The following is a 56580-nucleotide window of genomic DNA, read 5'->3' as shown; positions in this document are numbered from 1 at the left end:
CGCGACGCGGGCGACCCCGTCGAGATGGCCAAGGTGTACGACGCCGAGGGCGCCGACGAGCTGACGTTCCTGGACATCACCGCCTCGTCGGGCAACCGCGAGACGACGTACGACGTGGTGCGCCGCACCGCCGAGCAGGTGTTCATCCCGCTGACGGTCGGCGGCGGTGTCCGTACGGCCGAGGACGTGGACAAGCTGCTGCGGGCGGGCGCCGACAAGGTGGGCGTCAACACCGCCGCCATCGCCCGTCCCGACCTGATCCGCGAGATCGCCGAGCGGTTCGGGCGGCAGGTGCTGGTGCTGTCGGTCGACGCGCGGCGCACGCCCGAGGGCACCTTCGAGGTCACCACCCACGGCGGCCGCAAGGGCACCGGCATCGACGCCGTCGAGTGGGCGCACCGCGCGGCCGAGCTGGGCGCGGGGGAGATCCTGCTCAACTCGATGGACGCGGACGGCACGAAGGACGGCTACGACCTGGAGATGATCCAGGCGGTGCGCAAGCACGTGACGGTTCCGGTGATCGCCTCCGGCGGCGCCGGCAAGCTCGCCGACTTCTCGCCGGCCATCGAGGCGGGCGCGGACGCGGTGCTCGCGGCGTCGGTGTTCCACTTCGGGGATCTGCGGATCGGCGAGGTGAAGGAGACGCTGCGGACGGCCGGTCACCCCGTCAGGTGACACAGGCCTGCCTACGTCGGCCGGGTCACGTCCGTGTCCACCTTCTTCAGCCTCGGCGTCGCCCCGCTCACCTTCCCCCTGACCGGCGCCGCGATCGGCCTGTGGGGCACCGGCCCGGTTTTCGTCGCCAGCGCGGTCGTCTGTGGGCTCGGCGGGCTGGCCGGCCTGTGCGCGCGGGATCTGCGCCGGGCCGAACTGCCCCGCTGAGCACCCCGCGCGCGGCCGCCCTCAGATCCCCAGCTGCTTCCCCTCGTGCAGCCTCGAGATCGCGTCCTTGTCGCCGTCCAGCTCGACCTTGGCGGCGCTCTGCCGGCCGTAGGCGAACAACAGCAGCTCAGACGGCTCGCCGGTCACCGTGACCACCGGCGTGCCCCGGTGGGCGACCGCCGTCTGGCCGTCGGGGCGGCGCAGCACCAGGCCGGTGGGGGCGCCGCGGCCCACCAGGCGCGCGGAGCGCTCCAGACGGGACCACAGGGCGTCCTGGAAGACCCGGTCGAGTTCGCGCGGCGTCCAGTCCGGCTGGGCGCGGCGGACGTCCTCGGTGTGGACGTAGAACTCGGTCGTGTTCGACGCCTCGTCGATCTGCTTGAGCTGGAAGGGCGAGAAGCGCGGCGGGCCGGTGCGGATGAGCTGGATCAGCTCCTCGTACGGCTTCGCCGCGAACTCCTCCATCGCCTTGTCCAGGCGCTGTGCGAGCGGCTTGATCAGCAAACCGGCGGCGGCATCGGGGCGGCGCTCGCGCACCACCACGTGGGCGGCGAGATCACGAGTCGTCCAGCCCTCGCAGAGGGTGGGGGCGTCGGGGCCCTCGGCCTCCAAGAGGTCGGCGAGGAGGAGTCGTTCACGCTGGGCGAAGGTCGACATGCTGTCAGCCTACGACTGCCTTTCAGGTCCGCCCACCCGTCACCCGACCACCACCCCCCGACGAGGCGCTTGCGCGCCGCCCTATCCATTCAGTGGACACCGGACCGTCACTGTCAGTGGCAGGCGGCACAATGGCATGCATGACCACCAGTACGCCCCGTCAGCCCAGCCGGCTGGACCCCGAGCTCGCCGCGCGCCTCAAGCGCAGCGCGGACGGGCTCCTGCCCGCCATCGCCCAGCAGTACGACACCGGAGAGGTGCTGATGCTCGGCTGGATGGACGACGAGGCGCTGCATCGCACGCTCACCACCGGCCGCTGCACCTACTGGTCGCGCAGCCGCCGGGAGTACTGGGTCAAGGGCGACACCTCCGGCCACTTCCAGTGGGTCAAGTCCGTCGCCCTCGACTGCGACGCCGACACCGTGCTCGTCAAGGTCGACCAGGTCGGCGCCGCCTGCCACACGGGCGCGCGCACCTGCTTCGACGTGGATGTGCTGCTCAAGGACGCCGATTCCGGCGCACCGGCAGCGGATCAGTAAGGTCAGCCGCCATGGACCTCGAGACGTTCCGCAAGCTGGCCACCGACCGCCGCGTCATTCCGGTCACCCGCAAGCTCCTCGCCGACGGCGACACCCCGGTCGCGCTCTACCGCAAGCTCGCCGCCGAGCGCCCCGGCACCTTCCTGCTGGAGTCCGCGGAGAACGGCAGGTCCTGGTCCCGCTACTCCTTCGTGGGCGTACGCTCCGCGGCGACCCTCACCGAGCGCGACGGACAGGCCCACTGGCTCGGCACCCCGCCCGTCGGCGTCCCCGCCGAGGGCGACCCGCTCGCCGCCCTGCGCGCCACCATCGAGGCCCTGCACACCCCGCGCGACCTCGCCCACGACCTGGGCCTGCCGCCCTTCACCGGCGGCATGGTCGGCTACCTCGGCTACGACATCGTGCGCCGCCTGGAGAAGATCGGCCCCGGCGAGCGCGACGACCTCAAGCTGCCCGAGCTGACCATGCTGCTCACCAGTGACCTCGCCGTCATGGACCACTGGGAGGGCTCCGTCCTGCTGATCGCCAACGCGATCAACCACAACGACCTCGACACCGGCGTCGACGAGGCCTACGCCGACGCGGTCGCCCGCCTCGACGCCATGCAGGCCGACCTGACGCGCCCGGTCGCCCAGCCACCGGCCGTGCTCCCGCCCTCCGAGCTCCCCGAGTACACGGCCCTGTGGGGCGGCGAGGACTTCCAGGAGGCCGTCGAGGACATCAAGGAGCGCATCCGGGCCGGCGAGGCCTTCCAGGTGGTCCCCTCCCAGCGCTTCGAAACGCCGTGCACGGCAAGCGCGTTGGACGTCTACCGGGTGCTCCGGGCGACCAACCCGTCGCCGTACATGTACCTGTTCCGCTTCGACGGCTTCGACGTCGTCGGCTCCTCGCCGGAAGCCCTGGTGAAGGTCGAGGACGGGCAGGCGATGGTCCACCCCATCGCCGGCACCCGGTGGCGCGGGGCGACCCCGCAGGAGGACCAGGCCCTCGCCGACGAGCTGCTCGCCGACCCCAAGGAGCGCGCCGAGCACCTCATGCTGGTCGACCTGGGCCGCAACGACCTGGGCCGGGTCTGCGAGCCGGGCTCCGTCGAGGTCGTCGACTTCATGTCCATCGAGCGCTACTCGCACGTGATGCACATCGTCTCGACGGTGACGGGACGCGTGGCGCCCGGCCGCACGGCCTTCGACGTCCTGACCGCCTGCTTCCCGGCCGGCACGCTCTCCGGCGCACCCAAGCCCCGCGCGATGCAGATCATCGACGAACTCGAGCCGTCCAGGCGTGGGCTGTACGGCGGCTGCGTCGGCTACCTCGACTTCGCGGGCGACTCCGACACCGCCATCGCCATCCGTACGGCCCTGCTGCGCGGCGGCACGGCATACGTCCAGGCCGGCGCGGGCATCGTCGCCGACTCCGACCCGGTCGCCGAGGACACCGAGTGCCGGAACAAGGCGGCGGCGGTACTGCGCGCGGTGCACACGGCGAACCGGCTCGGGTGAACCCTGCCGACCGCCTCTCGTGAACCACGCCGATCACCTCCCGTGAACCCGGGTGGCCGTCTCACCCAACCCCGGGTGACTGATCGCTCGGGGTTCGGGTGATAGTGGAGTACGTGACTGCCGTACCGCACCCCCGTTCCGAAGCCCCCGGTTCCGCCCGGGCCGGCCGTATGAGTCTCGCCGTGGCCCTGCTGTGCGGGGCGCTCGGCGCGGCCGTGGCACTGCTCGCCACCCGGCAGCGCTGGTCGGAGGGCACCGTGACGGTGGCCGGCGGCCCGTTCCCCCTGATCGCCAAGGGCAGCGACGTCACGGGCGTCCCCGCGGCCCTGGCGATAGTGGGGCTCGCCGCGCTCGTCGCCGTCTTCGCCGTCCGCCGGGCCGGCCGCCTCATGGTCGCCGGCCTGCTCGCGCTCTCCGGGGCCGGCACCGTCGCGGCCGCCCTGCTCGGCGCCTCCGACAGCGCCGCGCTCGACGAGAAGGCCGCGCAGGCCTCCGGCGACACCTCGGCCACCGTCGAGGCCCTCACCCACACCGCCTGGCCCTACGTCGCTGCCGTCGGCGGCGTCCTGATCCTGCTCGCCGGACTGCTGGCCCTGCGCTACGGCCGGCTCTGGCCCGGCATGTCGGGCCGCTACGAGCGCGGCGGCACACCCCGCCCGCGCCGCAAGGCCCCGGCCCCCGACCCCGACCGGCCCGAGGAGCTCTGGAAGGCCCTGGACCGCGGCGAGGACCCCACCGGGGCATAGCCCGGGCGGTCGCGTCGTGACCCCCGATCACCGCACGCGCACGCGTGCGGGACAATGACAGCGAGCGACCGGCTCACCCACGTACAACACGTACACAGCAACGAGGAGCAAGCAATGGCGGGCAGCAGCCACGGTCACACCCCGGCCGCCTGGACCGGTGTCACGATCGCCTTCATCGGTTTCTGCGTCTCGGGCGCCTTCATGGTGTTGGCCCAGCCCGCGGGCTTCTGGGCCGGCCTGGCCGTCGTGGTCCTCGGCGGCGTCGTCGGCTGGATCATGAGCTCGATGGGCATGGGTCAGCCCAAGGACGCTCACAAGGCGCTGCTCATGTCGCACGAGGTCGAGACGGCGAGCGCCAAGAGCTGAGACCCGTACGACTCCGCTGAGGGGCGACCCGGCGCCGATGGGTGCCGGGGGACGCCCCTCACGCATGTCCGGGGGCACAATGCATGACGTGAACGCCGACGACCCGAGGGCGACCGACAGCCAGGGGACGACCCTGTCCGGCGTCGGCTCGGTGTCGCGCCGCCTTGCCGTGCCGGCGGGGGTGCTCGCGGCCGTCGTCGGCGCCTTCGCGTACGTGGGGGCAGTGGACCCGAACGAACCCGGCCACTATCCCGCCTGCCCGCTCCTCCAGGTCACCGGCATCTACTGCCCCGGCTGCGGCGGACTGCGCAGTGCGCACGCCGTCGTCCACGGGGACTTCGCGGCGGCGCTCCAGGACAACGCGCTCGCTGTCGTCGGCTATGCGCTCTTCGCCGTGGTGTGGACCGTCTGGGTGATCCGGGCGGCGCGAGGGCGACCGATCGGGCTCGATCTCTCGCCGGTGCGGCTGTGGACGGCCGGGGCATTGCTGCTGGTCTTCACCGTTGTCCGGAACCTGCCGTTCGGTGGCTGGCTGCATCCTTGATCAACTGGGGAACGTCCAGGTAGTGGGACCGGCGTCAACCGGATGCGAGGCCTACGCCCTCCTCCGGATACCATCGCAGTGACCATAGGTTTTCGTACCGCTTTCATAACCGACCGTCTGGAAGGGGGCCGCTCGCGTGAGTGTGCTCGACGAGATCATCGACGGAGTCCGTGCCGACCTCGCGGAGCGGCAGGCGCGCGTCAGCCTCGACGAGCTCAAGGAGCGCGCGGCGAAGGCTCCGGCAGCCAAGGACGGGGTCGCCGCGCTCAGGGGCGACGGCGTCAAGGTCATCTGCGAGGTCAAGCGTTCCAGCCCCTCCAAGGGCGCGCTGGCCGCGATCGCCGACCCGGCCGGGCTCGCCGCGGACTACGAGGCGGGCGGCGCGGCCGTCATCTCCGTCCTCACCGAACAGCGTCGCTTCGGGGGCTCGCTGGCCGACCTGGAGGCCGTCCGCGCGCGCGTGGACATCCCGGTCCTCCGTAAGGACTTCATCGTCACGTCGTACCAGCTGTGGGAGGCCCGCGCGTACGGCGCCGACCTCGCGCTGCTGATCGTCGCCGCCCTCGACCAGTCCGCCCTGGAGTCCCTCATCGAGCGCGCGGTGTCCATCGGCCTGACCCCGCTCGTCGAGGTCCACGACGAGGACGAGGTCGAGCGTGCCGTGGACGCGGGCGCGAAGGTCATCGGCGTCAACGCGCGGAACCTGAAGACCCTGGAGGTCGACCGCGGGACGTTCGAGCGCGTCGCGCCCGAGATCCCCGCCCACATCGTCAAGGTCGCCGAGTCGGGCGTCCGCGGCCCCCACGACCTCATCGCCTACGCCAACGCCGGCGCCGACGCGGTCCTGGTCGGCGAGTCCCTCGTCACCGGCAAGGACCCGAAGTCCGCGGTCTCCGACCTGGTGGCAGCGGGCGAGCACCCCGCACTGCGACACGGCCGCAGCTGATCACCCGATAGAGTTGGCCCGATGACGCTCACGACCACGACCACGGACAGGTACGCCCGCCTCGCGCGCGGCTGCCGCCCCCGTGGCTGCCGCGCGCCCGCACGCCGGGTGCACGGCCGTCGAGTGCGATACGTCATCGGAGACGAACCCGGGCAGGTCAACGGCCGTCGATGGCAGCGCCCCTTTAGGGGCGCGGGGCTCAGTTTGATTTGCGGCTACCGCCGCGCGTGCGCGACAAGCCACAGCCGGCCCGCAGCCGGCTGACGAAGCCCCGCCCCCCACGGCGATTAGTGCATTCCGCAAACTCACCGTGAGGTTTCCGCATGCCCAGCGAGTTTTTCATCCCCGACCCCGAGGGTCAGGTACCGAGCGCCGAAGGCTACTTCGGCGCGTTCGGCGGCAAGTTCATCCCGGAGGCCCTCGTCGCCGCCGTGGACGAGGTGGCCGTCGAGTACGACAAGGCCAAGCACGACCCCGAGTTCGCCCGCGAGCTCGACGACCTGCTGGTCAACTACACCGGCCGCCCCAGCTCCCTCACCGAGGTGCCGAGGTTCGCCGAACACGCCGGTGGCGCACGGATCTTCCTGAAGCGGGAAGACCTCAACCACACCGGCTCCCACAAGATCAACAACGTGCTCGGCCAGGCCCTGCTCACCAAGCGCATGGGCAAGACCCGCGTGATCGCCGAGACCGGCGCCGGCCAGCACGGCGTTGCGACGGCGACGGCCTGCGCGCTCTTCGGCCTCGAGTGCACGATCTACATGGGCGAGATCGACACCCAGCGCCAGGCCCTCAACGTGGCCCGGATGCGCATGCTCGGCGCCGAGGTCATCGCCGTGAAGTCGGGATCGCGTACCCTCAAGGACGCCATCAACGAGGCGTTCCGCGACTGGGTCGCCAACGTCGACCACACCCACTACCTCTTCGGTACGGTCGCCGGCCCGCACCCCTTCCCCGCCATGGTCCGCGACTTCCACCGCGTGATCGGCGTCGAGGCCCGCCGTCAGCTCCTGGAGCGCGCCGGACGCCTCCCCGACGCGGCCGTCGCCTGCGTCGGCGGCGGTTCCAACGCCATCGGCCTCTTCCACGCCTTCATCCCCGACACGGACGTACGCCTCATCGGCTGCGAGCCCGCCGGGCACGGCGTCGAGACCGGCGAGCACGCGGCCACGCTGACCGCCGGCGAGCCCGGCATCCTGCACGGTTCCCGCTCCTACGTCCTGCAGGACGAGGAGGGCCAGATCACCGAGCCGTACTCGATCTCGGCCGGTCTGGACTACCCCGGCATCGGCCCGGAGCACTCCTACCTCAAGGACAGCGGCCGCGGCGAGTACCGCGCGGTCACGGACGACGCGGCGATGCAGGCCCTGCGTCTGCTGTCGCGCACCGAGGGCATCATCCCGGCGATCGAGAGCGCCCACGCGCTCGCCGGTGCCCTGGAGGTCGGCAAGGAGCTGGGCAAGGACGGGCTGATCGTCGTCAACCTGTCCGGACGCGGTGACAAGGACATGGACACGGCCGCCCGTTACTTCGGCCTGTACGACACCGACGCCGAGGTGGCCGCCGACGCCAACGGTGGTGCGGCCGAGATCCAGGGGGACGCCAAGTGAGCGGAAACATCCAGCTGTTGACGGACACCCTGCACGCGGCCAAGGCCGAGGGCCGCTCCGCCCTCATCGCCTACCTGCCGGCCGGGTTCCCGACCGTGGACGGCGGCATCGAGGCGATCAAGGCCGCTCTCGACGGCGGCGCGGACGTCGTGGAGGTGGGTCTGCCGCACAGCGACCCCGTCCTCGACGGCCCCGTCATCCAGACCGCCGATGACATCGCCCTGCGCGGCGGCGTCAAGATCGCGGACGTCATGCGTACGGTCCGCGAGGCGCACGAGGCCACCGGCAAGCCGATCCTCGTCATGACGTACTGGAACCCCATCGACCGCTACGGCGTCGAGCGCTTCACCGCCGAGCTGGCGGAAGCGGGCGGTGCGGGCTGCATCCTGCCCGACCTGCCGGTCCAGGAGTCGGCCCTGTGGAGGGAGCACGCCGAGAAGCACGGCCTCGCGACGGTCTTCGTCGTGGCGCCGAGCAGCAAGGACGAGCGGCTCGCCCAGATCACCGCGGCGGGCAGTGGCTTCGTCTACGCCGCCTCGCTGATGGGCGTCACCGGCACCCGCGCGTCCGTGGGCGCGCAGGCGCAGGACCTGGTCGAGCGCACCCGGGCCACCGGAACCGACCTGCCCGTCTGCGTCGGCCTCGGCGTATCCAACGCCGAGCAGGCCGCCGAGGTGGCCGGCTTCGCCGACGGCGTGATCGTCGGCTCGGCCTTCGTGAAGCGGATGCTGGACGCGCCGGACGACGCGGCTGGCGTGGAGGCCGTGCGCACGCTTGCCGGTGAGCTGGCGAAGGGCGTGCGCGGGCAGGCGTAGAGCCCCTCGGAAGCAGCAATCGGAAGTAGGAAGAAGGGTCTTCCGTACGAGTCGCTCGAACGGGTGGACCTGTGGCCGGGGAGGCGCGCTGCGCCTCCCCGGTTCGTTCTGCGGGTGTGAGCGAAAAGAATCGTGAGGGTAAGCGGACCGCCCGGGAGCGGCTGGCGGTCGAGCGCGAGAAGCAGAAGGCCGCGGACAAGCGTCGCCGTGCGCTGATCATCGGCGCGAGCGTCGTCTGCGTGCTGGGACTCGCGGCGGTGATCGGAGTCGTCGCGGCGAACGCCGGCAAGGACGACAGCAGCGACGCGGGGCCGGTGGTGGGACCCTCGGGAGCGCAGGGCAAGGACGGCCTCGCGATCCCGGTCGGCGAGGAGAACGCCAAGTCGACGCTCACGGTCTGGGAGGACTTCCGCTGCCCGGCCTGCAAGTCCTTCGAGGACGCGTACAGATCGACGATCCACGAGCTGACGGACTCGGGCAAGCTCAGGGTCGAGTACCACCTGGCGACGATCATCGACGGCAACATGGGCGGCACCGGCTCCCGCAACGCCGCCAACGCCGCGGCCTGCGCCCAGGACGTCGGAAAGTTCGTGCCGTACCACGACGTGCTGTACCAGAACCAGCCGCCGGAGGTCGACGACGCCTTCGCGAAGAACAGCAAGCTCCTGGAGCTCGCGGCCAAGGTCGACGGCCTGGACACGCCCGCCTTCCGCAAGTGCGTCGAGGACGGCACGCACAACAGCTGGGTGAACAAGTCCAACGACGCGTTCAAGGAGGGCGGCTTCAGTGGTACGCCGACGGTGCTGCTGAACGGCAAGAACATCTACCAGGACCAGACGATGACGCCGGCCAAGCTGAAGCAGATGGTGGAGGAGGCCGCCCAGGGATGAGCCGACGTGGGCAGGGCCTGTTCGGGGCGCTGCCTGTTATGGACCCGTAGCCGGGCCGCCTGACATCGGCGCCGCCCGGCAGGGTAGCGTCGACCTTGCCATGGAACTTGCCTACATTCCCAGCCCGTCGCGCGGGGTGATCCACCTCGGCCCCATTCCGCTGCGCGGCTACGCGTTCTGCATCATCATCGGTGTCTTCGTAGCCGTCTGGCTCGGCAACAAACGCTGGATCGCCCGGGGCGGGCGAGCCGGCACGGTTGCCGACATCGCGGTCTGGGCCGTGCCGTTCGGCCTGATCGGCGGCCGGCTCTACCACGTGATCACGGACTACCAGCTGTACTTCAGCGAGGGCCGTGACTGGGTGGACGCCTTCAAGATCTGGGAGGGCGGCCTCGGTATCTGGGGCGCCATCGCCTTCGGCGCGCTGGGCGCGTGGATCGGCTGCCGGCGCCGGGGCATCCCGCTGCCCGCGTACGCCGACGCCGTGGCGCCCGGCATCGCCTTCGCGCAGGCGATCGGGCGCTGGGGCAACTGGTTCAACCAGGAGCTGTACGGAAGGCAGACGGATGTTCCGTGGGCCCTGGAGATCACGTCCACGACCGACGGACGGGTGCCGGGCACCTACCACCCGACCTTCCTGTACGAGTCGCTGTGGTGCATCGGCGTCGCGCTGCTGGTGATCTGGGCCGACCGCCGCTTCAAGCTGGGGCACGGGCGGGCGTTCGCGCTGTACGTCGCCGCGTACTGCGCCGGCCGCGGCTGGATCGAGTACATGCGCATCGATGACGCCCACAAGGTCCTTGGTGTGCGGCTGAACGTCTGGACCGCGATCATCGTCTTCCTGCTCGCGGTGACGTACATCGTGGTGTCGGCGAAGAAGCGGCCGGGCCGCGAAGAGGTCGTCGAGCCGGGGGCGGCGGAAGGCTCCGACGGTGCGGCCGGGGGCGATGCCGACGCCGACGAGAAGAAGGCCGAGACGGACTCCCCGGACGCTGAGGATGCGTCGGGTGCTGAGGACTCCTCGGGCACGGAGGAGAAGGACGACGCGAAAGAAGACGTGAGCGACGCGGCCGAGTCGGCGAAGAAGAGCTGACGGTCGGTCGTACGTGGACGAGGGCGCCCGGGTCTCCCGGGCGCCCTCGTCGCGTCTCAGGCGCGGCGGGCCAGGGACAGGGTTCGCTGTGCCGTCGCCACCACCGCCGCGTCGACGAAGCTCCCGTCCGGGAGCGCTTGGGCACCTTGATTCGCCGCCCCTGCCTTGATGATCGTCTCCGCCTGTTCCAGTTCCGCCTCCGTGGGGAGATAGGCCCGTTCGATCACCGGGAGCTGGCGGGGGTGGATGGCCGCTCGGCCCAGGAAGCCCAGGGTGCGGCCGTGGGCGCAGGACGCGGCCAGGCCCTCCAGGTCGCGGATGTCCGGGTGGATGGACTGGGCCGGTGGGGGCAGGCCCGCCGCTCGGGCGGCCACGACGACGCGGGAGCGGCACCAGTCGAGGCCCGCGTCGCTCCGTACGCCGAGGTCGGCCCGTAGATCCGCCTCGCCCAGCGAGATGCCGTGGAGGGAGGGGTGGGCGGTGGCGATCGCGTGGGCGCGCTCGATGCCCAGGGCCGATTCCAGGAGGGCGTGGAGCGGGGGTGCGCCCGGGTCGGTGGGCGGTGTGGTCTGTGCGAGGTGGATGATCTGCTCGGCGGAGATCACTTTCGGGAGGCGGAGGCCGGACAGGCCGGGCAGGGCCGCCAGTGTCTCCAGGTCCTTCGCCGCCGACGGTGTGCCCAGGGCGTTCACGCGGACATGGATGGGGACCTGGTGCTCGGGCTCGGAGAGCAGGTCGGCCGTGGCCGCCCGGGCGTAGTCCTTGCGGTCCGGGGCGACCGCGTCCTCCAGGTCGACGATGACGATGTCGGCGCCGGACGTCAGGGCCTTGGCCACCACGCCGGGACGGTCGCCGGGGGCGTACAGCCAGGTCAGGGGGTACGGGGCGGTCGTCGCCGGGCGCGTCACAGGGCGCCCTCCTCGTGCAGGGATGCCAGTTCGGCGGGGGCCAGGCCCAGGTCGGTGAGGATCTCGTCGGTGTCGGCGCCGTGCGGGCGGCCCGCCCAGCGGATCGTGCCGGGGGTGGCGGAGAGGCGGAAGAGGACGTTCTGCATGCGCAGGAGGCCGAGTTCGGGGTCGTCGACGGTGGTGATCGTGTCCAGGGCCGCGTACTGCGGATCCGTCATCACATCCCGTACGTCCTGGATCGGAGCGACCGCCGCCTCCGCCTTCTCGAAGGCCGCGAGGACGTCGGAGCGGGTGTGGCGGGCGATCCAGTCGCCGACCGCCCGGTCGAGGACGTCGGCGTGGCGGGCCCGGTCGGCGCCTGTCGCGAACCAGGGTTCGTCGATCAGGTCGGGGCGCCCCACCAGGTGCATCACGCGCTCGGCAATCGACTGGGCGGAGGTGGAGACGGCGACCCAGGTGCCGTCCGCGGTGCGGTAGGTGTTGCGCGGGGCGTTGTTGGCGGAGCGGTTGCCGGTGCGTTCCTGGACGTAGCCGAGCTGGTCGTACCAGGTCGCCTGGGGGCCGAGGGCCAGCAGCATCGGCTCGATCAGGGCCATGTCGACGACCTGGCCCTCGCCGGTACGCTCGCGGGCGGCCAGTGCCGTCATCACCGCGTACGCGGTCGCGAGGCCCGCGATCGAGTCGGCCAGGCCGAACGGCGGGAGCGTCGGGGGCGCGTCCGGTTCGCCGGTGAGTGCGGCGAAGCCGCTCATCGCCTCGGCCAGGGTGCCGAAGCCGGGGCGGTGGGCGTAGGGGCCGAACTGGCCGAAGCCGGTGACGCGGGCGAGGACCAGGCGGGGGTTGGCGGCGGAGAGCTCCGGCCAGCCGAGGTCCCATTTCTCCAGGGTGCCCGGGCGGAAGTTCTCGATGACGACGTCCGCGGTCGCGGCCAGGCGCAGGAGGGTGGCGCGGCCGCCGGGCTTGGAGAGGTTCAGGGTGATCGTGCGCTTGTTGCGGCCGAGGACCTTCCACCACAGGCCCACGCCGTCCTTCGACGGGCCGTGGCCGCGGGAGGGGTCCGGCTTCTCGGGGTGCTCGACCTTGACGATCTCCGCGCCGAAGTCGCCGAGCATCGTGGCGGCGAGGGGGCCGGCGAAGAGGGTGGCCAGGTCGAGGACGCGGAGGCCGGCCAAGGGCGCTTTGGCCATTCCGGCGGTTGCTTCGGCGGTTGTCTCAGCGGCTGCTTCGGTCATGACGCGTACCGTGCCTCGATCTCGGGGCGGTACGGCATCGACGCCGAGGCGCCCTCCCGCTGGACCGACAGCGCGGCCGCTGCCGCCGCCCAGGCCAGAGCGTCCGGCATCGGGCGGCCTTCACCGAGCGCCACCGCGAGGGCGCCGACGAACGTGTCCCCGGCGCCGGTGGAGTCGACGGCGGTGACCTTCGGGGCGGGGACGGTCAGGGGGTCGGCGCCGCGGGTGACGTACAGGCTGCCGGCCGCGCCCAGGGTGACGACGACCTCGGGGACCCGGTCGAGCAGTGCGGTGGCCGCCTCGCGGGGGTCGGTGCGGCCGGTGAGGGTGGTGGCCTCGTGTTCGTTGGGGACCAACAGGTCGACGGCGGCGAGGAGTTCGTCCGGGAGCGGCTGGGCGGGGGACGGGGTGAGGACCGTACGGACGTCGTGGCGGCGGGCCGCCTGGGCGCCGGCGACGACCGCGGGCAACGGGATCTCCAGCTGGAGCAGCAGGATGTCGGCGGAGGCGATGACGCCCTCGTCGCCGGGGCTCAGATGGTCGAGCGTGCCGTTGGCGCCGGGGATCACGACGATCGCGTTGCCGCCCTCGTCGTCCACGACGATGTGCGCGGTGCCGGAGGGGCCTTCGGCGGTGCGGAGGTCGTCGGTGTCCACGCCGGAGTGTTCGAGGGTGGAGCGCAGGTGGGTGCCGTAGGCGTCGTTGCCGACGGCGCCGATCATCAGGACGTCGCCGCCCGCGCGGGCGGCCGCGATCGCCTGGTTGGCGCCCTTGCCGCCGGGGACCGTACGGAACTCCCGTCCCGTCACGGTCTCGCCGCGCTGCGGTGCCTTGGTGACGTAGGTGACCAGGTCCATGTTCGTGCTGCCGAGCACGACGATGTCGGTCATGGGTGGATGGCCTCCCAGTGGGTGAGGTCGTAGGTGAGTTGGGCCAGTGCGTCGAAGCCCGTGCCGTTGAAGTCGGCGACGGAGGTGGCGAGGCGGTTCTTGAGGGGAGCGGTCCAGCGGTGCGGGAGGGCGGCGGGCGTGCCGGTGAGGAGGGCCGCGATGCTGCCCGCGGTCGCGCCGTTGGAATCGGTGTCCCAACCCCCCGATACGGCACGGCAGATGGAGCCGGTGAAGTCGCCGTTCGCGTGGGTGAGGGCGGCGGTGATCAGGGCGGTGTTGGGGATGGCGTGGACCCAGTGGTGGGTGTGCGCGTGGGTGGCGTGGAGTTCGTCGACGACCGTGTCGAAGTCCTCGTGGGTGCCGGCCAGGTGGATGGCGTGGTGGATCGCCTCCGCCAGGCGGGACCGCGGGGGGATCACCGTGAGGCCGGTGCGCAGGCAGGCGTGGATGTCGTCGATGCCGGTCGCTGTCGCCGCCTGTGCGATGACCGCCGCCGTGAACATCGCCGCGTAGACGCCGTTGGCGGTGTGGGTGAGGGTGGCGTCCCTGTGGGCCTGTTCGGCTGCGGCGGACGGGTCGCCGGGGTTGGTCCAGCCGTGGACGTCCGCGCGGATGAGGGCGCCGATCCACTCGCGGAAGGGGTTGCGGTGGCGGGCCGTGTGCGGGGGTTCGAGGCCGAGGAGGAGGTTGCGGTGGGCGATGCGTTCGGCGGTGAAGGTGCGGCCCGGGGGGAGTTCGTCGAGCCACAGGCGGGCTACGTCGGTGGTGGTGAAGGTTCTGCCGTGGCGTTGGAGCAGGAGGAGGTTGAGGAGGGGGTAGTTGAGGTCGTCGTCCTCGGGCATGCCGTCGATGTTCTCGGCGAGGGACGTCGTTGCCGAGCGGCGGTTCCAGGGGTGGGCGGTGAGCAGGTCCGGGGGAACGCCGCGAGCGGTGAAGTAGGTGTTCAGGGGCCAGTTGCCGGTCGACTTGGCCAGGTGGCGGATGGCTTCGAGGGGGAGCTTTTCCACGGGCTTGCCGAGGAGACAGCCGACTGCTCGGCCCAGCCAGGCGGCTTCGAGGCGCGGTGGTGCGGGCCGCGGCGTGGAGGCGCTGGGATCGGACGGCCAGTTCGGGCACAGGGACTTGATCTTCTTCAGGTCCGTCGGCTCGTCGTCCGTCAACCTGCTCGGCAGGTCCGCCAGTTCGTCCAGCAGGTCCTCTGCCAGCGTCCGCAGATACCTCGACGCCGGCTCCGCCGAAGCCCCCGCCCGCAGTGGGGCCGCGCTGCCGCCCGCCGCTTCCCACCTCTCCGCGATCCTCGACGGCTCACGGCCGTCCAAGGCCGCCTGCCGGAGTTCGTGGCCCAGCAGGTCCTCCGGCTGGACCCAGGTCAGTCGGAGCATCCTCGGCCCTCCAGTGCCGTGAACGCCGCCTCGTGGGCTCGGTGGCGGCGGATGTCGCGGGCGTGGATCTCCCTCGTGACCTCGGTCAGGGCGCGGGGTGGTTCCCAGAGGTCCAGGCGGCTGGCCTCCGCGACCGTCTTCGACCAGTCCTGCGGGGGCGGTGAGCCCAGGGCGCCGGACAGGGCGCCGGCCATCGTCGCGATCGAGTCGCAGTCGCGGCCGTAGTTCACCGCGCCCAGGACCGCCTGGCGGTAGTCGCCGTTCGCGACCAGCAGCATGGCCAGGGCGACGGGGAGTTCCTCGACGGCGTGCAGGCGGGAGGGGCGGCGGGCGCCGAGGGAAGGCTGTCGGTAGTCGGGGCCGACCGTGTCGTACGGGGTGATCGCCTTGCGGAGCGGGGCCAGCGCCGACTCGAAGTCCGTGTGGGCGCCCGCCACTTCGCAGACCTTCTCGATCGCCGTCCGCGTGCCGTCCTTCGCCAGGGACAGGCAGGTCGAGATGATCGCGTCCGGTGTCGCCTCGGGGGTGCACGCCGCTGCCACCGCCGCCGCGAAGACGCCCGCCGCCTCGCGGCCGTACGACGACTGGTGGGCGCCCGCGATGTCCAGCGCCTCGGCGTACGCGGCCCTCGGGTTCGCCGCGTTGACCAGGCCGACGGGGGCCATGTACATCGCCGCACCGCAGTTGACGATGTTGCCGACGCCGGCCTCGCGTGGGTCGACGTGGCCGTAGTGGAGGCGGGCCACCAGCCATTTCTCCGCCAGGAAGACGCGGTGGAGGGGGAGGGCCTCCGCCTCCAGCTCGGGGATCCAGCGCGGGTTCGTCATCAGGTCCGGGACCAGGTGGTCGGCGATCGCGTACGCGTCCAAGTGGTCGCGGACCTGGACGTACACCCGTACCAGCGCGTGCGTCATCAAGGTGTCGTCGGTGACGTGGCCGTCGCCCTTGTGGTACGGCGCGATGGGGCGGGCCGTGCGCCAGGCGTCGCCGTTCCAGGGGCCGACGATGCCGTGGACGCGGCCGGCGTGACGTTCGAGGATCTGGTCGGGGGAGTAGCCCTCCACCGGGCCGCCGAGGGCGTCGCCGACCGCCGCGCCGACCAGGGCGCCGGTGATCCGCTCGTCGAGACGCGGACCACTGGTTTCTCGCGGGCCACTGGTTTCTTCTGGTTTGGGCGTCATGCCCCGAATCATCCTCCTGGTCGAGCCGGTTGTGTGGCTTCCAGGAGTTCGGCGAGTTCCACCAGGTCGGTGCCGGTGAGTCGGGGGAGTACGCAGCCGGAGAGGGTGCGGCAGGTGTCGCGCCAGGACGCCGGGATGGACGTCCCGCCGCCCAACGCGCCGGTCAGTGCGCCTGCCAGGGCCGGTGCCGAGTCGGCGACGCGGGAGAGGCATGCGGCGGCGGGGACCGCCTCGGCGATACGGCCGCCTGCCGCGACGGTGAGGGCGAGGGCCACCGGGACCGTCTCGGCCGCTGCGATGCCGTAGCTGTAGACGTGGTCGACGATTTGGTGTTCGAGGAGGGGGATCAGGGCGAAGGCGCTGTCGGCGGCCCGGGCGAGCTGCAGGGCGTGGCGGGCGTTGCGGCCGATCTCCGTCTCCTCCGGGAGCTCGGCGAGTGCGGCTGTCACGCAGGCGTGGGTGTTCGCGCCGGTCAGGGCCAGGGCGAGGGCCGCCGCCATGGCTCTCGCGCCGTGTACGCCGTCGCCGTCCTGGGTGTAGCGGGCGTCGAACTCGGCGAGGTCGGCGGCGCGGTGGGGGTCGCCGGGGTGGGCGACGGCCAGGACGCAGGCCCGTACGCAGGCGGCGTCGTCGAAGTAGTGCGGGTTGTCGTGGCCGGTTGCGGGTGGGCGCAGCCCGGTGGCGAGGTTGCCGAGGCCGGCGCGGACGGAGATGCGGGCGCGCAGGGGGAGGATGGCCGACTCGACCTCTGGGGCGCGGTCGGCAGCGGCGGCGACTTCGCTGGCTACGGCGTTCCAGGTCAGGTCGATCGCGGCTCGGGTGCGGCGTTCTCGGCTGAGGTCGCCGAGGGCGGTGTCGTCGCCGGCGCGGAGGACTGCCTCTGCGGCGAACGCCGCCCATTCCGCGTCGTCGGAGGGGCCCAGGCGGAGCGGTTCGGGGGGTTGGTTGAGGGCGATGGGGACGGGGAGGGTGGTCGTGGCGTTGTGTTCGGCGAAGGTGTCGAGTTCGCGGGTGAGGCGGCGGGTCCATTCGGGCATACGGGCGGCTCGGTGGCGGGCGGCGGGCCAGCCGGCGGCGTCGCCTGCGGCCAGGCCCAGGAGGAGCCCGAGGATCCTCTGCCCGGCCTCGGCTTCGCCTTCGGCCTGGCGTTTCCCACCCGCACCGCCCGTGCGACTTTCGTCGTCGGGTGCGGGCGGCCCTGGTGGAGGGTGCTCGCCGCCGGCGGCCGCGGGTTCGTGCGGGGGTGTGCCGGGTGCGGGGGCTTGGGGGAGTGTTGCGGGGGTGAGGTCCTCCGGGGGCGTCCAGGCCGCGAGGTCCTCCGAGAGTGTCCCGGGCGCTGTCTCCTCCGAAGCCGCCCCCGGTGCCACATCCTCCGAGACCACACCCGTCACGAGCAGCGGGGAGTCCGGGGCGGTCCGGGGCGCGTGGTCCTCCGGGGTCGTCCCAGGCGCTGCTTCCTCCGAGGCCGCCCCAGCTACCACCTCCTCCGGAGCCGCCCCAGCTACCACCTCATCCGAGACCACCCCCGCCCCTCGCTCGGCCGCCGCTGGGTCCTCGGTCGGGCGTGCACCCTCGTCCCACGGGCTGGGCGGTGTCACGGGCGGGCCTCCGTCTCGGTATCCGTGAGGAGGGCGAAGGAGTGAGGTGAGGGAGCCTCTCCCCGTGCCGGTAGCTCACTCGGTGCGCATCCCCCCGCTCCCCACTTCCCGCCTTCCCCGGGCGTCAGCAACTCCGCGACGTCCAGCACGTGGTGCCCGGCCATCGAGGGCAGACAGCTTCCCCGGGCCGGTCCGATCGCCGACGCCCACTCCGTCGGGATCGCCGGCTCGCCCTGCGTCGCGCCCGCCAGCGCCCCCGCGACCGCGGCCGTCGTGTCCGCGTCGCGGCCCATGTTCACCGCCGTCAGGACTGCCTGGACGAAGTCGCCGTCCGCCGCCGCGTACGCCCCGAAGGCCAGGGCGACCGCCTCGGGGGCCAGGTCGGTCCAGGGGTAGCCGCCGATGACGACCGCGGAGCGGACCGCTCGTTCGCCCCGGTGGGCCACCGCCACCGCCCTCCTCAGCGACCTGGCCGTCCAGGAGTCGTCCGGGACCACCGCCAGGGCCGAGGCGACCACCGCGATCGTCGGCGCGCCCGCCATCGCCGCCGCCACACCCGCCGCCACCGCCTGGCCGCCGTAGATGCCCTCGCCGTCATGGCTCACCGACCCGTCGATCGCCACCAGACGGGCCGCCTCCGCCGGGCGGCCCGCCGCGAAGACGCCGAAGGGTGCCGCCCGCATGGCGAGACCGTCGCTCCAGGCATGCCGGTGCTGGGCGGAGATGGGGGCGGCCAGGCCCCGGCGGAGGTTCTCCAGCGTGCCGCGTTCGCTGAAGCCCGCGCCCCGGAAGGGGCCCTCCGCCCGGTCCGCGATCCACTCGTGCCAGGCCGTCTCCACATGGGCCGGGGTGAGGGCCGAGCCGTGGCGGGCGAGGAGGAGGCCGGAGAAGATCGCGTACTCGGTGTCGTCCGTGCCGGAGGGGTTGTCGGTGACGAAGCCCGTGACGCGGCCCCAGCGGGCGCGGATCTCGGAGGGCTTCATGTTCTCCGCCGGGGCGCCCAGCGCGTCGCCGACCGCCAGGCCGAGCAGGGCGCCGCGGGCCCGTTCGCGGAGTTCGGCGGTGTCCCCGGGCGCCGGAACCGAGGGGTTGCAGGCGATCGATGCCATACGCGGCCTTCCTCCGGGGGCTCCGCCCAGGGCGCGGAGCCCTTTGCGGATATGTCCCACCGTCGGCGGTTGACCCGAGCCTCGCAGGCCTCAGAGTCACCCGGTCGACATCTGTGCGGCCTCCTACACGAATGAGCGTTCTAAGGGAAAACCGCAGGTTAGCCCAGCCTTTCCTTGCTGGCGAGGTGGAATTTTCGAGCGTAGATTTGGCGTTGTCGAAGAATGGAACTTGTCTAAAGACAGCCTTGCCTGAGTTCTGGGGGACCCCATGGCCATCATCGAGATCGAAGCGCCACTGCACGAGGCGCACCGTGACAACCACACGCACCGTGATGTGAACGGCGGGTGGTTGCGGCCGGCCGTCTTCGGGGCGATGGACGGTCTCGTCTCCAATCTCGCCCTGATGACCGGTGTCGCGGGCGGGGCGGTCAGTCATCAGACCGTCGTGCTGAGCGGGCTCGCCGGCCTTGCCGCCGGCGCCTTCTCCATGGCCGCCGGTGAGTACACCTCCGTCGCCTCGCAGCGCGAGCTCGTCGAGGCCGAGCTGGAGGTCGAGCGGCGGGAGCTGAGAAAGCACCCGGAGGACGAGGAGGCCGAGCTCGCGGCTCTCTACGTGGCCCGGGGCGTCGAGCCGAAACTCGCGCGGGCCGTGGCCGGGCAGCTCTCCCGTGATCCCGAGCTGGCCCTGGAGATCCATGCCCGGGAAGAGCTCGGCATCGATCCCGGCGATCTGCCGTCGCCGCTGGTCGCGGCCGTCTCGTCCTTCGGGTCGTTCGCGCTGGGCGCCCTGCTGCCCGTACTGCCGTATCTGCTCGGCGCCACCGCGCTGTGGCCGGCCGTGCTGCTCGCGCTCTTCGGGCTGTTCCTGTGTGGTGCCGTTGTGGCCAAGGTGACCGCACGGACCTGGTGGTTCAGCGGGCTGCGACAGCTCGCGCTCGGTGGTGCCGCGGCCGGTGTGACGTACGCCCTGGGCAGCTTGTTCGGGATCGCCGTAGGATAGCTCGGCTGGAACTTATGCGTTGGGCCGCATAAGTAGCCGTTACTCGCTGGTTTCGGATGCATGACCACCGGGCATGAGCCGTAAGCGCTGTGGGCAATGACGCCTGTGGCGCACTCGCGGGGTGGACGACGACGCCCGCCTCGCCGCCGGACCGATGGACACCGATCTGACCGATCTTGTTCCCTCGGATCCCCCCATACTTTCCGCCGCCGCGCGGTACCCCCGCCGCGACCGCGGCGTCCGCATGTTGGAACGGGTTATCCCGGTTCCCGAGAACCGCTCCATCATGTAACCTGCACGAAATTTTGCACTCACGCAGAGGGCCAACGTCGTCCCTCGGCAATCTGCATATGCCACATGACGACGACGGGAGAGCCGATGCGTACGCCGCGCCAGCCGTCCCAGCACTCCGCGAATGGCCAGAACTGGTCCTTCATGGATGCTCGCCCTGCTGCGCAGGGTATGTACGACCCCCGCAACGAACGCGACGCGTGCGGCGTCGGTTTCGTCGCCACCCTCACCGGCGAGGCGTCCCACACCCTGGTCGAACAGGCCCTGACGGTCCTGCGCAACCTCGAGCACCGCGGTGCCACCGGCTCCGAGCCCGACTCCGGCGACGGTGCCGGAATCCTCTCCCAGGTGCCCGACGCGTTCTTCCGCGAGGTGGCCGGATTTGAACTGCCCGCGGCCGGTGCGTACGCCGTCGGTACCGCCTTCCTGCCGGAGGACAGGACGGCCGAGGCCGTCTCACAGATCGAGACGATCGCCGGTCAGGAGGGCCTGACGGTCCTCGGCTGGCGTGAGGTTCCGGTCGCTCCCGAGCTCCTCGGTGCCACCGCCCGGTCGACCATGCCGGCCTTCCGGCAGATCTTCGTCGCCGATGGCTCGGCCGCGGCTGCCACGGGTATCGCCCTCGACCGCAAGGCCTTCGTGCTGCGCAAGCGCGCCGAGCGCGAGGTCGGTGTCTACTTCCCGTCGCTCTCCGCCCGCACCATCGTCTATAAGGGCATGCTGACCACCGGCCAGCTGGAGCCCTTCTTCCCGGACCTGTCCGACCGCCGGTTCGGCTCCGCGATCGCGCTCGTGCACTCCCGGTTCTCCACGAACACCTTCCCGTCGTGGCCCCTCGCGCACCCGTACCGCTTCGTCGCGCACAACGGTGAGATCAACACCGTCAAGGGCAACCGCAACTGGATGGTCGCCCGCGAGTCGCAGCTCGTCTCCGACCTGTTCGGATCCGACGACAAGGCCCTCGACCGCGTCTTCCCGGTGTGTACGCCGGACGCCTCGGACTCGGCGTCCTTCGACGAGGTGCTGGAGCTGCTCCACCTCGGTGGCCGCTCCCTGCCGCACTCCGTGCTGATGATGATCCCGGAGGCGTGGGAGAACCACGACTCCATGGACCCGGCCCGGCGCGCCTTCTACCAGTTCCACTCCACGATGATGGAGCCCTGGGACGGCCCGGCCTGTGTCACCTTCACCGACGGCACCCAGGTCGGCGCCGTGCTCGACCGCAACGGTCTGCGCCCCGGCCGCTACTGGGTCACCGACGACGGCCTCGTCGTCCTCGGCTCCGAGGTCGGCGTCCTCGACATCGACCCCGCCAAGGTCGTCCGCAAGGGCCGCCTGCAGCCCGGCCGGATGTTCCTCGTGGACACCGCCGAGCACCGCATCATCGAGGACGACGAGATCAAGGCCCAGCTCGCGGCGGAGAAGCCGTACGCCGAGTGGCTGGAGGCCGGCGAGATCGAGCTGTCCGACCTGCCCGAGCGCGAGCACATCGTGCACACGCACGCCTCGGTCACCCGCCGCCAGCAGACCTTCGGTTACACCGAGGAGGAGCTGCGCGTCATCGTCGCCCCGATGGCCAAGGCCGCCGCCGAGCCGATCGGTTCGATGGGCACCGACTCGCCGATCGCCGCGCTGAGCGAGCGCCCGCGTCTGCTCTTCGACTACTTCACCCAGCTGTTCGCGCAGGTCACCAACCCGCCGCTGGACGCGATCCGCGAGGAGCTCGTGACCTCGCTGCGCTCGTCCCTCGGCCCGCAGGGCAACCTGCTGGACCCGACCGCCGCGTCCTGCCGCTCGGTCACCCTGCCCTTCCCGGTGATCGACAACGACGAGCTGGCCAAGCTCATCCACATCAACGCCGACGGCGACATGCCCGGCTTCAAGGCCGCGACCCTGTCCGGCCTGTACCGGGTGCACGGCGGCGGTGACGCGCTCGCCGCGCGCATCGAGGAGATCTGCGCCGAGGCCGACGCCGCCATCGAGAACGGCGCCCGTCTGATCGTCCTGTCGGACCGCCACTCGGACGCCGAGCACGCGCCGATCCCGTCGCTGCTGCTCACCGCGGCCGTCCACCACCACCTCATCCGCACCAAGCAGCGCACCCACGTGGGCCTGCTGGTCGAGGCCGGTGACGTCCGCGAGGTCCACCACGTCGCCCTGCTCATCGGCTACGGCGCCGCCGCGGTCAACCCGTACCTGGCGATGGAGTCCGTCGAGGACCTGGTCCGCGCCGGCACCTTCCTGTCGGGCATAGAGGCCGAGCAGGCCATCCGCAACCTGATCTACGCCCTCGGCAAGGGCGTCCTGAAGGTCATGTCCAAGATGGGCATCTCGACGGTCGCCTCCTACCGCGGCGCCCAGGTCTTCGAGGCCGTCGGTCTCGAAGACGCCTTCGTGGAGAAGTACTTCAACGGCACGGCCACCAAGATCGGCGGCGTCGGCATCGACGTCATCGCCAAGGAGGTCGCCGCCCGCCACGCCAAGGCGTACCCCGCCTCCGGCATCGCCCCGGCGCACCGCGCGCTGGAGATCGGCGGCGAGTACCAGTGGCGCCGCGAGGGCGAGCCGCACCTGTTCGACCCGGAGACGGTCTTCCGCCTCCAGCACTCCACGCGCACCGGCCGCTACGACGTCTTCAAGCAGTACACGGACCGGGTGAACGAGCAGTCCGAGCGCCTCATGACGCTGCGCGGCCTGTTCGGCTTCAAGTCCGACCGCCCCTCGATCTCCATCGACGAGGTCGAGCCGGCCAGCGAGATCGTCAAGCGCTTCTCCACCGGCGCCATGTCGTACGGCTCCATCTCCAAGGAGGCGCACGAGACCCTCGCCATCGCCATGAACCAGCTGGGCGGCAAGTCCAACACCGGTGAGGGCGGCGAGGACCCGGACCGTCTGTACGACCCGGCGCGGCGTTCGTCGATCAAGCAGGTCGCCTCCGGCCGCTTCGGCGTCACGTCCGAGTACCTGGTCAACGCCGACGACATCCAGATCAAGATGGCCCAGGGCGCCAAGCCCGGTGAGGGCGGTCAGCTGCCCGGCCACAAGGTCTACCCGTGGGTCGCCAAGACGCGTCACTCGACGCCGGGCGTGGGCCTGATCTCCCCGCCGCCGCACCACGACATCTACTCCATCGAGGACCTGGCCCAGCTGATCCACGACCTCAAGAACGCGAACCCGCAGGCGCGGATTCACGTCAAGCTGGTCTCCGAGGTCGGCGTCGGCACGGTCGCCGCGGGTGTCTCCAAGGCGCACGCGGACGTGGTGCTCATCTCCGGCCACGACGGCGGTACGGGTGCCTCCCCGCTCACCTCGCTGAAGCACGCGGGTGGCCCCTGGGAGCTCGGCCTCGCCGAGACCCAGCAGACGCTGCTGCTCAACGGCCTGCGCGACCGTATCGTCGTACAGACCGACGGCCAGCTGAAGACCGGCCGTGACGTCGTCATCGCCGCGCTGCTCGGCGCCGAGGAGTTCGGTTTCGCGACCGCGCCGCTCGTCGTCTCCGGCTGCGTCATGATGCGCGTCTGCCACCTGGACACCTGCCCGGTCGGCATCGCCACCCAGAACCCGACCCTCAGGGACCGGTTCTCCGGCAAGGCCGAGTACGTCGTGAACTTCTTCCAGTACATCGCCGAAGAGGTCCGCGAGATCCTCGCCGAGCTGGGCTTCCGCTCCATCGAGGAGGCCGTCGGCCACGCCGAGACGCTGGACGTCACGCGTGCCGTCGACCACTGGAAGGCGCAGGGCCTGGACCTGGCCCCGCTGTTCCACGTGCCCGAGCTGCCCGAGGGCGCGGTGCGTCACCAGCTGGTCGAGCAGGACCACGGCCTGGAGAAGGCGCTCGACAACGAGCTCATCAAGCTCGCCGCCGATGCCCTGGCCGCGGACTCCGCGACCGACGCCCAGCCGGTGCGCGCGCAGGTCAAGGTCCGCAACATCAACCGCACGGTCGGCACCATGCTCGGCCACGAGGTGACGAAGAAGTTCGGTGGCGCGGGTCTGCCCGACGACACCATCGACATCACCTTCACGGGCTCGGCGGGCCAGTCCTTCGGTGCCTTCCTGCCGCGCGGTGTCACGCTGCGCCTGGAGGGCGACGCCAACGACTACGTCGGCAAGGGCCTCTCCGGTGGCCGGGTCGTCGTCCGTCCCGACCGGGGCGCCGACCACCTCGCCGAGTTCTCGACGATCGCGGGCAACACCATCGCGTACGGCGCGACCGGCGGTGAGCTGTTCCTGCGCGGTCGTACGGGCGAGCGGTTCTGCGTCCGCAACTCCGGTGCGCTGGTCGTATCCGAGGGCGTGGGCGACCACGGCTGCGAGTACATGACCGGTGGTCACGCGGTGGTCCTGGGCGAGACGGGCCGTAACTTCGCGGCCGGTATGTCCGGCGGTATCGCGTACGTCATCGACCTCGACCGCGACAACGTCAACGTCGGCAACGTCAGCGCCGTCGAGGCCCTCGACGACACCGACAAGCAGTGGCTGCACGACGTGGTCCGCCGCCACCAGGAGGAGACCGGCTCCACGGTCGCCGAGAAGCTCCTGGCCGAGTGGGAGACCGCCGTCGAGCGCTTCAGCAAGATCATCCCCAGCACGTACAAGGCAGTGCTCGCCGCCAAGGACGCCGCCGAGCGAGCCGGTCTGTCCGAGACCGAGATCACCGAGAAGATGATGGAGGCGGCGATCAATGGCTGACCCGAAGGGCTTTCTGAACCACGGCCGCGAGGTCGCCAAGTCCCGCCCGGTCGACGTACGGCTGAAGGACTGGAACGAGGTCTACGTCCCCGGCTCCCTGCTGCCGATCATCAGCAAGCAGGCCAGCCGCTGCATGGACTGCGGTATCCCGTTCTGCCACAACGGCTGTCCGCTGGGGAACCTGATCCCCGAGTGGAACGACTACGCCTACCGCGAGGACTGGTCGGCCGCGTCCGAGCGCCTGCACGCCACGAACAACTTCCCGGAGTTCACGGGCCGTCTGTGCCCGGCCCCGTGTGAGTCGGCGTGTGTGCTCGGCATCAACCAGCCGGCCGTCACCATCAAGAACGTCGAGGTCTCGATCATCGACAAGGCGTGGGACGCGGGCACCGTCGCCCCGCAGGCCCCGGAGCGCCTGTCCGGCAAGACCGTCGCCGTGATCGGCTCGGGCCCGGCCGGTCTGGCCGCCGCCCAGCAGCTCACGCGGGCCGGCCACACCGTCGCCGTCTACGAGCGCGCCGACCGCATCGGCGGCCTGCTCCGGTACGGCATCCCCGAGTTCAAGATGGAGAAGCGGCACATCAACCGCCGTATCGAGCAGATGCGCGCGGAGGGCACCCGCTTCCGTACCGGTATCGAGATCGGCCGCGACCTCAAGGCGACCGACCTCAAGAAGCGGTACGACGCGATCGTCATCGCCGCCGGTGCGACGACCGCCCGTGACCTCCCGGTCCCCGGCCGCGAGCTCAAGGGCATCCACCAGGCCATGGAGTACCTGCCGCTGGCGAACAAGGTGCAGGAGGGCGACTTCGTGGCGCCCCCCATCACCGCCGAGGGCAAGCACGTCGTGGTCATCGGCGGTGGCGACACCGGCGCCGACTGCGTGGGCACCGCCCACCGCCAGGGTGCGGCCTCGGTGACGCAGCTGGAGATCATGCCCCGCCCGAACGACGAGCGGAACGCGGTCTCCCAGCCGTGGCCGACCTTCCCGATGCTGTACAAGGTCACGTCCGCGCACGAGGAGGGCGGCGAGCGGGTCTACTCCGTCTCCACCACTCACTTCGAGGGCGACGAGGACGGCAACGTCCAGTGGCTGCACCTCAGCGAGGTCGAGTTCATCGACGGCAAGCTGACCCCGAAGCCGGGCACGGAGCGCAAGATCCCCGCCCAGCTGGTCACGCTGGCGATGGGCTTCACCGGCACCGACCGCGAGAACGGTCTGGTCGAGCAGTTCGGCCTGGAGCTCGACGAGCGCGGCAACATCGCCCGCGACGCCGACTTCCAGACCAACGTGCCCGGCGTGTTCGTCGCCGGTGACGCGGGCCGCGGCCAGTCGCTCATCGTGTGGGCGATCGCGGAGGGCCGCTCGGCCGCCCGTGGCACCGACCGGTTCCTGACCGGCGCGAGCGACCTGCCGGCCCCGATCCGGCCGACGGACCGCTCGCTGATGGTCTGACACCCCAAGAGACGTCCCGTACAACGGCGTACGGAACACTGACGGCGCCTGTCCCTTGTCCCCGACCGGACGAAAGGGCAGGCGCCGTCGCCTTTCTCAGGCATGGTCCAGAGGACGCCCCCCAGGGCCCCTAGGGCACCTTGTACGTCTCTCCGTACATCTGCCACTCCAGCGGCGTGCTCATCCGGAGGTTCCCGTTGTTCAGGAACCGCCGCTGGGCCGTGTCGATGCGCGTGGTGTCGGTGTCCGGCCGCTTCGCCCGCATGGCCGCCCGGCGTACGTCGAGGAAGGCGTCCAGGTACGTCTTCTCCGCGCCGCCCTCGGACGGGGAGTCCGCCTTGCGCAGGGCGCGTTCGCGCAGGACATAGAAGCCGTCCGCGTCGATGCCCGCGCCGTGGAAGACCATCGCGTCGTAGTACACGAACTGGCCCAGCGTGCCGAGCCCGTCGAGCTTGGCGAGGCGCACCGCCGGGTCGAAGTAGACGCGGTCGCGTTCGGCGTCCTGGGCCTCGCGGAACGCCGCCACCCGGGACTCCGCCTTCCAGGCCTTGGTGAAACCGGGGTCCAGGCCCTCGTGGGAGTCGGTGCCGTCGACCTCGCGCAGGGCGGGGAGATAGCGGGCGAGCCCGTTGTCCGGGTGGTCCTCGGTGTAGTTCTCGACCAGGTCGAGCAGGTCGTGGGTGCCGGTGCAGAAGCCGATGATGCCGGCCGTGTAGCCCTGGCCGTCGCCGAGGTCCTCGATGTAGCCGTAGGTGCGGCGCCAGTCGAGGGTCGAGCTCTCGGCGCTGGAGACGAGCTGCTGGGCCAGCTCCTTCTTCGCGGGAGCGGCGAGGCCCTTCGGCAGGCTCGCGATCAGCTCGTCGTCCGCCGCACGGTCCTGCTCGGCGCGGCTCTTGGCCTCCTGAAGGGCGTCCTGCTGCGCGGACGCGACGGTGGACTCCGCCGGGCTCTCCGCGGACTCCGAGGGGATCAGGAAGTAGACGACCGCCGCGACGGCGACCGGGACGACGGCGAAGAGCAGGACTCCGATACGTCTCACTGGGCGATCCCTCCGCCGGTCAGCTCCGCGACCTTGGCGACCGCGGCCATCGCCAGCAGCACCACCACGCCCACGCAGGCGGCCGCCTGGATCAGGGCCTGGCGCGGCCCGCGCGGGGCGTACGCGTAGGCGAACGTGACCGCGGCCCCCGTCAGCAGTCCACCGAGGTGGCCCTGCCAGGAGGTGATGCTCGCGGAGAGCAGCAGCCACAGGAGCAGGAACGCCATGAAACGGTTGACGGAGCGCATGTCGGCGCCGATGCGGTGGGCGAGGACGTAGTAGGCGGCACCGAGGCCGAAGATCGCGCCCGACGCGCCGACCGACTCCACGTGCGGGTCGGTGAGCAGCAGCTCGAACACCGAACCGCCCAGCGTGGCCAGCAGATAGAGCGCGAGGTACCGGGCCCGGCCCAGCATGGGCTCCACGACCCGGCCGAGCTGCCACAGCGTGAGCATGTTCATCACGATGTGCAGCACCCCGAAGGTGCCCTCGGTCGGCGCCGAGTGAAGGAACCCGCTGGTCAGCAGCCGGTCCCACTCTCCGGCGACCACGCCCTCGGCGTGCAGGTCCGACGGGTACCCGGGCGCGTAGACGTAGTAGCCGTCCGGCCCGGCCAGCCGGGCGCCGAGCATCGAGAACCGGTCCAGGATCTCCGGGCGCACCACCTCGGCCACGTAGGCGAGGACGTTGAGCCCGATGAGTACGGAGGTCACGAGCGGCGTCGCGGCGATCCGCCCGCCGACGAGCGTCCGGGCCTGCCGCACCGACCGCGCGCCCTCCTTCACGCACTCCACGCACTGGTGGCCGACGGACGCCTCCCGCATGCAGTCCGGGCAGATGTACCGGTCGCAGCGGGTGCAGCGGACGTGGGACTCGACCTTGGGGTGGCGATAGCAGGTCGTGGCCGTGGGCTGGGCGGACTGGGACTGGGCGGACTGGGACTGGCTGGACTCGGACTGGGTGGACTCGGGCTCCACAGCCGGCTCCTCGAAGGGGACTGGACGAACGGTGAGCCGGTGGGGGCGGCGGCGAACAAAATAGCGAACACCTGTGGACGGAGGGAGGGGCGGGGCCGGTGGTGTCGTAATCTCGGCTGCCAGTGGGACGTGTGAGGGGGAGACAGTATGGCAGCGATCAGTCTCAGCAAGGTCGAGGAGACCGCGCCCGCGCTGGTCAGCCTGTACAAAACCGCCGGGGTGTCGCTGCGCAAGCACGGACTGGACGGGGCGCGGGCCGCGGTCTACCTGGTCGTGGACTACTCCGGGTCGATGAAGCCGTACTACAAGGACGGCAGCGTGCAGGCGCTCGCCGACCGGGTGCTCGGGCTGTCGGCGCACTTCGACGACGACGGGACCGTGCCGGTGGTGTTCTTCTCGACCGACGTCGACGCGGAGACGGAGATCGCGCTGGCCGACCACCGGGGGCGCATCGAGCGGATCGTGGCCGGCCTCGGGCACATGGGCAAGACCAGCTACCACCTGGCCATGGACGCCGTCATCGACCACTACCTCGACAGCGGGTCGACGGCCCCCGCCCTGGTCGTCTTCCAGACCGACGGCGGCCCCATCAACAAGCTCGCCGCGGAACGCTACCTGTGCAAGGCGGCCCGCCTCCCGCTGTTCTGGCAGTTCATCGGCTTCGGCGACCCGGACAGCAAGCAGTTCGACTACCTGCGCAAGCTCGACGACCTGTCCGTCCCGGACAAGCGGGTCGTCGACAACGCCGGCTTCTTCCACGCCGGCGCGGAGCCGCGGAAGGTGTCCGACACCGAGTTGTACGACCGGCTCGTCGGCGAGTTCCCGAAGTGGCTGGTGGCGGCGCGGGCGCAGGGGATCGTACGGGGGTAGCGGCGCACGGTCGCCGACCTTGAGGGCTCGCCGGCACTCGCTCACCCGGTTGCTCGCCCCGTTGGCTTGGGCGGTATGACCGTGTAACCCTGTGGTTGATCCGACGGGGAGGCGACGGCGTATGGACGGCGCACGATCGGGGAACGAGGAAGCGGTGGCCGGGCGGGCCGCCCCGCCCGGGAAGGGCGAGCGAGTCGCCGACTGGGCCGACGGACGGCTGGGGATCTACGCGCTGGCCAAGGCCAATATGCGCAAGGTCTTTCCGGACCACTGGTCCTTCATGCTGGGCGAGGTCTGCCTCTACAGCTTTCTCGTCCTGATCCTCACCGGCGTCTATCTCACCCTGTTCTTCGACCCGAGCACCAACGAGGTCGTCTACAACGGCACCTACGAACCCCTCAACGGCGTCCTGATGACCAGGGCCTACGAGTCCACGCTCGACATCAGCTTCGACGTGCGCGGCGGGCTGCTCATACGCCAGATCCACCACTGGGCGGCGCTGGTCTTCGTCACCGGGATGCTCGTGCACATGATGCGGGTGTTCTTCACCGGAGCCTTCCGCAAGCCGCGCGAGATCAACTGGGTGTTCGGCTGGTCCCTGCTGATGCTCGGCATCATCACCGGCCTGACCGGCTACTCCCTCCCCGACGACCTGCTGTCCGGCACCGGCCTGCGGTTCGCCCACGGCGCGATCCTGTCGATCCCGATCGTGGGGACGTACGTGGCGTTCTTCCTCTTCGGCGGGGAGTTCCCCGGGGAGGACTTCATCGCCCGGCTGTACCCGATCCACATCCTGCTGCTGCCCGGGATCATGCTGGGCCTGGTGGTCGCCCATCTGATCCTGGTCTTCTACCACAAGCACACGCAGTACCCGGGTCCCGGCCGCGACCAGAAGACGGTCGTCGGCATGCCCTTCCTGCCGGTGTACATGGCCAAGGCGGGCGGCTTCTTCTTCCTGGTGTTCGGCGTGCTGACGGTCATGGGCGGCATCGCCAGCATCAACCCCGTGTGGGCGTTCGGGCCCTACCGTCCGGACCTGGTGACCACGGGTGCCCAACCCGACTGGTACCTGGGCTTCTCCGAGGGCCTGATCCGGGTGATGCCGGGATGGGAGATCAACGCCTGGGGCCACACCCTGGAACCGGGCGTCTTCATCCCCTTCTCCCTCTTCCCGCTGATCCTGCTCGCGCTGGGCGTGTATCCCTTCGTCGAGGCGTGGATCACCGGCGACAAACGGGAGCACCACATCCTCGACCGGCCGCGCAACATGCCCGTGCGCACCGGCCTCGGCGCGGCCTGGCTGAGTCTGTACGCGGTGCTGCTGATCGGTGGCGGCAACGACATCGTGGCCACGCATCTGCATCTGTCCATCAACCTGATCACGTGGTTCGTGCGGATCGCGGTCTTCGTCGTGCCGGTCGTCACCTACATGGTGACCAAGCGGATCTGCCTCGGGCTGCAGCGCCGGGACCGGGCCAAGGTGCTGCACGGCAGGGAGACGGGCACCATCAAACGGCTCCCGCAGGGGGAGTTCATCGAGGTCCACGAACCCCTCTCCCAGGGGCAGCTGTTCACCCTGACCCAGCACGAGGAGCATCCGCCGTACGAGGTCGGTCCGCTCGTCGACGCGAACGGCGTCCGGCGCCGGGTCCCCCGGACCCAGCGGGTGCGGGCCCGGCTGGCGCGGGCGATGTTCGGGCCTCGGTCGCGGATCACCAAGCCGACGGTGGAGGAGTACCGCGAGATCACCAGCGGCGATCACCACTGAGCCGATCACCACTGGGACGGTCGTGCCGGGGCCGAGCGGCGCCGAGCACCTCGGCCCTGCAGGCGTCCGGGCTGCCCCAGGCGGTGCGCAGGGCGCGGGCCTTGGTGAGCCAGAGCGACAGGTCGTACTCCGCCGTGTAGCCGATCGCGCCGTGCGCCTGGAGTGCCGTACGGGCGGTCGCGTACGCGGCCTCGCAGGCGGTGACCTTGGCGGCGGCTATGTCGGCCGTGTCCATGGTGAGCGCGGCGCCGAGGACGAGGGGCCGGGCGAACTCCAGGGCGACCTTCGCGTCGGCGAGCCGGTGCTTGACTGCCTGGAACGAGCCTATGGGGACGCCGAACTGGGTCCGCCGCCGGACGTGGGCGACCGTCCTGTCGAGCAGTGCGAGGCCCACGCCGAGGGCCTGGGCGGCGGTGGTCAGGCGGGCGTGGGCGAGGGCTTGCGCGGTGGGCGGGTCGGGGCTGAGGAGTTCGCCGCCGGGGTCGAGGGGCGTGAGGCGGCGGGCCGGGTCCAGGGAGGGGCGCACGGGGCCATGGCCGGGGGAGAGGTGCAGGCCGTGCGGGGTCAGCGTGAGGTGGGTGGTGGCCGCGTCGCCGTCCAGGGCGTACGGCGCCGTCCACGCCAGCGTCGCCATCGCCTCGCCCGTCGCCAGCGCCGGAAGGAGCCGCTTGGCCGCGCCGGGGTCCGGCAGACCGGCGAGCAGGGCCGCGGCGGTGACCGTCTCCACCAGTGGCCCCGGCACCGCATGCCGCCCCAACTCCACGAAGGCGACGGCGAGTTCGACGGGCCGCGGCCCCAGTCCCTCGTATGCCTCGGGAACGGCCAGCGCGAAGACTCCGGCTTCTGCGATACGGGACCACAGCGCACGGCCACGGGCATGCTCGCCCCGGCTCCACTCCCGCACGACCGACGGCGTGTCCGCCGCCGTCAGCATCGCGTCCAGCGAGTCGGCGAAGGCCCGCTGCTCGGCGTCGAGGAGGAACCTCATCAGCGTCGCCCCTTCGGCAGGCCGAGCAGCCGCTCGGCGATGATGTCGCGCTGGATCTCGTTCGTGCCCGCGTAGATGGGGCCGGCGAGGGAGAAGACGTAGAGCTCGGACCAGTCGGTGTCGGCCAGCTCGCCCTCGACGCCCAGAAGATCGAGGGCCGTCTCGTGCAGCGCGATGTCGTACTCCGACCAGAAGACCTTGTTCAGGCTGGACTCCGGGCCGATCGACTCGCCGTCGAGGAAGCGGGAGGCGGCGGCGTAGGTGAAGAGCTGGTACGCCCGGGCGCCGATCAGGGCGTCGGCCACGCGGTGCCGTGTGTTCTCCGGGCTGCCCCGGGTGTGCCAGAGATGCAGCAGGCGATCCGCGCTCGCGAGGAAGCGGCCGGGGGAGCGCAGCATCAGGCCGCGTTCGTTGCCCGCCGTCGACATCGCGATCCGCCAGCCCTGTCCCGGCTCGCCGATCACGTCCTCGTCCGGCACGAACACCTCGTCCAGGAACAGCTCGGCGAACGCGGGCTTCCCGTCGAGACGGGCGATGGGGCGGACCGTGACCCCGGGGGCGCGCAGGTCGAACATCAGGTACGTCAGGCCCTGGTGCGGCTTGGGCCTGTCCGGGTCGGTGCGGAACAGGCCGAACGCGCGGTCGGCGAAGGCGGCGCGCGAGGACCAGGTCTTCTGGCCGGACAGCAGCCAGCCGCCGTCCGCACGCACTGCCCTCGACCTCAGCGAGGCCAGATCCGAACCCGCCTCCGGCTCCGACCACGCCTGCGCCCAGATCACCTCGCCGGTGGCCATGGACGGCAGCACGCGCGCGCGTTGCTCCTCCGTGCCGTACTCGAAGAGGGTCGGGGCGAGGAGGCCGGCGCCGTTCTGGTTGACGCGTCCCGGCGCGCCCGCCGCCCAGTACTCCTCCTCGAACAGCAGCCACTGCACGAGCGTGGCGTCCCGGCCGCCGTACGCCGTCGGCCAGTGCACCACCGACCAGCGGTCGGCGGCGAGTCGGGCCTCCCAGGCCCGGTGCGCCGCGAAGCCCGCCTCGGTCTCCAGGGAGGGGAGCGGGTCGGGCGGCACATGCGCGCGCAGCCAGGCCCGGGCCTCGGCGCGGAACGCCTCGTCGGCGGCGGAGTGGGTGAGGTCCACTGCCGTCCTCCCTCCCTGCGAGTCTTCCCTAACAAGTGTTTGGTAGGTTAGCGTGCTGCCATGACAAACGTCGAGGCGCCGACGTACGTTCCCGGGCACGGACTGCTCCCCGGGCGCACGGCCGTCGTCACCGCCGCGGCCGGCGCGGGCATCGGCGGCGCTACCGCCCGCCGCCTCCTGGAGGAGGGCGCCCGCGTGCTGATCAGCGACGCCCACGCGCGGCGGCTGAAGGAGCACGAGGCGGAGCTGGCCCGGGAGTTCGGGGGCGCGGTGACGTCCGCGGTGTGCGATGTCACCGACGAGACGCAGGTGCGGGCCCTCTTCGACACCGCCCTACAGGAGCACGGCCGACTGGACGTGGTCGTCAACAACGCCGGCCTCGGCGGGACTTCGCCCCTCGTCGACATGACCGACGAGCAGTGGTCGAAGGTCCTCGACGTGACCTTGAACGGCACCTTCAGATGCACCCGGGCCGCCCTGCGCCGGATGCGGGACACCGGCGGCGGCGTGATCGTCAACAACGCCTCCGTCGTCGGCTGGCGCGCCCAGGCCGGGCAGGCACACTACGCCGCCGCGAAGGCCGGCGTGATGGCGCTGACCCGGTGCGCCGCGATCGAGGCCGCCGAGTACGGGGTACGGGTCAACGCGGTGGCGCCGAGCCTCGCCATGCACCCGCACCTGGCGAAGGTGACGACCCCCGAGCTGCTGGAGGAGCTCACCGCCCGCGAGGCCTTCGGGCGGTACGCCGAGCCCTGGGAGGTGGCCAACGTGATCGTCTTCCTGGCGTCGGGCTACTCGTCGTACATGACCGGCGAGATCGTCTCCGTCAGCAGCCAGCATGCCTAGGACGACAGCAGCCACCCTGCCCAGGACGACAATGGACCCGTGCCGACCAAGAAGAAGCCCCAGGTGACCGCCGCAGCCGCCAGGCGGCGCGAACTCCTCGACACCGCCGCCGAGGTCTTCGCCGAGCAGGGCTACAACGCCACGACCGTACGCAAGATCGCGGACCACGCGGGCATGCTCGCGGGCAGCCTCTACTACCACTTCGACTCCAAGGAGTCGATGCTGGAGGAGATCCTGCGGACCTTCCTCGACGAACTCTGGGGCGGCTACGACGCCGTCCTGGGCGCCGAGCTCGGGCCACGCGAGACCCTCGAAGCCCTGGTCACCGAGTCGTTCCGGGAGATCGACCGGCACCGCGCCGCCGTCGCGATCTACCAGAAGGAGAACAAACAGCTGGTGGCGCAGGAGCGGTTCGCGTTCCTCGCCGAGTCGCAGCGCAGGTTCGAGAAGGCCTGGCTGTCCACGCTGGAGCGCGGGGTCGCGGCCGGGGTGTTCCGGTCCGACCTCGACGTCCGGCTCACCTACCGGTTCGTGCGGGACACGGTGTGGGTCGCCGCGTCCTGGTACCGGCCCGGCGGACAGCACAGCCCGGAGGAGATCGCCCGGCAGTACCTGTCGATGGTGCTGGACGGGATCGCCGTACGCACGTGATCGCCGTACGCACGTAACTCATTGGGGAGTTGCCATGGCCGAGGCCTACATCGTCGAAGCGGTCCGCACGCCCGTCGGGCGGCGCGGGGGAGGGCTCAGCGCGGTCCATCCGGCCGACCTGGGCGCGCATGTGCTGAAGGAGCTCGTCTCACGCGCGGGCATGGATCCGGCCGCCGTCGAGGACGTCGTCTTCGGCTGCCTGGACGCCGTCGGACCGCAGGCCGGGGACATCGCGCGGACCTGCTGGCTGGCGGCCGGGCTGCCCGAGGAGGTGCCGGGTGTGACCGTGGACCGGCAGTGCGGGTCCTCGCAGCAGGCCGTGCACTTCGCCGCGCAGGGCGTGCTGTCCGGCACCCAGGACCTGGTGGTCGCGGGCGGCGTGCAGAACATGTCGATGATCCCCATCGCCTTCGCCACCCGGCAGGCGGCCGAGCCACTGGGGCTGACGGCGGGGCCCTTCGCGGGCAGCGAGGGCTGGCGGGCCCGGTACGGGGAGAAGCCGGTCAACCAGTTCGTCGGCGCCGAGATGATCGCCGCGAAGTGGGGGATCAGCCGGCCGGACCAGGAGGAGTTCGCGCTGCGCTCGCACCGACGGGCGCTGCGGGCGATCGACGAGGGACGCTTCGAGCGGGAGGTCGTGCCCTACGGGCCGGTCGCCGTCGACGAGGGGCCGCGCCGGGACACCTCGCTGGAGAAGATGGCAGGGCTGAAGCCGGTCATCGACGGCGGCACCGTCACGGCGGCCTGTTCCTCGCAGGTATCCGACGGCGCGGCGGCGATGTTGCTGGCCTCGGAGCGGGCCGTGCGCGAGCATGGGCTCACGCCCCGGGCCCGGGTGCACCACCTCTCGGTGCGCGGTGAGGATCCCATCCGCATGCTCACCGCCCCGATCCCCGCCACCGCCCACGCCCTGAAGAAGACCGGCCTGTCGATCGACGACATCGACCTCGTCGAGATCAACGAGGCCTTCGCACCGGTGGTCCTGGCCTGGCTGAAGGAGACCGGCGCGGATCCGGACAAGGTCAACGTCAATGGCGGGGCGATCGCTCTCGGCCACCCGTTGGGCGCGACCGGCGTGAAGCTGATGACGACCCTGGTGCACGAACTGGAGCGCACCGGCGGGCGGTTCGGGCTGCAGACGATGTGCGAGGGCGGGGGACAGGCCAACGTGACGATCATCGAGAGGCTGTGACGGTGCGACCGACGGACTTCGGCGGACGGAGTCCGGCGCAGGCACCCGAAGAGAGGCTGTGAAGGCCGTCAGCCGGTCAGGTGCTGTCGTACCTCGTCCGCCTCCTTCATGATCCGCTCCACCAGCTCCGCGCACGACGGCAGGTCGTCGATCACCCCGGCGACCTGCCCGGACGCCATCACCCCCAGATCCGTACGGCCGTCCACCATGGACGCCTTCAGCAGCATCGGCGTGTTCGCGGCGAGCAGGACCTGGCTCCAGCTCAGGTCCTTGCCGTGCCTGAGCGCGCGGCCGTCCTGGAGCATCCGGCGCCAGCTCGTGCCGGACAGCTTCCGGTAGCCGGCCGCCCTGCGCACCGCCTGGAGGAGAGCCCACGCGCGGCCCGAGCGCTCCAGAGCGTCGACCAGGTCCGTGCGGAGCATGCGGTGGGGCAGGCCGTCCACGGCCCGGGTGACCGTGACATCCCGTACGGTCGCCGCCAGATACCGCGCCTTCACCGCGTCCGGCACCGTCGAGTCCGAGGTCAGCAGGAACCGCGTGCCCATCGCGACCCCCGCCGCCCCGTACGCCAGCGCCGCGACCAGGCCCCGCCCGTCGAAGAAGCCGCCCGCCGCCACGACCGGTATCTCCACGGAGTCGACCACCTGCGGCAGCAGCACCGTCGTCGCCACCTCTCCGGTGTGCCCGCCGCCCTCCCCGCCCTGCACGATCACCGCGTCCGCGCCCCACGCCGCGACCTTCTCGGCGTGCCGCCGGGCGCCGATCGAGGGGATGACGACCACGCCCGCGTCCTTGAGTTCGGCGATCAGCTCCCGGGAGGGCGCGAGGGCGAAGGAGGCGACGCGCACCCCCTCGTCGATCATGACGCGGACCCGGTCGCCGGCGTCCGAGGCGTCCGCCCGCAGGTTCACTCCGAACGGCGCGTCCGTACGGGACTTGACCTCGCGGATCGCCGCACGCAGCCGGTCGACGGTCATCGTCGCGGAGGCCAGGATGCCCAGCGCGCCGGCGTCAGCCGTCGCCGACACGAGCCGCGGGCCCGCCACCCAGCCCATCCCCGTCTGCACGATCGGGTGGCGGACCCCGACCAGCCGGGTCAGCGGTGTCTCCATCACGCACCGACCTCCTTGACGCGGGTGTTCTCCGGGTCGACGACCTCGCGGATGAGCCGTAGCTCCTCCGCGGTGGGGGGACGGGTCCGGGACACGTCGTCGTCCGGGAGGACCAGTTCGAAGGAGGTCGCCTCTCTGACCTGGTCCAGGGTGACTCCCGGGTGGAGCGAGACCAGCCGCATCGAGTGGTCGGGAGTGCCGAAGTCGAAGACGCCCAGGTCGGAGACGACGCGGGGGATGCGGTGGTAGCGGGCGCCGCCCGCATGGTCGTATCCGACTCCGCACACCATGTCGACCTGCTCGACGAAGACCCGCCGGGAATGCCTCGGGACCCAGTAACTGGTCGGATTGTTGAGGGAGTTGACCGGTGCGCCGCGCACCCCGAGCAGTTGGCGCTTCGGCTTCGCCCAGTCGCCGATGCACGAGATGTTCTGGTTGCCGTACCGGTCGATCTGGCTCGCGCCCATCATCACGTGCCGACGGCCGCCGGTGACCAGGGCGAGGTGCTGGCGGTACGGCAGCCAGCCCTCGGCCGTCCCGTCCGGGCGGACGAGTGTCGCCTCGCCGTCGGTCAGCAGCAGGTCGGGCGAGAAGGTGAGCCGGGCGAGGCGGGCGCCGATGGACGGGATCAGGCCCATCGGGCTGGCCAGCACCTCCCCGTTGCCCCGCCATGCCTCGGCGCAGGCGATCACGCAGTACTCGGCGCGGGTGGCCTCCGTCATGGCTTCCACGCCCCCTCCCTGACCGCCGACCGGTACGCCTGCTCGTCCCCGCCGAGGAACCGCGCCGCGAACTCCGCCCAGGGCGTGGTCGCGTACGTCTTCTGGAAGGCCTCGTCCCGGCCGTAGTCGGGTGCGCAGGACGTGAAGTGCGCTCCGTTCGGGGCCTCGACGACCCCCGTCACCGTGTGCCGCTTGATCAGCAGCGACTGCGGGGCAGCCTCCTTCAGCAACTCGGCCGTGTCGACCACCCGTTCACAGGAGAGGTAGGCCGTGTCCGCCGCCTCGCAGAAGAGGTCGTCGAAGTAGGGATCGGGGCCCAGGTACTGGCCGTTGCCCAGCCGGTCGGCGCGATTGACGTGCACCAGGGCGGCATCCAGGCGCAGGGCGGGCATGGCGACGAACGTCTCCCCGTCGTCGTACGGCGAAGTCACCGTCCGCAGGCCGGGGTTGACCCGCATGACGTCCGAACCGATCCCGGCGCGCACCGGGAGGAAGGGCAGCCGGTTCGCGGCCGCGCGCAGGCCCCACATGAACATCGCCTCGTCGATCTCCATGAGTTCGAGGGCGCCGCGTTCGCGGGCCGCGCGGTAGTGCGGTTCCAGCGGGATCGAGTCGAGGGTGACGAAGGCGGTGACCAGCTTGCGGACACGTCCGGCGGCGGCGAGCATGCCGACGTCGGGCCCGCCGTACGAGACGACGGTGAGGTCGGTGACGTCGGAGCGCAGCAGCGCACGCACCAAGGCCATCGGCTTGCGCCGCGAGCCCCAGCCGCCGATGCCCAGGGTCATGCCGCTGCGCAGCCGTGAGACGACCTCGTCCGCGGTCGTCGTCTTGTCGCTCATTCAGCCACCGTCCCTTCCGAACGTGTCACGAACCCGGTCGGCCACCCCGCTGAGGCCCGCCTCGAAGGTGAAGCCCTGCTCGAAGCGGTAGCTGCGCCGTACGTCGACCGGGTCGATGCCGTTGATGGCGGCCTTGGCCAGGCGCAGCAGCTGCCCGTCCTTGGCGGCGATATCGCGTGCCAACTCCAGCGCGGCGGCGTTGAGTTGCTCGCGCGGTACGACCCGCCACACCGAGCCGTGCGCGTGCAGTTCGGCCGCGGTCGCCGTGCGCGAGGTGTAGTACAGCGCGCGCATCAGATGCTGGGGGACCAGCCGGGCCAGATGGGTGGCCGCGCCCAGTGCCCCCCGGTCCAGCTCGGGCAGCCCGAAGACGGCGTCCTCGCTCGCCACGATCGCGTCCGCGTTGCCCACCAGCCCGATACCGCCGCCCAGACAGAAGCCGTGCACGGCCGCCACGACGGGCACCTCGCAGTCGTACACCGCCGCGAAGGCGTCCGCGCAGGCGTGGTTGGCGCCGATCAGCGCGCTGTGCCCGTCCTTCTGTATCTCCTTGATGTCCACGCCGGCGTTGAACCCGCGCCCCTCGGCCACGAGGACGACGCACCGGGTCCGGGGGTCCCGGCCCGCCGCCCGCACCGCGTCGGCCAGCGCGAACCAGCCCTCCACCGGCAGGGCGTTCACCGGTGGGAAGTCGACGGTGACGACGGCGATTGCACTGTCTTCGGGCCCCCTTTCCTGGGACGAGGTTTCCGGGGACGAGGTGGAGACACCCATGGCCGCATCAGCTACCTTTCCACCAAACGTTTGTTAGGTGAAGGGTAGCCGTGCATGGGGCTGGACGGGAAGGTCGTGGTCGTCACGGGCGGCACGCGGGGCGTAGGCGCCGGGATCACCCGGGCCTTCGCCGAGGCCGGCGCGGAGGTCGTGGTCTGTGCGCGCAGACCACCCGAAGTCCCTTTCCCAGGCACCGAGTTCAGGCATCTGGACCTGCGGGACCCGGAAGCCGTACGGGCCTTCTTCGCGGCCCTGCCCCGTCTCGACGTGTTGGTCAACAACGCGGGTGGCACACCGTACCGACGGTTGACGGACGCGGACGCCGAGCGGCACGCGCGCGTGGTCGAGCTGAACCTCGTCGCGCCGATGACGGCGTCCCTGGCCGCGTACGAGCACCTGAGGCGGGTGCGGGGCTCGGTGGTGATGGTCGGCAGTGTCAGCGGCGGCCGTGCCTCGCCCGGGTCGGCGGCGTACGGGGCGGCGAAGGCCGGGCTGGAGAGCCTGGCCCGGTCGATGGCGGTGGAGTGGGCGCCGGAGGTGCGCGTCAACACGCTGGTCGTGGGCATGGTCCGCACCGAGCGGTCCCACCTCCACTACGGGGGCGAGGACGGCATCGCGGCCGTCTCCCGCACCGTCCCGCTCGGCCGCCTCGCCGAACCGTCCGACATCGGCGCGGCCGCCGTCTTCCTCGCCTCCGACGCCGCCGCCTACATCAGCGGGGCGAGCCTGCTCGTGCACGGCGGGGGCGAGCGGCCCGCGTTCCTGGACGCCGCAACGGTCAACAAGGAGGCATGACATGAGCCGGATCTGTGAGGGGCGGGTCGTCGTGGTCACCGGCGGGGGGCGGGGGCTGGGGCGTGCGCATGCGCTGGCGTTCGCGGGGGAGGGGGCGAAGGTCGTCGTCAACGACCTGGGGGTCGGGCTGGACGGTTTGGCGGGCGCGGGTGGATCTGCCCGGCAGGTGGGTGAGGACGGGCCCGCTCGGCAGGGGGCCGTCGGGGGCCCGGGCGGGCAGACGGGTGTCGGTGGGTCGGCCGGGCGGACGGCCGGGGACGGCGGCCCGGCTGGGCAGGGGGCTGTGGAGGGGCCTGGTGGTCAGGGGGCTGCGGAGGGCCCCCGTGGGCAGGGGACGGTGGGCGGTTCGGTTCGGCAGCCGGCCGTGGGCGGTCCTGCCGGGCCGGTGGTCGCGGACAGCGCCGGCCGGCAGGTGGTCGCGCACAACCCCTCCCAACAGGTGGTCGCGGACAACCCCGCCCAGCAGGTGGTCGAGGAGATCCGCGCGGCGGGCGGTGAGGCGATCGCGCACCGCGGTGACGTGGCGACGAGCGCCGGGGCGGCCTCGCTGGTGGCGGCCGCCGTGGAGACGTACGGCCGTCTCGACACCCTCGTCAACAACGCCGGCTTTCTGCGTGACCGGATGCTGGTCAACCTCGACGAGGACGACTGGGACGCTGTCGTGCGCGTCCATCTCAAGGGGCACTTCCTCCCGTTGAAGCACGCGGCCGCGTACTGGCGTGCGGAGGCGAAAGCGGGCCGTAGGCCGGATGCCCGGGTCGTGAACACGAGCAGCGGGGCGGGCCTGTTGGGCTCGCTCGGGCAGGTCAATTACAGCGCCGCGAAGGCCGGGATCCTCGCCCTGACGCTGGTCGCTGCGGCCGAGTTGGGTCGCTACGGCGTTCAGGTCAACGCGATCGCCCCGGCGGCCCGTACGCGGATGACCGAGCGCACCTTCGCCGAGACGATGGCGGCGCCCGAGGTCGGCTTCGATGCCATGGCGCCGGAGAACGTCTCGCCGTTGGTCGTCTGGCTGGGCTCGGTGGGGAGTGAGGGCGTGACGGGGAGGGTTTTCGAGGCGGAGGGTGGGCGGATCACGGTGATGGAGGGGTGGAGGGCGGGACCGAGTGTGGACAAGGGGGCGCGGTGGATGCTGGGGGAGGCGGGGGAGGCGGCGCTGAAGCTGTTGGGGGAGGCGGGGGTGCCGGGGGTGGTGTACGGCGCGTGAGGGTTTTCTCGCCCCCGCCGCCCCTACCCGTCCCGTCCTTCTGGGGCTCCGCCCCAGACCCCGCTCCTCAAACGCCGGAGGGGCTGATTTTGGCATTTCAGCCTGTCCGGCGTTTGAGGACGAGGCCCTTCGGGCCGAAGCGGGGGTCTGGGGGCGGCAGCCCCCAGGGACGGGACGGGTAGGGGCGGCGGGGGCGAAGAACCCCCTACGTGTCACACTCCAGCACCGTCCGGCACAACCCACACCGCGCCCGAACCCTCCCCCGCACCGGCACCCGAATCCGCTGCTGACACGTAGGGCAGGGAAACGACACCCGCAACGGCCCCCGCCCGTCCGGCGTGAACGCGTACGCCGCCCCCGGCCGCGTCCCGGCACCACGCTGGTCCTGCGCATGGCGCCGATCGTGGGCGTACCGCCGCCGCCCCGCCCACCCGGCCGCCGTCAGCGGCGGCTGCTGCTCGTCGCGGCGGGCCTCGGCCAGGCCCTTCACATACGCCGTGTACGCCTGCGGACTGGTGAACCACACCGACGGATCCTCCGCGAAGAGCAGCGCCCGCTTGGCGAGGACGTACCCGAACTCCTCCGGCGTCAGATACCCCAGCTTCTGCGAGGACGCCGCGTCCTCCCGGTACGCGTCGAGGAGCAGCCATCCCGCGCCCAGATACGTCGTCGCCGTGTCCGTGAGGATCTCGTTGTCCCGGGTGCCCGGGAAGGACAGGCCGAGGCGGTGCAGATACACGTGCATCACCTCGTGGGCGAGCGCCGCCCCGATGTCCCGGCGATGGGTGCGGAACCGTTCGTTCAGCTCGACGAAGTACTCGGGCCCGGCGGCGAGTTCGACGTTCGCCGCGTGGCTCATCTCCCGGAAGCCGACGATCAGCCGGGCGTCCGGAAGGCGGTAGTGCCGGACCAGCTCGCGGGCCACACGCTGCGCGCCCAGATACAGATCGTCCGTGTCGGAGAACGCCACGTCCGCCGGCGCCACGCTGGCCGCGAACGTCTGGATGGTGTCGTACGACAGCCGCCTGTAGAGCGCGGTGATGGAGGCCCGCACCGTCTCCAGGTGTGGGAAGCCGTGCTGAACCGGTCCGCCGTTCGCCACGCCCGTACCCCCAAGACGCCTTGAACCCGATTCCACTCTACGGGGATGAGAGGGGATTTTCCCTGGCGGGGTTCCACCGCCGGGACGTGAGATCCGTCCTTGTCAGGCATGCCACCCGATCTTCATACTGCGGGCCGCTCAACACGCCATGAAAGGACGTATGTTGACCAGCTCGCCGAAGAGAAGCGGCAAGACCCTGGCCAAGAGAGCGGCGGCCGTCGGTGCCGTCGCGCTCGCGGTCGCCTCCCTCCAGCCCCTCAGCGCGAACGCCGCGTCCACCCGCGTCGTCGGTGGAACGCCCGCCGCGCAGAACGAGTTCCCGTTCATGGTCCATCTCTCCATGGGCTGCGGCGGGGCGCTCTACAAGAAGGACGTCGTCCTGACCGCGGCCCACTGCATGGACGGCTCCGGCAACAACACCAGCATCACCGTCACCGCGGGTGTCAACGACCTCGACTCCTCGGCCGCGATCAAGGTCAAGTCGAAGAAGGTCAAGGTGGCCCCGGGCTACAACGGCTCCGGCAAGGACTGGGCGCTGATCAAGCTCGCCCGGCCCATCGACAAGCCGACGCTGAAGATCGCCACCACGGACCGCTACAACCGCGGCATGTTCACGATCGCCGGGTGGGGCGACACCGAGGAGGGAGGCGGCACGGGCACGACCAAGCTCCAGAAGGCCACCGTTCCCTTCGTCGCCGACCGCATCTGCAAGCGCCACTACGGGAACCGGCTGGTGTCGAAGGAGGAACTGTGCGCCGGCTGGCAGAGCGGCGGCATCGACACCTGCCAGGGCGACTCCGGCGGCCCCATGTTCCGCAAGGACGACGCGGGCAAGTGGCTCCAGGTCGGCATCGTCAGCTGGGGCGACGGCTGCGCCCGCGCCGGTGTGCCCGGCGTCTACACGGAGGTCAGCACCTTCGCGAAGGCCATAGCCAGCGCGGCGAACGCGCTGTAGGGCGCTCGCCGCACCAGGGGTACGTCAGACGGCCCGGAGGAACGGGGCACCCGCCTCGGCGGACCCCGGCCGGGCCGTCTCGTCCAGCTCCAGCACCCACACCTCGTTGACTCCCTCCCGCAGCACGGGCCCCGGGACGTACAGCGAGCGCTGCGGTCCCGCGGACCAGTAGCGGCCGAGGTTGAAGCCGTTGATCCAGACGAACCCGCGGGTCAGCGCCGGCAGCTCCAGGCGGGCGTCACCGGCGCCCCGCACGGTGACGGTGCCCCGGTACAGCCCCGGGGCACCGTCCTCGGGCAGCTCCCGCGACGGCACCGCCCTCACCCGCTCGACGTCGTCCAGCGCCTCAAGGCGCAGCCCACGCGCGCGTACGTCGTGCAGATACTGCCGCTCGTGCAGCACGCCCCCGGTGATCCCCTTGGGCTCGCCCAGCCGCGGCCCGTAGTTCACCCGCCCCAGGGACTCCACCCACAGCTCCACGCGCGCGTGGCCGGCGACGGGCTCCTTGAGGCTCGCCTCGTCCTCGCTGAGCACTCCGGCCCGCTCCCCGTCGACGTACACCACGGCGAGGTCCCGCAGCCCGCGCACCGTCAGCGGATACGGCTGCCGCGGCCCCGGCACCGTCACCTCGTACCGCACCAGGCCCCGCTCGACGCCCAGTTCCTCGAAGGCGGGCGGGACGGGACCGGACGCCTCCGGGTCGCCCAGCGTCCGCAGTACGTCGCCCAGGGGCGCCCAGTCGGTCAGGACCACCTCGGCCGGCTGACCCAACGGCGTGGGCGTGGCCGGGACTTCGGGCAGCGGGGCGTCGGCGTACTCGGCGAGGACGTCGCGGAAGGCCCAGAACTTCGCTGTGGGACGGCCGTACTCGTCGACCGGGGCGTCGTAGTCGTACGACGTGACGTCGGGCTCCAGCGGGCCGTCGTGCAGCGCGCCGCCGCCCCGGTTGGCGCCCGCCCAGCCCGCGAAGTTCGTGCCGCCGTGCGCCATGTACAGGTTGACCGACGCCCCGCACTCCAGGATCTCCCGCAGGGCCGCCGACGCGTCCCCGGGATCCCGTACGACGTGCTCGCCGCCCCAGTGGTCGAACCAGCCGCACCAGAACTCCATGCACATCAGCGGACCTTCGGGGCGGTGCCGGCGCAGCGTCTCGAAGGCCACGCGCGCGTGCGAGCCGAAGTTGACGGTGGCCAGGACGCCGGGGACCGAGCCGCCGGAGAGCATGTGGTCCTCGGGGCCGTCCGAGGTGAACAGCGGAACCGTGACGCCGTGTTCGCGCAGCAGACCGGCCAGCCGGCGCAGGTACTCCGCGTCCGAGCCGTAACTGCCGTACTCGTTCTCCACCTGCACCATGATCACCGGGCCGCCGCGGTCGATCTGCCGGGGCACGACCTCGGGCAGGAGCCGCTCGAACCAGCGCGCCACGTGGCCCAGATAGCGCTCGTCACGGGTACGCGCGCGTGCGCCCACCTCGGCCGTCAGCCAGTACGGCAGCCCGCCGTTCTCCCACTCGGCGCAGATGTAGGGCCCCGGCCGCACGATCGCCCACAGCCCCGCCTCCCGGGCCGCGTCCAGGAACCGGCCGAGCGCCCCCGTGTCCCGGCCGCGGCCCGGCTCCGGCTCGTGCAGGTTCCACGGCACGTACGTCTCCACGCAGTTGAGGCCCATCGCCCGCAGCATCGCCAGCCGGTGCCCCCACTGCGCCTCGTGCACCCGGAAGTAGTGCAGCGCGCCGGACAGCAGCCGCACCGGCCGCCCGTCCAGCAGAAAGTCCGTGTCCCCCACCGTGAACTCGCTCATGGCCCCAGCCTCACCTCTGGCGGCGATCACCGTCCATGGACAAAGATCGGCGCTGGTTGGACGCAAGTGGCCCCGGGAGGAGCGCGGATGTACCACACCTGGATGCGGTTCTTCACGCCCGGCCCCGCCCACCACCGGCTCGGCCTCGTCTGCCTCGGCGTCGGCCTCCAGTACGGCCCCCTGCCCACCGTCGGCCCGCGCACCCTCGACCACCACGTGGCCGTCGTCATCAACGCGGGCGGCGGCTGGTACGCGAGCCCCGACGGCCGCCGTACGACCGTCACCGCGCCCGCGCTGCTGTGGCTGACCCCCGGCGTCCCGCACCACTACGCGCCCGACCCCGGCACCGGCTGGGACGAGGGCTTCGTCGACTTCGCCGGGCCCGCCACCACGACGTACACCGAACTCGGCTACATCGAGCCCGACCGCCCCGTCGTGCCCCTGTCCGACGCCGCCGGCCCCCGCGCCGTCATCGGCCGCATCGCCCGCGCCGCCCGCCGCGACAACCCGCTCCTGGAGGTGGAGACCGGCGCCGCCGTCCACGAACTCCTCGTCGCCCTGCGCCGCGCCCGCGCCGACCTCGCCCCCGACGGCGAGGCGGTCCTCAAGGCCCTCGCCCGCGACGCCTGCCTGCCGCTGACCGTCGCCGACCACGCCGCCCGGCACGGCATGACCCTCGCCGAGCTGCGCACCGCCGTGCGGCGCGGCGCCGGCTGCAGCCCCAAGGACTATCTGCTCGGCATCCGCCTGGGCCGCGCCAAGGAACTCCTCGCCGCCACCGACCTGCCCGTCGCCGCCGTCGCCCGCCGCGTCGGCTACGACGACCCCGCCTACTTCTCCCGCCTGTTCACCCGCCGCGTCGGCATGGCCCCCGTCCGCTTCCGCGCCCAGCAGGGCCGCACCGTCCCCGGCGGCTGGAGCAACCAGGTCCCCGACCCCGACGACCCACCCGTGATCGAACGAACGACCGCATGAGGCGGCCCCGTAGGCTGGACCCCCATGACCACCAGCAACCCGACCCCCGGTGACGTGGACCCCGCCGTCCGCGAGGAGCTCGCCCGGCTGCGCGCAAGCATCGACAACATCGACGCGGCCGTCGTCCACATGCTCGCCGAGCGCTTCAAGTGCACCCAGCAGGTCGGCCATCTCAAGGCCCGGCACCAGCTCCCGCCCGCCGACCCCGCCCGCGAGTCCCGGCAGATCGCCCGGCTGCGCACCCTCGCCGAGAACGCCAAGCTCGACCCGGCGTTCGCCGAGAAGTTCCTGGGCTTCATCATCGCCGAGGTGATCAGGCACCACGAGAGCATCGCCGAGGACACGATCAACGGCGCGGCGTCCACGGCGAAGTGACCCCCGGCCCCGCCGCGCGCCCGCACTCGCCGCGCGCGGGCGACGCGAATGTGACGGCGGGCACCGGACAGGCCCTCCCGGGGGAGTGACACGGCGGCCCGTGCCGGGCATGCTGCGCTGTGCACCGCATGTCAGCTGACAGGCACTCCCCGTCAGCGCACCGGACATACCCTGGCTGTCCACGTGGGAGGGACGTCGGGCCATGCCGTCGGATGCCAAGATCCTCATCGTCGACGACCATGAGGACACGCTGTACGCGCTGGAGAGCGCCCTGGCCCCGCTGGGCTACCGGCTCGCCCGCGCCACCAGCGGTGACGAGGCGCTCAAACAGGTGCTCCGCGGCCAGGTCGGGCTGCTGCTCCTGGACGTCCGGATGCCCGGCGTCAGCGGCCTGGACGTGGTGCGCTACATGCGGCAGGTGGAACAGACCCAGCACATACCGGTCGTTCTGCTCACCGGCTTCGGTGTGGACCAGGAGCTGATGTCCACCGCCTTCGGGCTCGGCGTCGCCGACCTGGTCATGAAGCCGATCGACCCCTGGACGCTGCGCACCAAGGTCCGCTACCTGTACGACGCCCACCGGCGCCACCGCGCCCTGGAGCAGGAGGTCCGCGAGTTACGCGCCCTGGTCAAGGACGATCCCGCGGCCCGGGAACCCGGACCGCGCCCCGCCCTGCCCCACCCCGACGCCCGCGTCCCACCACAACGCGACAGCCCGGCGGCGACGCCGACCACGGACCGGACCTGACACCGGCCACCGAACGGACATAACGCCCTTACCGATCCGCCTCTGTGCCTTGCCGACGGCATCAGGCAGCATGTCGTTCATGTCCGTACTGACGCGCGACGAAGCGCAGACCCGTGCCCAGCTCCTCGACGTCCACCGCTACGCGGTCGAACTCGACCTGACCACCGGGGACGAGACCTTCGACTCCCGCACCGTCATCCGGTTCACCACGCGCGCCGACCAAGCGGGCACGGACACGTTCGTCGAGATCAAGCCGGCCGAGCTGCGCTCCGTCACCCTCGACGGACACCCCCTGGACCCGGAGACCCTGGACGGCAACCGGCTGCCCCTGAAGGACCTCACCGCCGGCGAGCACGAACTGAGCGTCGACGCCGCCATGCGCTACTCCCGCACCGGCGAGGGCATGCACCGCTTCACCGACCCCGTCGACGGCGAGACGTACCTCTACACGCAGCTGTGCATGGACGACGCCCAGCGCGTCTTCGCCGCCTTCGACCAGCCCGATCTCAAGGCCGTCTTCTCCTTCACCGTCACCGCACCCGCCGAGTGGACCGTTCTCGGCAACGGCATCGCCACCCAGGCCGGCGCGGGCCGCTGGACCATCGCCGACACCCCGCCGATCTCCACCTACCTCGCCGCGATCGCCGCCGGCCCCTACCACTCGATCCGCACCGAGCACCGCGGCCTGCCCTTCGCCCTGCACTGCCGCCGTTCCCTCGCGTCGGCCCTGGACGCCGACGCCGACGAACTCCTCGACGTCACCCGGGCCTGCTTCGACCGCTTCCACGAGAAGTTCGACGAGCCCTACCCCTTCGACTCCTACGACCAGGCGTTCGTCCCCGAGTTCAACGCCGGCGCCATGGAGAACCCCGGCCTCGTCACCTTCCGCGACGAGTTCGTCTTCCGCTCCGCCGTCACCGACACCGAGCGCCAGACCCGCGCCATGGTCGTCGCCCACGAGATGGCCCACATGTGGTTCGGCGACCTCGTCACCCTGCGCTGGTGGGACGACATCTGGCTGAACGAGTCCTTCGCCGAGTACATGGGCTACCAGACCTGCGCCGAGGCCACCCGCTTCACCGACACCTGGACCGACTTCGGCGTCGCCCGCAAGCCCTGGGGCTACGACGCCGACCAGCGCCCCTCCACCCACCCCGTCGCCCCCGAGGGCGTCAACGACACGGCCGAGGCCCAGCTCAACTTCGACGGCATCTCGTACGCCAAGGGCGCCTCCGCGCTGCGCCAACTGGTGGCCTGGCTCGGCGAGAAGGACTTCCTCGCCGGCATCAACATCCACTTCGCCCGCCACAAGTTCGCCAACGCCACCCTCGCCGACTTCATCGACTCCCTCGCCGCCGCCACCGAACGCGACGTCCACGCCTGGGCCGACGCCTGGCTGCGCACCACCGGCGTCGACACCCTCACCCCGGCCGTCGCCCCCGGCGAGAACGGCACGTACAGCCTCACCGTCGACCGCGCCGGCAGCCGCCCGCACCGCATCGCCGTCGGCCTGTACGACCTCGACCTCGGCGACAACGAGGGCCACCTCGTCCTGCGCGAACGCCTCGACCTCGACGTCCCGCACCCGGCCCCGCAGCCCATCGGCAAGCGCCCGGCCCTGCTGCTGCTCAACGACGGCGACCTGACCTACGCCAAGGTCCGCTTCGACCCCGAGTCCTTCGAAACCGTCCGGGGGCGCCTCGCCGGCCTGCCCGAACCGCTCACCCGCGCGGTCGTCTGGAACGCCCTTCGCGACGCCGTCCGCGACGGCGAACTGGCCGCCACCGCCTACCTGGAGGCCGCCCGCGCCCACCTGCCGCACGAGACCGACCTCGCCGTCGTCCAGGGCGTCCTCGCCTTCGCCGCCGCCCAGGTCGCCGACCGCTACCTCACCGCCGAGGAGCGGCCCGCCGGCCTGGCCACCCTCTCCGCCCTGTGCCGCGACCTCATCCGCCGCACCGAGGACGGCGACAACCCCGGCCTGCGACTGATCGCCGTACGCCACTTCATCGACGTCGCCGCCCACCCCGACACCATCGCCGCCTGGCTCGCCGACGGCACCGTGCCGGGCGGGCCGGAACTCGACCCCGAGCTGCGCTGGCGCGTCCTGGGCCGCCTCGCCGTCCTCGGCGCCGTCGACGAGGCCGCCATCGCCGCCGAGCTGGAACTCGACCCCAGCGCCACCGGCCAGGAGGGCGCCGCCCGCTGTCGCGCCGCCCTGCCCGACGAGGAGGCCAAGGCCAGGGCCTGGAACGCCCTGTTCACCACCGACGAGAGCACCGACCTGTCCAACTACCTCTTCATCGCCACCGCCCAGGGCTTCTGGCAGCCCGAACAGGCCGACCTCGTACGGAGTTACGTCCCGCGCTACTACAAGGACGCGGTCGCCCTCGCCGCCCGCCGCGGCCCCGCCATCGCCGACGCCGCCGGCCGCTACGCCTTCCCCGCGTACGCCGTCGACGCCGAAGCCCTGCGACTGGGCGAGGAGTGCCTGAGCGACGGCGAGCCCATCCCGGCGCTGCGACGCAGGCTCGCCGACCAACTCGACGACCTGGCACGGGCGTTGCGGGTACGGGAGGCGTAAGCGGCCGGTCCGTACGACGTAGGGGGCGCTGCTTCCGATGGCTGACGCGCAGGGCTGATCGTCCGGCCCGGACGGGACCCAGGACGACCGGCCCTCGCGAGCAGCTCCTTTACTCCGCAACCATGCGTACGCCACCCCGACACGCTTTCCCCGTACGCAAGTACCCCCTTTCGGGTTCCGATCGTTGGGCTTTTCGGGCGTGACCACGCATCCGGGTACAAGCTGGGAATCCCTCTTGCCCAGCGCCCGGGAGGACACGATGAGCACGCCGTCGTCGCTCGCGTCAGGCCCTGAAGGTCCGCACGCCCTGCGGCCGTTGCTCGACACCGTGCTCGACGCGCTGAGCGAGGGCGCCCGGGTGCGCGGAGGGCCACTGCCCTCGGGCGGCCCGGAGGCGGTCGCCGTGCGCGTACGGGACGCGGTCGGGGACGTACTGCCGGACCAGGGCGACCCGAACGCCCTCCACGACATCGTCCGGGCGCTCGCGGAGGGCGCCGCCGACCCCTCGGACCCCTTCTGCGCCGCCCACCTCCACTGCCCGCCCCTCGCCCTCGCCACCGCCGCCGACCTGGCCGCCTCGGCCCTCAACCCCTCGCTCGACTCCTGGGACCAGGCGCCCGGGGCATCGGAGTTGGAGGGGCTGGTGACGGGGGCGCTGGCGGCGGAGGTCTTCGGGGCCGCAGCCTCTCGAGCGACTCCACCCCCGAAGGCTCCCTCCGCCTTGATCACCACCGGCGGCACCGAGTCCAACCAGCTCGCCCTTCTCCTCGCCAGGGAAGCGCACGGCACCGGTGTCCGCCTCGTGCACGGGGCGAACGCGCACCACTCGTTGCCCCGCGCGGCCTGGCTGCTCGGGCTGCCCGAACCCGTCGTCGTACCCGCCCCGGCAGGCACCCTCGACCCCGTCGCTCTCGACGAGGCCCTCACCCAGCTGTCGGGCCCGCCCGGCTCCTTCCTGGTCGCCGCCACCGCCGGCACCACCGACGCCGGGCTCATCGACCCCCTCCCGGAGATCGCCGCCCTCTGCGCGGCCCACGGCGCCCGGCTCCACGTCGACGCCGCCTACGGCGGAGCCCTCCTCCTCAGCGACCGGTACCGCGACCGGCTCACCGGCCTCGACGCCGCCGACACCGTCACCCTCGACCTGCACAAGCTCGGCTGGCAGCCGGTCGCCGCAGGTCTCCTCGCTGTCCGGGACCAGCGCGACCTGGCCGTCCTCCACCACCGCGCCGACTACCTCAACGCCGAGGACGACACCGAAGCCGGTCTGCCCGACCTGCTCGGCCGCTCCCTGCGCACCAGCCGCCGGCCCGACGTCCTCAAGATCGCCGTCACCCTCAAGGCCCTCGGCCGCACCGGCCTCGGCCGACTCGTCGAGCAAGTCTGCGACCACGCCGGTGAGTTCGCCGCCCTCGTCCACGACCACCCCGGGTTCGAGCTCTACGCCCCGCCCACCATCAGCACGGTCCTGTTCCGGCCCGCACACGCCGGCGACGCCGCCGTCGCCGCCGTACGCCGAAGGCTCCTCACCGACGGCCGCGCCGTCCTCGGCCGGGCCCGGATAGACGGGCGCCTGTGGCTCAAGGCCACGCTCCTCAACCCCCACACGCGCCCGGACGACCTGGCCGCCCTCCTGAAACTGGTGGAAGGAAACACCCCCCGATGACCCCCCAGCCGAACCCCCACACCGACCCCCACGCCGTCCTCCGTCACACCGACGCCCACGCCGGCCTTCACACGGGAGGCAGCACCAGCTCACAAGCTGGCCCTCACCCAGCCCCAGGAACACCCCCACAGCCCGACCCCGACCCCGACACCGCCCGTGACCTCGTCGGCATCGGCATCGGCCCCTTCAACCTCTCCCTCGCCGCCCTCGCCCACCCCCTCGCCGAGCTCGACGCCGTCTTCTACGAGCAGCGCACCGCCTTCGCCTGGCATCCCGGTCTGCTCATCGACGGCGCGCGCATCCAAGTGCCCTTCCTCGCCGACCTGGTGACGCTCGCCGACCCCGCCAGCCCGTGGTCCTTCCTCAACTACCTCAAGGCCCGCGACCGGCTCTTCCCCTTCTACTTCGCCGAGCGCTTCCACATCCAGCGCGCCGAGTACGACGCCTACTGCCGCTGGGTCTGCGAGAACCTCCCCGGGCTGAGCTTCGGCCACCAGGTGGACGCCGTCCGCTTCAACCCCGAACGCGACGTCTTCGAGGTCGACTTCACCCAGCTCGGTCCGGACGGAGAGGCCGAGGCACTCGGCCGTACCTACACCCGGAACATCGTCCTGGGCATCGGCACCGAGCCGTACGTCCCCGACCCGCTCAGGCCGCTCGTCGAGGCGCCGGCCGTCCCCGTCATCCACGCCGCCGACTACCTCGACCACCGCGACAGCCTCCTGGCCGCCGAGCACGTCACCGTCATCGGGTCGGGACAGTCCGGCGCCGAGGTCTTCCTGGACCTGCTCCGGCGCCGTCCCGCGGGGCGCGAGGGGCTCCACTGGCTCGGCCGTACCGAGGCCTTCGCGCCCATGGAGTACTCCAAGCTCGGCCTGGAGCACTTCACCCCCGACTACACCCGCTACTTCCACGCCCTCGCCGAGCCGGTCCGCGACAAGCTCGTCGCGTCCCAGTGGCAGCTCCACAAGGGCATCGACGCCGACACGCTCGCCGCGATCCACGACGAGCTCTACCGCCGCACCCTGCACGGCGGCTGGCCCGAGGTCGTCCTCACCCCCGGCGTCCGCGTCCGCACCGGGGGCCGGATCGCCACGACCAAGGTCGAACTCCACCTGGAGCACGTCCACCAGAACACCCGCTCGCGCCTGACCACCGACGCGGTCGTCCTGGCCACCGGCTACCGCGAACGCCCCCTCGACTGCCTCCTGGCCGGCCTCGACCCGTACCTGCGCCGCGACAGCCAGGAACGCCCCCGCATCGACGACCAGTACCGCCTGGTCATGGACCCGCACGTCACCGGCTCCGGCTGCAACGTCTACGTCCAGAACGCCGGCGGCCACACCCACGGCATCGGCACCCCCGACCTCGGCCTCGCGGCCTGGCGCAGCGCCGACATCCTCAACTCCGTCACCGGCAAGGAGACCTACACCCTCCCCACCCGAACGGCCTTCACCACCTTCGGCCTGCAACAGCAGGAGCCCCAGATCCCCCGCGCACGTCAGCCGAAGGCGCTGACACCGCTCCTGGACGGGATCTGAGGCTCCCAAAAGCCCGGCTCGGGCAAACCCCGGCTCGGGCAAACCCCGGCTCGGGCAAGACCCGGCTCCGGGTCTAGAACACCGGCGTGCCGTTCCGCGTGAGCTTCCAGTCCACCGACGCGAACTCCTTCGGGTCCAGCACGCCCTTCGCGGTCACCCACTCCGCGATCCGGGTGCGGATCTCCGTCGACTCCGACCACAGCTCCTGAGCCGACGCGACATGCGGGAACGCGCCGCCGCCGTTGGCCCGGTAGTTGTTCACCGCGAACACGAACTTCTGCGCGCCGTCCAGCGCGGCACCGTTGTAGGACAGGTTCTTGATCCGCGAACCGGCCGCCTGGGCGATGTCGATCTCGTACGACAGCCCCGACACGTAGTCGTAGTTGTAGTCCGGGCGGTTGTTCGCGTTCGTCAGCTTCTCCACGTCGACGGCCGCGTCGGCGGCGGTCTGCACGAAGTACTCCGCCGAGTACTCCAGGTACGCCTTGATCTGCGCGCCCGTCATCAGCTTCGCGACCAGCGTGTTGTCGTACACGTACAGGCTCGACAGATCCCGGATGGTCACGTCGCCGGCCGGGATCTCCGAGGTGCGGGAGAAGGGCGAAGCCTGCGAGATGACGGGCAGCGAGGCGTACTCCGTGCCCGCCAGCGCCGCCTTGGCCACGTCCTCCTGGACCTTGGTGATCAGGTCGATGATCGGGGCGTCCTTGTAGCGGGCCTCGACCGTCGTCAGCTTCTCGGTCGCCGTGCCCACGACCTGGTTGACGTACTCCACGACGATGTCGTGATCGTCCTTCAGCAGCTTGGTGATCTTCGGGTCGTCGGCGACCGTCTTCGAGTCGCGCACCGTCGCCTTCACCGACTCGACCGTCCAGCGGCCCTTGACGAGGACCAGCTCGAAGTCGAACAGGGTCAGCCGCTGCGCGTAGCACAACGGCTCCGACAGCACGACCGTCTTGCCCGTCTTCTCGTTCGTGACCAGCAGCTCCGCGATCTCCGTGTGCGCGTGCCCGACGAGGATCGCGTCGATGCCCGGCACCTGCTGGGCCACCAACGCCGACGAGTTCTCGATGTACGGCAGCTGGTCACCGTACGACGACGTCCCCGACGAACCCGAGTGCGCCGACACGATCACGACGTCCGCACCCATCGAACGCAGCTTCGGCACCCACTTCGCCGCCTGCTCCTCCAGACCCGGGAACACCATCTTGCCCTCGACGTACGCCTTGTCCCAGATCGCGATGCCGGGGTTCGTCAGACCGAGGACCGCGACCTTCACGTCAGGAGCGCCCGGCACGCAGAACTTCTTGATGAAGTACGGCGGGAAGGCGGGCTTCAGCGTCTTCGCGTCCAGCGCGTTTGCACCCAGCAGCGGAAAGTCGCACTGCTCCTCGAACTTGCGCAGCGTCTCGATGCCGTAGTTGAACTCGTGGTTGCCGAGGGCCACCGCGTCGTACCCGATCGCGTTCATCGCCGCCGCCATCGGATGGATCGGACCACCCTTCGCGGTGATCGGGTCGACCTTCGCGTAGTAGTACGTCAGCGGAGTGCCCTGGATCGTGTCGCCCGCGTCGATGAGCAGCGTGTTGCGGCGGCCCTTCTCCGCACGGACCTGGTTCACCAGCGTCGAGACACGCGCCAGGCCCTTCGCGTTGCCCTTGGCGTCCGCGTACTCCGTGTCCTTGAAGTAGTCCCAGTTGAAGATGTTGCCGTGCAGGTCGGTCGTGCCCATCACCGTCAGCGCGTACCGCTTCGCGGGCCGGGAGCCCTTCGCCGTCTCCGCGGCCTGGGCCGCCGGGGCGGCCGCCGTGGTGGCCAGCGCCACCCCCGCTCCGGTCACGGCGGACTTCTTCAGGAACTTCCGGCGGTCCAACGGCATGAGTGCTTCTCCTGAGGGGGATGGTCAACAACGCGCGTAGATTCTGACCTGCGCATGGCGAGAAGCAACAGACCCCGCAGGTTTCGATCTGGTGACCGAAGCTGTGAACTCCCGGGCCCCTAACGCGCCAAGGGGTGACAGAGTGGGACGTATGACCAGCTCCGCAACGGACGACCCACAGCCCGCCGTCCCCTACGGCACCCCCGACGCCCCCCGCATCGCCGTCCGCGGCGAGGCCCACCTGGAGGTCGACCCGGAGATCGCCCGGATCGGCGTCACGGTCGCCTCCCGCGGCAAGGACCGACGCGCCGCCCTGGACGACCTCACCCGCCGCAACACCTCCGTCCTCGACCTCATCAAGACCTACGGCGACGCCGTCGAGCGACTGGAGACCGGCGCCTTCTCCATCAGCCCCGAACTCAAGGACAAGAGCCGCGGCGAACGCGTCCACGCCTACCACGGCCGCGTCCACATCACCGCCGTACTGACCGACTTCACGGCACTCGGCGAACTCACCACGCGACTGGCCGACTTGGAACTCACCCGCGTGGACGGCCCCTGGTGGGCCCTGCGCCCCGACTCGCCGGCCCACCGGGAGGCGAGGCAACAGGCGGTACGAGAAGCGGTACAACGCGCGCGGGAGTACGCGGGGGCGCTCGGGAGCTCCCTGGCCGCGCTGGTGGAACTCGCCGACATCGGCGCGGAGAACGCCCCCTACCCGCAGGCCCCCGGCGGTCGCATGCGCTCCATGGCCTACGCCGCCGCCGAGGACACCGCGGCAGCCCCGCTCGACCTCGAACCCGAACGGCAGCACGTCCACGCCCAAGTGAACGCGCGATTCACGATGACGCCGCCGCAACTGTGACCACGTTCACCTGTGACCACCCCGGCGGGGTGTCTCGAACGCTCATCGGAGCACCCCGCCGCACAATTCAACCCTTGTCAATAGCCCTTCACGCAAAGGTTGTTGAGTAGTCACGCTGGACCAATTCTCTACCCGCCGGTAAGTCATAGAGTCGAAACATGCGCCGAGCGAAAATCGTCTGCACCCTGGGACCCGCCACCGACTCGTACGACCAGATAAAGGCACTGGTCGACGCCGGAATGGACGTCGCCCGATTCAACCTCAGCCACGGCGACCACGCCGATCACGAGGAGCGCTACCAGCGCGTGCGGAAGGCCTCCGACGAGACCGGCCGCAGCGTCGGCGTCCTCGCCGACCTTCAAGGCCCGAAGATCCGCCTCGGCCACTTCACCGAAGGACCCGTACTCCTTGAACGCGGCGACACCTTCACCATCACCGTGGAACAGGGCACGGACGGCGACCGCCACCAGTGCGGAACCACCTACTCCGGCCTCGCCGACGACGTCACCCCCGGCGAACGCATCCTCGTCGACGACGGCAAGGTCTGCCTGGAGGTCACCTCCATCGACGGCCCACGCGTCCACACCACCGTCATCGAAGGCGGCATGGTCTCCGACCACAAGGGCCTGAACCTCCCCGGCGTCGCCGTGTCGGTGCCGGCGTTGTCGGAGAAGGACGAGACCGACCTGCGCTGGGCCCTGCGCACCGGCTTCGACGTCATCGCGCTGTCTTTCGTCCGCTCCGGACGCGACATCGAGGACGTCCACCGCATCATGGACGAGGAAGGCCGCCGCCTCCCGGTCATCGCCAAGGTGGAGAAGCCACAGGCCGTCGACGCC

Annotated in this window: 50 protein-coding genes and 1 pseudogene (2 of these 51 cut by a window edge); 32 read left to right on the top strand and 19 right to left on the bottom strand. The window is 71.4% G+C overall.

Annotated features, from left to right (window positions below; translation table 11 throughout):
• Window positions 1–675 carry the 3' portion of an imidazole glycerol phosphate synthase subunit HisF gene (gene hisF / locus ABD932_RS08555; RefSeq protein ID WP_345010244.1) on the top strand. The gene continues 81 nt to the left of window position 1, outside the view, so the window shows 675 of its 756 coding nt (coding positions 82–756); the start codon falls outside the window, past its left edge; it ends in the stop codon at window positions 673–675.
• Window positions 676–681: 6 nt separating this feature from the next.
• A pseudogene (locus ABD932_RS08550) lies at window positions 682–882 on the top strand (MFS transporter); the annotation flags it as partial.
• 21 nt (window positions 883–903) lie between these two features.
• Here the strand turns inward: ABD932_RS08550 and ABD932_RS08545 are convergent.
• The gene (locus ABD932_RS08545) at window positions 904–1539 is read right to left on the bottom strand and encodes a TIGR03085 family metal-binding protein (protein ID WP_345010242.1); all 636 of its coding nucleotides are present in this window, start codon (window positions 1537–1539) and stop codon (window positions 904–906) included.
• Between the two features lie 140 nt (window positions 1540–1679).
• Between ABD932_RS08545 and hisI the strand changes: the two genes are divergently transcribed.
• From hisI to lgt, 11 genes are all read left to right on the top strand, one after another.
• A complete protein-coding gene (gene hisI / locus ABD932_RS08540; RefSeq protein ID WP_345010240.1) occupies window positions 1680–2078 on the top strand; it encodes a phosphoribosyl-AMP cyclohydrolase in 399 nt (132 codons plus the stop codon).
• Window positions 2079–2089: 11 nt separating this feature from the next.
• On the top strand, window positions 2090–3577 hold the full coding sequence (locus ABD932_RS08535; protein WP_345010238.1) for an anthranilate synthase component I: 1488 nt from the start codon (window positions 2090–2092) through the stop codon (window positions 3575–3577).
• Between the two features lie 104 nt (window positions 3578–3681).
• A complete protein-coding gene (locus ABD932_RS08530) occupies window positions 3682–4323 on the top strand; it encodes a TIGR02234 family membrane protein (RefSeq protein WP_345010236.1) in 642 nt (213 codons plus the stop codon).
• Between the two features lie 114 nt (window positions 4324–4437).
• Window positions 4438–4689, top strand: a complete 252-nt coding sequence (locus ABD932_RS08525; protein WP_345010234.1) for an HGxxPAAW family protein — start codon at window positions 4438–4440, stop codon at window positions 4687–4689.
• A gap of 79 nt (window positions 4690–4768) precedes the next feature.
• A complete protein-coding gene (locus ABD932_RS08520; protein ID WP_345010506.1) occupies window positions 4769–5233 on the top strand; it encodes a DUF2752 domain-containing protein in 465 nt (154 codons plus the stop codon).
• 136 nt (window positions 5234–5369) lie between these two features.
• A complete protein-coding gene (gene trpC, locus ABD932_RS08515) occupies window positions 5370–6179 on the top strand; it encodes an indole-3-glycerol phosphate synthase TrpC (protein WP_345010232.1) in 810 nt (269 codons plus the stop codon).
• A gap of 21 nt (window positions 6180–6200) precedes the next feature.
• On the top strand, window positions 6201–6443 hold the full coding sequence (gene trpM / locus ABD932_RS43930) for a tryptophan biosynthesis modulator TrpM (RefSeq protein WP_425587423.1): 243 nt from the start codon (window positions 6201–6203) through the stop codon (window positions 6441–6443).
• A gap of 59 nt (window positions 6444–6502) precedes the next feature.
• Entirely contained in the window at window positions 6503–7789 is a 1287-nt protein-coding gene (trpB, locus tag ABD932_RS08510) for a tryptophan synthase subunit beta (protein ID WP_345010230.1), read from the top strand.
• A complete protein-coding gene (trpA, locus tag ABD932_RS08505) occupies window positions 7786–8604 on the top strand; it encodes a tryptophan synthase subunit alpha (protein ID WP_345010228.1) in 819 nt (272 codons plus the stop codon). Before trpB ends, trpA begins: the two co-directional genes overlap by 4 nt.
• A 116-nt stretch (window positions 8605–8720) precedes the next feature.
• Complete coding sequence (locus ABD932_RS08500) at window positions 8721–9494, top strand: DsbA family protein (RefSeq protein WP_345010226.1); 774 nt, start codon at window positions 8721–8723, stop codon at window positions 9492–9494.
• A 100-nt stretch (window positions 9495–9594) separates the two neighbouring features.
• Window positions 9595–10587: a prolipoprotein diacylglyceryl transferase gene (gene lgt, locus ABD932_RS08495; RefSeq protein WP_345010224.1), complete on the top strand. Its 993-nt coding sequence runs from the start codon at window positions 9595–9597 to the stop codon at window positions 10585–10587.
• Window positions 10588–10643: 56 nt separating this feature from the next.
• Here the strand turns inward: lgt and ABD932_RS08490 are convergent, their stop codons facing one another.
• From ABD932_RS08490 to ABD932_RS08460, 7 genes are all read right to left on the bottom strand, one after another.
• A complete protein-coding gene (locus ABD932_RS08490) occupies window positions 10644–11495 on the bottom strand; it encodes an HpcH/HpaI aldolase/citrate lyase family protein (protein WP_345010222.1) in 852 nt (283 codons plus the stop codon).
• The gene (locus ABD932_RS08485) at window positions 11492–12682 is read right to left on the bottom strand and encodes a CaiB/BaiF CoA transferase family protein (protein WP_345010504.1); all 1191 of its coding nucleotides are present in this window, start codon (window positions 12680–12682) and stop codon (window positions 11492–11494) included. The genes ABD932_RS08490 and ABD932_RS08485 overlap by 4 nt, the downstream gene beginning before the upstream one ends.
• A 41-nt stretch (window positions 12683–12723) precedes the next feature.
• Entirely contained in the window at window positions 12724–13617 is an 894-nt protein-coding gene (gene rbsK, locus ABD932_RS08480; RefSeq protein ID WP_345010220.1) for a ribokinase, read from the bottom strand.
• Window positions 13614–14999 (bottom strand): ADP-ribosylglycohydrolase family protein, encoded by a 1386-nt coding sequence (locus tag ABD932_RS08475; RefSeq protein WP_345010218.1) that lies wholly within the window; start codon window positions 14997–14999, stop codon window positions 13614–13616. The genes rbsK and ABD932_RS08475 overlap by 4 nt, the downstream gene beginning before the upstream one ends.
• A complete protein-coding gene (locus ABD932_RS08470) occupies window positions 14987–16180 on the bottom strand; it encodes an ADP-ribosylglycohydrolase family protein (RefSeq protein WP_345010216.1) in 1194 nt (397 codons plus the stop codon). The genes ABD932_RS08475 and ABD932_RS08470 overlap by 13 nt, the downstream gene beginning before the upstream one ends.
• A gap of 8 nt (window positions 16181–16188) precedes the next feature.
• The gene (locus ABD932_RS08465) at window positions 16189–17661 is read right to left on the bottom strand and encodes an ADP-ribosylglycohydrolase family protein (protein WP_425587422.1); all 1473 of its coding nucleotides are present in this window, start codon (window positions 17659–17661) and stop codon (window positions 16189–16191) included.
• 113 nt (window positions 17662–17774) lie between these two features.
• The gene (locus ABD932_RS08460) at window positions 17775–18887 is read right to left on the bottom strand and encodes an ADP-ribosylglycohydrolase family protein (RefSeq protein ID WP_345010214.1); all 1113 of its coding nucleotides are present in this window, start codon (window positions 18885–18887) and stop codon (window positions 17775–17777) included.
• Between the two features lie 268 nt (window positions 18888–19155).
• Here ABD932_RS08460 and ABD932_RS08455 point away from each other — a divergent pair, with 268 nt between their 5' ends.
• From ABD932_RS08455 to ABD932_RS08445, 3 genes are all read left to right on the top strand, one after another.
• Window positions 19156–19887, top strand: a complete 732-nt coding sequence (locus ABD932_RS08455; protein ID WP_345010212.1) for a VIT1/CCC1 transporter family protein — start codon at window positions 19156–19158, stop codon at window positions 19885–19887.
• A gap of 378 nt (window positions 19888–20265) precedes the next feature.
• On the top strand, window positions 20266–24873 hold the full coding sequence (gene gltB / locus ABD932_RS08450) for a glutamate synthase large subunit (RefSeq protein ID WP_345010500.1): 4608 nt from the start codon (window positions 20266–20268) through the stop codon (window positions 24871–24873).
• Entirely contained in the window at window positions 24866–26329 is a 1464-nt protein-coding gene (locus ABD932_RS08445) for a glutamate synthase subunit beta (RefSeq protein ID WP_345010210.1), read from the top strand. Before gltB ends, ABD932_RS08445 begins: the two co-directional genes overlap by 8 nt.
• A gap of 130 nt (window positions 26330–26459) precedes the next feature.
• Here the strand turns inward: ABD932_RS08445 and ABD932_RS08440 are convergent, their stop codons facing one another.
• Complete coding sequence (locus ABD932_RS08440; RefSeq protein WP_345010208.1) at window positions 26460–27368, bottom strand: chitosanase; 909 nt, start codon at window positions 27366–27368, stop codon at window positions 26460–26462.
• On the bottom strand, window positions 27365–28345 hold the full coding sequence (locus tag ABD932_RS08435) for a rhomboid family intramembrane serine protease (RefSeq protein ID WP_345010206.1): 981 nt from the start codon (window positions 28343–28345) through the stop codon (window positions 27365–27367). Before ABD932_RS08435 ends, ABD932_RS08440 begins: the two co-directional genes overlap by 4 nt.
• A gap of 147 nt (window positions 28346–28492) precedes the next feature.
• Between ABD932_RS08435 and ABD932_RS08430 the strand changes: the two genes are divergently transcribed.
• Window positions 28493–29215 carry a vWA domain-containing protein gene (locus ABD932_RS08430; RefSeq protein ID WP_345010204.1) on the top strand — a complete coding sequence of 241 codons (723 nt, stop codon included), beginning with the start codon at window positions 28493–28495 and terminating at the stop codon, window positions 29213–29215.
• Window positions 29216–29336: 121 nt separating this feature from the next.
• Window positions 29337–30983 (top strand): cytochrome bc1 complex cytochrome b subunit, encoded by a 1647-nt coding sequence (gene qcrB / locus ABD932_RS08425; protein WP_345010202.1) that lies wholly within the window; start codon window positions 29337–29339, stop codon window positions 30981–30983.
• On the opposite strand, the gene ABD932_RS08420 is transcribed toward qcrB, so the two are convergent.
• Together ABD932_RS08420 and ABD932_RS08415 are read right to left on the bottom strand one after the other, a co-directional pair.
• Complete coding sequence (locus tag ABD932_RS08420) at window positions 30961–31971, bottom strand: acyl-CoA dehydrogenase family protein (protein ID WP_345010200.1); 1011 nt, start codon at window positions 31969–31971, stop codon at window positions 30961–30963. The genes qcrB and ABD932_RS08420 overlap by 23 nt on opposite strands.
• On the bottom strand, window positions 31971–33110 hold the full coding sequence (locus ABD932_RS08415) for an acyl-CoA dehydrogenase family protein (protein WP_345010198.1): 1140 nt from the start codon (window positions 33108–33110) through the stop codon (window positions 31971–31973). Before ABD932_RS08415 ends, ABD932_RS08420 begins: the two co-directional genes overlap by 1 nt.
• A gap of 60 nt (window positions 33111–33170) precedes the next feature.
• Here ABD932_RS08415 and ABD932_RS08410 point away from each other — a divergent pair, with 60 nt between their 5' ends.
• Genes ABD932_RS08410 through ABD932_RS08400 form a run of 3 tightly spaced genes read left to right on the top strand, consistent with a single transcriptional unit; the run spans window position 33171 to window position 35799 of the window.
• Window positions 33171–33956 carry an SDR family oxidoreductase gene (locus ABD932_RS08410; protein ID WP_345010195.1) on the top strand — a complete coding sequence of 262 codons (786 nt, stop codon included), beginning with the start codon at window positions 33171–33173 and terminating at the stop codon, window positions 33954–33956.
• Window positions 33957–33995: 39 nt separating this feature from the next.
• Window positions 33996–34607, top strand: a complete 612-nt coding sequence (locus ABD932_RS08405) for a TetR/AcrR family transcriptional regulator (protein ID WP_126391357.1) — start codon at window positions 33996–33998, stop codon at window positions 34605–34607.
• A 34-nt stretch (window positions 34608–34641) separates the two neighbouring features.
• Window positions 34642–35799 carry an acetyl-CoA C-acetyltransferase gene (locus ABD932_RS08400; RefSeq protein WP_345010193.1) on the top strand — a complete coding sequence of 386 codons (1158 nt, stop codon included), beginning with the start codon at window positions 34642–34644 and terminating at the stop codon, window positions 35797–35799.
• A 68-nt stretch (window positions 35800–35867) separates the two neighbouring features.
• Here the strand turns inward: ABD932_RS08400 and ABD932_RS08395 are convergent, their stop codons facing one another.
• Genes ABD932_RS08395 through ABD932_RS08380 form a run of 4 tightly spaced genes read right to left on the bottom strand, consistent with a single transcriptional unit; the run spans window position 35868 to window position 39249 of the window.
• Window positions 35868–36911, bottom strand: coding sequence for an NAD(P)H-dependent flavin oxidoreductase (locus tag ABD932_RS08395; protein WP_345010498.1), 1044 nt, complete (start codon window positions 36909–36911; stop codon window positions 35868–35870).
• Window positions 36911–37633, bottom strand: coding sequence for a CoA-transferase subunit beta (locus ABD932_RS08390; RefSeq protein WP_345010496.1), 723 nt, complete (start codon window positions 37631–37633; stop codon window positions 36911–36913). The genes ABD932_RS08395 and ABD932_RS08390 overlap by 1 nt, the downstream gene beginning before the upstream one ends.
• Window positions 37630–38475, bottom strand: coding sequence for a CoA transferase subunit A (locus ABD932_RS08385; RefSeq protein WP_345010191.1), 846 nt, complete (start codon window positions 38473–38475; stop codon window positions 37630–37632). Before ABD932_RS08385 ends, ABD932_RS08390 begins: the two co-directional genes overlap by 4 nt.
• Complete coding sequence (locus tag ABD932_RS08380) at window positions 38476–39249, bottom strand: enoyl-CoA hydratase family protein (RefSeq protein WP_345010188.1); 774 nt, start codon at window positions 39247–39249, stop codon at window positions 38476–38478. It abuts the gene before it with no gap.
• Window positions 39250–39303: 54 nt separating this feature from the next.
• Here ABD932_RS08380 and ABD932_RS08375 point away from each other — a divergent pair, with 54 nt between their 5' ends.
• Both ABD932_RS08375 and ABD932_RS08365 read left to right on the top strand, forming a co-directional pair.
• Window positions 39304–40044, top strand: a complete 741-nt coding sequence (locus tag ABD932_RS08375) for an SDR family oxidoreductase (protein ID WP_345010186.1) — start codon at window positions 39304–39306, stop codon at window positions 40042–40044.
• Between the two features lie 337 nt (window positions 40045–40381).
• A complete protein-coding gene (locus ABD932_RS08365; protein ID WP_425587426.1) occupies window positions 40382–41251 on the top strand; it encodes an SDR family oxidoreductase in 870 nt (289 codons plus the stop codon).
• 205 nt (window positions 41252–41456) lie between these two features.
• Here the strand turns inward: ABD932_RS08365 and ABD932_RS08360 are convergent, their stop codons facing one another.
• Window positions 41457–42353, bottom strand: coding sequence for a hypothetical protein (locus ABD932_RS08360; RefSeq protein WP_345010184.1), 897 nt, complete (start codon window positions 42351–42353; stop codon window positions 41457–41459).
• A 160-nt stretch (window positions 42354–42513) separates the two neighbouring features.
• On the opposite strand from ABD932_RS08360, the gene ABD932_RS08355 reads away from it, so the two are divergent.
• A complete protein-coding gene (locus ABD932_RS08355) occupies window positions 42514–43308 on the top strand; it encodes a S1 family peptidase (RefSeq protein ID WP_345010182.1) in 795 nt (264 codons plus the stop codon).
• A 24-nt stretch (window positions 43309–43332) separates the two neighbouring features.
• Here the strand turns inward: ABD932_RS08355 and ABD932_RS08350 are convergent, their stop codons facing one another.
• Window positions 43333–45108 (bottom strand): glycoside hydrolase family 35 protein, encoded by a 1776-nt coding sequence (locus ABD932_RS08350; RefSeq protein WP_345010180.1) that lies wholly within the window; start codon window positions 45106–45108, stop codon window positions 43333–43335.
• An 87-nt stretch (window positions 45109–45195) separates the two neighbouring features.
• Between ABD932_RS08350 and ABD932_RS08345 the strand changes: the two genes are divergently transcribed.
• The 6 genes from ABD932_RS08345 to ABD932_RS08320 all read left to right on the top strand — a co-directional run bounded on the left by ABD932_RS08345 (window position 45196) and on the right by ABD932_RS08320 (window position 52997).
• Complete coding sequence (locus tag ABD932_RS08345) at window positions 45196–46083, top strand: helix-turn-helix domain-containing protein (protein ID WP_345010178.1); 888 nt, start codon at window positions 45196–45198, stop codon at window positions 46081–46083.
• A gap of 24 nt (window positions 46084–46107) precedes the next feature.
• Window positions 46108–46458, top strand: coding sequence for a chorismate mutase (locus ABD932_RS08340; RefSeq protein WP_345010177.1), 351 nt, complete (start codon window positions 46108–46110; stop codon window positions 46456–46458).
• A gap of 202 nt (window positions 46459–46660) precedes the next feature.
• Window positions 46661–47206, top strand: a complete 546-nt coding sequence (locus tag ABD932_RS08335; protein WP_345010176.1) for a response regulator — start codon at window positions 46661–46663, stop codon at window positions 47204–47206.
• Window positions 47207–47285: 79 nt separating this feature from the next.
• Window positions 47286–49790: an aminopeptidase N gene (gene pepN / locus ABD932_RS08330; protein ID WP_345010175.1), complete on the top strand. Its 2505-nt coding sequence runs from the start codon at window positions 47286–47288 to the stop codon at window positions 49788–49790.
• A 259-nt stretch (window positions 49791–50049) separates the two neighbouring features.
• Entirely contained in the window at window positions 50050–51456 is a 1407-nt protein-coding gene (locus ABD932_RS08325) for a pyridoxal phosphate-dependent decarboxylase family protein (protein ID WP_345010174.1), read from the top strand.
• Window positions 51453–52997, top strand: a complete 1545-nt coding sequence (locus tag ABD932_RS08320) for a lysine N(6)-hydroxylase/L-ornithine N(5)-oxygenase family protein (RefSeq protein ID WP_345010172.1) — start codon at window positions 51453–51455, stop codon at window positions 52995–52997. The genes ABD932_RS08325 and ABD932_RS08320 overlap by 4 nt, the downstream gene beginning before the upstream one ends.
• Window positions 52998–53070: 73 nt before the next feature.
• On the opposite strand, the gene ABD932_RS08315 is transcribed toward ABD932_RS08320, so the two are convergent.
• Window positions 53071–54876, bottom strand: coding sequence for a bifunctional metallophosphatase/5'-nucleotidase (locus ABD932_RS08315; RefSeq protein WP_345010169.1), 1806 nt, complete (start codon window positions 54874–54876; stop codon window positions 53071–53073).
• Between the two features lie 151 nt (window positions 54877–55027).
• Between ABD932_RS08315 and ABD932_RS08310 the strand changes: the two genes are divergently transcribed.
• Window positions 55028–55741 carry an SIMPL domain-containing protein gene (locus tag ABD932_RS08310; RefSeq protein WP_345010167.1) on the top strand — a complete coding sequence of 238 codons (714 nt, stop codon included), beginning with the start codon at window positions 55028–55030 and terminating at the stop codon, window positions 55739–55741.
• Between the two features lie 158 nt (window positions 55742–55899).
• A protein-coding gene (gene pyk, locus ABD932_RS08305; RefSeq protein WP_345010165.1) for a pyruvate kinase crosses the window boundary here: on the top strand, window positions 55900–56580 show its start. Its footprint extends 756 nt past the window's final position; 681 of the gene's 1437 nt are visible here — the first part of the coding sequence; its start codon is at window positions 55900–55902; its stop codon lies off the right edge, out of view.

This window comes from Streptomyces shaanxiensis (assembly GCF_039537145.1).
Classification (GTDB): Bacteria; Actinomycetota; Actinomycetes; order Streptomycetales; family Streptomycetaceae; genus Streptomyces; species Streptomyces shaanxiensis.
The sequence above is the reverse complement of the archived record's forward strand: the minus strand, read 5'-3'. Positions and strand labels throughout refer to the sequence as shown.

What these genes read in the sequence shown, in the direction of transcription:
- trpM (WP_425587423.1), top strand. Translation starts at nt 6,201, where the DNA reads ATGACGCTCACGACCACGACCACGGACAGGTACGCCCGCCTCGCGCGC.
- ABD932_RS08345 (WP_345010178.1), top strand. Translation starts at nt 45,196, where the DNA reads ATGTACCACACCTGGATGCGGTTCTTCACGCCCGGCCCCGCCCACCAC.
- ABD932_RS08350 (WP_345010180.1), bottom strand. Translation starts at nt 45,108, where the DNA reads ATGAGCGAGTTCACGGTGGGGGACACGGACTTTCTGCTGGACGGGCGG.
- ABD932_RS08355 (WP_345010182.1), top strand. Translation starts at nt 42,514, where the DNA reads ATGTTGACCAGCTCGCCGAAGAGAAGCGGCAAGACCCTGGCCAAGAGA.
- ABD932_RS08390 (WP_345010496.1), bottom strand. Translation starts at nt 37,633, where the DNA reads ATGACGGAGGCCACCCGCGCCGAGTACTGCGTGATCGCCTGCGCCGAG.
- ABD932_RS08315 (WP_345010169.1), bottom strand. Translation starts at nt 54,876, where the DNA reads ATGCCGTTGGACCGCCGGAAGTTCCTGAAGAAGTCCGCCGTGACCGGA.
- ABD932_RS08340 (WP_345010177.1), top strand. Translation starts at nt 46,108, where the DNA reads ATGACCACCAGCAACCCGACCCCCGGTGACGTGGACCCCGCCGTCCGC.
- ABD932_RS08385 (WP_345010191.1), bottom strand. Translation starts at nt 38,475, where the DNA reads ATGAGCGACAAGACGACGACCGCGGACGAGGTCGTCTCACGGCTGCGC.
- ABD932_RS08420 (WP_345010200.1), bottom strand. Translation starts at nt 31,971, where the DNA reads ATGAGGTTCCTCCTCGACGCCGAGCAGCGGGCCTTCGCCGACTCGCTG.
- ABD932_RS08325 (WP_345010174.1), top strand. Translation starts at nt 50,050, where the DNA reads ATGAGCACGCCGTCGTCGCTCGCGTCAGGCCCTGAAGGTCCGCACGCC.
- ABD932_RS08535 (WP_345010238.1), top strand. Translation starts at nt 2,090, where the DNA reads ATGGACCTCGAGACGTTCCGCAAGCTGGCCACCGACCGCCGCGTCATT.
- rbsK (WP_345010220.1), bottom strand. Translation starts at nt 13,617, where the DNA reads ATGACCGACATCGTCGTGCTCGGCAGCACGAACATGGACCTGGTCACC.
- ABD932_RS08485 (WP_345010504.1), bottom strand. Translation starts at nt 12,682, where the DNA reads ATGGCCAAAGCGCCCTTGGCCGGCCTCCGCGTCCTCGACCTGGCCACC.
- pepN (WP_345010175.1), top strand. Translation starts at nt 47,286, where the DNA reads ATGTCCGTACTGACGCGCGACGAAGCGCAGACCCGTGCCCAGCTCCTC.
- ABD932_RS08320 (WP_345010172.1), top strand. Translation starts at nt 51,453, where the DNA reads ATGACCCCCCAGCCGAACCCCCACACCGACCCCCACGCCGTCCTCCGT.
- ABD932_RS08310 (WP_345010167.1), top strand. Translation starts at nt 55,028, where the DNA reads ATGACCAGCTCCGCAACGGACGACCCACAGCCCGCCGTCCCCTACGGC.
- ABD932_RS08395 (WP_345010498.1), bottom strand. Translation starts at nt 36,911, where the DNA reads ATGGAGACACCGCTGACCCGGCTGGTCGGGGTCCGCCACCCGATCGTG.
- gltB (WP_345010500.1), top strand. Translation starts at nt 20,266, where the DNA reads ATGCGTACGCCGCGCCAGCCGTCCCAGCACTCCGCGAATGGCCAGAAC.
- ABD932_RS08375 (WP_345010186.1), top strand. Translation starts at nt 39,304, where the DNA reads ATGGGGCTGGACGGGAAGGTCGTGGTCGTCACGGGCGGCACGCGGGGC.
- ABD932_RS08545 (WP_345010242.1), bottom strand. Translation starts at nt 1,539, where the DNA reads ATGTCGACCTTCGCCCAGCGTGAACGACTCCTCCTCGCCGACCTCTTG.
- qcrB (WP_345010202.1), top strand. Translation starts at nt 29,337, where the DNA reads ATGGACGGCGCACGATCGGGGAACGAGGAAGCGGTGGCCGGGCGGGCC.
- ABD932_RS08410 (WP_345010195.1), top strand. Translation starts at nt 33,171, where the DNA reads ATGACAAACGTCGAGGCGCCGACGTACGTTCCCGGGCACGGACTGCTC.
- ABD932_RS08455 (WP_345010212.1), top strand. Translation starts at nt 19,156, where the DNA reads ATGGCCATCATCGAGATCGAAGCGCCACTGCACGAGGCGCACCGTGAC.
- lgt (WP_345010224.1), top strand. Translation starts at nt 9,595, where the DNA reads ATGGAACTTGCCTACATTCCCAGCCCGTCGCGCGGGGTGATCCACCTC.
- ABD932_RS08525 (WP_345010234.1), top strand. Translation starts at nt 4,438, where the DNA reads ATGGCGGGCAGCAGCCACGGTCACACCCCGGCCGCCTGGACCGGTGTC.
- ABD932_RS08430 (WP_345010204.1), top strand. Translation starts at nt 28,493, where the DNA reads ATGGCAGCGATCAGTCTCAGCAAGGTCGAGGAGACCGCGCCCGCGCTG.
- ABD932_RS08400 (WP_345010193.1), top strand. Translation starts at nt 34,642, where the DNA reads ATGGCCGAGGCCTACATCGTCGAAGCGGTCCGCACGCCCGTCGGGCGG.
- ABD932_RS08520 (WP_345010506.1), top strand. Translation starts at nt 4,769, where the DNA reads ATGCATGACGTGAACGCCGACGACCCGAGGGCGACCGACAGCCAGGGG.
- ABD932_RS08460 (WP_345010214.1), bottom strand. Translation starts at nt 18,887, where the DNA reads ATGGCATCGATCGCCTGCAACCCCTCGGTTCCGGCGCCCGGGGACACC.
- ABD932_RS08380 (WP_345010188.1), bottom strand. Translation starts at nt 39,249, where the DNA reads ATGGGTGTCTCCACCTCGTCCCCGGAAACCTCGTCCCAGGAAAGGGGG.
- trpB (WP_345010230.1), top strand. Translation starts at nt 6,503, where the DNA reads ATGCCCAGCGAGTTTTTCATCCCCGACCCCGAGGGTCAGGTACCGAGC.
- ABD932_RS08445 (WP_345010210.1), top strand. Translation starts at nt 24,866, where the DNA reads ATGGCTGACCCGAAGGGCTTTCTGAACCACGGCCGCGAGGTCGCCAAG.
- hisI (WP_345010240.1), top strand. Translation starts at nt 1,680, where the DNA reads ATGACCACCAGTACGCCCCGTCAGCCCAGCCGGCTGGACCCCGAGCTC.
- ABD932_RS08475 (WP_345010218.1), bottom strand. Translation starts at nt 14,999, where the DNA reads ATGCTCCGACTGACCTGGGTCCAGCCGGAGGACCTGCTGGGCCACGAA.
- ABD932_RS08470 (WP_345010216.1), bottom strand. Translation starts at nt 16,180, where the DNA reads ATGACGCCCAAACCAGAAGAAACCAGTGGCCCGCGAGAAACCAGTGGT.
- ABD932_RS08335 (WP_345010176.1), top strand. Translation starts at nt 46,661, where the DNA reads ATGCCGTCGGATGCCAAGATCCTCATCGTCGACGACCATGAGGACACG.